This window comes from Corallococcus sp. CA054B (genome assembly GCF_003611625.1).
Classification (GTDB): domain Bacteria; phylum Myxococcota; class Myxococcia; order Myxococcales; family Myxococcaceae; genus Corallococcus; species Corallococcus coralloides.
On record NZ_RAVY01000056.1, the window covers coordinates 1 to 47,762 of the forward strand.

General features: G+C 69.0%; 38 protein-coding genes, 2 tRNA genes and 1 pseudogene. 18 read left to right on the forward strand and 23 right to left on the reverse strand.

Annotation, left to right across the window (positions count from 1 at the left end; translation table 11 throughout):
- Window positions 1-131 precede the first annotated feature (131 nt).
- From D7V80_RS16040 to D7V80_RS16060, 5 genes are all read left to right on the forward strand, one after another.
- Window positions 132-1,730, forward strand: coding sequence for an ABC-F family ATP-binding cassette domain-containing protein (locus D7V80_RS16040; RefSeq protein ID WP_014397602.1), 1,599 nt, complete (start codon window positions 132-134; stop codon window positions 1,728-1,730).
- A gap of 176 nt (window positions 1,731-1,906) precedes the next feature.
- Window positions 1,907-7,102 (forward strand): DUF4011 domain-containing protein, encoded by a 5,196-nt coding sequence (locus tag D7V80_RS16045; RefSeq protein ID WP_120588993.1) that lies wholly within the window; start codon window positions 1,907-1,909, stop codon window positions 7,100-7,102.
- Between the two features lie 13 nt (window positions 7,103-7,115).
- On the forward strand, window positions 7,116-8,681 hold the full coding sequence (locus D7V80_RS16050) for a DUF4041 domain-containing protein (RefSeq protein ID WP_120588994.1): 1,566 nt from the start codon (window positions 7,116-7,118) through the stop codon (window positions 8,679-8,681).
- A gap of 40 nt (window positions 8,682-8,721) precedes the next feature.
- Window positions 8,722-10,449, forward strand: a complete 1,728-nt coding sequence (locus D7V80_RS16055; RefSeq protein ID WP_120588995.1) for an SIR2 family protein — start codon at window positions 8,722-8,724, stop codon at window positions 10,447-10,449.
- Window positions 10,450-10,755: 306 nt separating this feature from the next.
- Window positions 10,756-11,118: a hypothetical protein gene (locus tag D7V80_RS16060; RefSeq protein ID WP_120588996.1), complete on the forward strand. Its 363-nt coding sequence runs from the start codon at window positions 10,756-10,758 to the stop codon at window positions 11,116-11,118.
- On the opposite strand, the gene D7V80_RS16065 is transcribed toward D7V80_RS16060, so the two are convergent.
- Entirely contained in the window at window positions 11,106-12,236 is a 1,131-nt protein-coding gene (locus tag D7V80_RS16065) for a pentapeptide repeat-containing protein (RefSeq protein WP_158616643.1), read from the reverse strand. The genes D7V80_RS16060 and D7V80_RS16065 overlap by 13 nt on opposite strands.
- Before the next feature lie 114 nt (window positions 12,237-12,350).
- On the opposite strand from D7V80_RS16065, the gene D7V80_RS16070 reads away from it, so the two are divergent.
- A complete protein-coding gene (locus D7V80_RS16070; protein WP_158616644.1) occupies window positions 12,351-13,799 on the forward strand; it encodes a hypothetical protein in 1,449 nt (482 codons plus the stop codon).
- A gap of 29 nt (window positions 13,800-13,828) precedes the next feature.
- Here D7V80_RS16070 and D7V80_RS16075 read toward each other — a convergent pair whose 3' ends face one another.
- Both D7V80_RS16075 and D7V80_RS16080 read right to left on the reverse strand, forming a co-directional pair.
- Complete coding sequence (locus D7V80_RS16075) at window positions 13,829-14,770, reverse strand: serine/threonine-protein kinase (RefSeq protein ID WP_120588999.1); 942 nt, start codon at window positions 14,768-14,770, stop codon at window positions 13,829-13,831.
- A 135-nt stretch (window positions 14,771-14,905) separates the two neighbouring features.
- Window positions 14,906-15,565 carry a glutathione S-transferase family protein gene (locus D7V80_RS16080; RefSeq protein ID WP_120589000.1) on the reverse strand — a complete coding sequence of 220 codons (660 nt, stop codon included), beginning with the start codon at window positions 15,563-15,565 and terminating at the stop codon, window positions 14,906-14,908.
- Between the two features lie 79 nt (window positions 15,566-15,644).
- On the opposite strand from D7V80_RS16080, the gene D7V80_RS16085 reads away from it, so the two are divergent.
- Genes D7V80_RS16085 through D7V80_RS16095 form a run of 3 tightly spaced genes read left to right on the forward strand, consistent with a single transcriptional unit; the run spans window position 15,645 to window position 17,335 of the window.
- Complete coding sequence (locus D7V80_RS16085; protein WP_120589001.1) at window positions 15,645-16,157, forward strand: helix-turn-helix domain-containing protein; 513 nt, start codon at window positions 15,645-15,647, stop codon at window positions 16,155-16,157.
- A gap of 23 nt (window positions 16,158-16,180) precedes the next feature.
- Window positions 16,181-16,801: a hypothetical protein gene (locus tag D7V80_RS16090; protein ID WP_147447117.1), complete on the forward strand. Its 621-nt coding sequence runs from the start codon at window positions 16,181-16,183 to the stop codon at window positions 16,799-16,801.
- Between the two features lie 48 nt (window positions 16,802-16,849).
- Window positions 16,850-17,335, forward strand: coding sequence for a hypothetical protein (locus D7V80_RS16095; protein WP_120589003.1), 486 nt, complete (start codon window positions 16,850-16,852; stop codon window positions 17,333-17,335).
- Between the two features lie 54 nt (window positions 17,336-17,389).
- Here D7V80_RS16095 and D7V80_RS16100 read toward each other — a convergent pair whose 3' ends face one another.
- From D7V80_RS16100 to rfbB, 5 genes are all read right to left on the reverse strand, one after another.
- Entirely contained in the window at window positions 17,390-18,451 is a 1,062-nt protein-coding gene (locus tag D7V80_RS16100) for a YihY/virulence factor BrkB family protein (RefSeq protein ID WP_120589004.1), read from the reverse strand.
- Between the two features lie 146 nt (window positions 18,452-18,597).
- On the reverse strand, window positions 18,598-19,143 hold the full coding sequence (rfbC, locus tag D7V80_RS16105) for a dTDP-4-dehydrorhamnose 3,5-epimerase (protein ID WP_120589005.1): 546 nt from the start codon (window positions 19,141-19,143) through the stop codon (window positions 18,598-18,600).
- A complete protein-coding gene (rfbA, locus tag D7V80_RS16110; RefSeq protein WP_120589006.1) occupies window positions 19,140-20,021 on the reverse strand; it encodes a glucose-1-phosphate thymidylyltransferase RfbA in 882 nt (293 codons plus the stop codon). Before rfbA ends, rfbC begins: the two co-directional genes overlap by 4 nt.
- A 71-nt stretch (window positions 20,022-20,092) precedes the next feature.
- Complete coding sequence (locus tag D7V80_RS16115; protein ID WP_014397617.1) at window positions 20,093-20,992, reverse strand: SDR family oxidoreductase; 900 nt, start codon at window positions 20,990-20,992, stop codon at window positions 20,093-20,095.
- A gap of 4 nt (window positions 20,993-20,996) precedes the next feature.
- Window positions 20,997-22,022: a dTDP-glucose 4,6-dehydratase gene (rfbB, locus tag D7V80_RS16120; RefSeq protein WP_120589007.1), complete on the reverse strand. Its 1,026-nt coding sequence runs from the start codon at window positions 22,020-22,022 to the stop codon at window positions 20,997-20,999.
- Between the two features lie 123 nt (window positions 22,023-22,145).
- Here rfbB and D7V80_RS16125 point away from each other — a divergent pair, with 123 nt between their 5' ends.
- Genes D7V80_RS16125 through D7V80_RS16150 form a run of 6 tightly spaced genes read left to right on the forward strand, consistent with a single transcriptional unit; the run spans window position 22,146 to window position 27,880 of the window.
- Window positions 22,146-23,783, forward strand: a complete 1,638-nt coding sequence (locus tag D7V80_RS16125; protein WP_233585398.1) for a glycosyltransferase — start codon at window positions 22,146-22,148, stop codon at window positions 23,781-23,783.
- The gene (locus D7V80_RS16130; RefSeq protein WP_120589009.1) at window positions 23,773-24,312 is read left to right on the forward strand and encodes a hypothetical protein; all 540 of its coding nucleotides are present in this window, start codon (window positions 23,773-23,775) and stop codon (window positions 24,310-24,312) included. Before D7V80_RS16125 ends, D7V80_RS16130 begins: the two co-directional genes overlap by 11 nt.
- 56 nt (window positions 24,313-24,368) lie before the next feature.
- Window positions 24,369-25,280 (forward strand): bifunctional 2-polyprenyl-6-hydroxyphenol methylase/3-demethylubiquinol 3-O-methyltransferase UbiG, encoded by a 912-nt coding sequence (locus D7V80_RS16135; RefSeq protein ID WP_120589010.1) that lies wholly within the window; start codon window positions 24,369-24,371, stop codon window positions 25,278-25,280.
- A 60-nt stretch (window positions 25,281-25,340) separates the two neighbouring features.
- Entirely contained in the window at window positions 25,341-26,039 is a 699-nt protein-coding gene (locus tag D7V80_RS16140) for a glycosyltransferase family 2 protein (protein WP_120589011.1), read from the forward strand.
- Between the two features lie 5 nt (window positions 26,040-26,044).
- On the forward strand, window positions 26,045-26,455 hold the full coding sequence (locus D7V80_RS16145; RefSeq protein ID WP_120589012.1) for a DUF2304 domain-containing protein: 411 nt from the start codon (window positions 26,045-26,047) through the stop codon (window positions 26,453-26,455).
- A gap of 27 nt (window positions 26,456-26,482) precedes the next feature.
- On the forward strand, window positions 26,483-27,880 hold the full coding sequence (locus D7V80_RS16150; RefSeq protein WP_120589013.1) for a DUF2142 domain-containing protein: 1,398 nt from the start codon (window positions 26,483-26,485) through the stop codon (window positions 27,878-27,880).
- Between the two features lie 45 nt (window positions 27,881-27,925).
- Here the strand turns inward: D7V80_RS16150 and D7V80_RS16155 are convergent, their stop codons facing one another.
- The 11 genes from D7V80_RS16155 to D7V80_RS16210 all read right to left on the reverse strand — a co-directional run bounded on the left by D7V80_RS16155 (window position 27,926) and on the right by D7V80_RS16210 (window position 41,885).
- Complete coding sequence (locus D7V80_RS16155; protein WP_120589014.1) at window positions 27,926-31,543, reverse strand: class I SAM-dependent methyltransferase; 3,618 nt, start codon at window positions 31,541-31,543, stop codon at window positions 27,926-27,928.
- 149 nt (window positions 31,544-31,692) lie between these two features.
- Complete coding sequence (locus D7V80_RS16160) at window positions 31,693-33,870, reverse strand: glycosyltransferase (protein ID WP_158616645.1); 2,178 nt, start codon at window positions 33,868-33,870, stop codon at window positions 31,693-31,695.
- 151 nt (window positions 33,871-34,021) lie between these two features.
- Window positions 34,022-35,443 (reverse strand): glycosyltransferase family A protein, encoded by a 1,422-nt coding sequence (locus D7V80_RS16165; RefSeq protein ID WP_147447118.1) that lies wholly within the window; start codon window positions 35,441-35,443, stop codon window positions 34,022-34,024.
- The gene (locus D7V80_RS16175; protein WP_233585396.1) at window positions 35,440-36,237 is read right to left on the reverse strand and encodes a glycosyltransferase family 2 protein; all 798 of its coding nucleotides are present in this window, start codon (window positions 36,235-36,237) and stop codon (window positions 35,440-35,442) included. Before D7V80_RS16175 ends, D7V80_RS16165 begins: the two co-directional genes overlap by 4 nt.
- Window positions 36,238-36,287: 50 nt before the next feature.
- Window positions 36,288-37,598: an ABC transporter ATP-binding protein gene (locus tag D7V80_RS16180; protein ID WP_120589019.1), complete on the reverse strand. Its 1,311-nt coding sequence runs from the start codon at window positions 37,596-37,598 to the stop codon at window positions 36,288-36,290.
- Window positions 37,595-38,374 carry an ABC transporter permease gene (locus D7V80_RS16185; RefSeq protein WP_120589020.1) on the reverse strand — a complete coding sequence of 260 codons (780 nt, stop codon included), beginning with the start codon at window positions 38,372-38,374 and terminating at the stop codon, window positions 37,595-37,597. The genes D7V80_RS16180 and D7V80_RS16185 overlap by 4 nt, the downstream gene beginning before the upstream one ends.
- 156 nt (window positions 38,375-38,530) lie before the next feature.
- A tRNA-Gly gene (locus D7V80_RS16190) sits at window positions 38,531-38,605 on the reverse strand.
- Window positions 38,606-38,635: 30 nt separating this feature from the next.
- A tRNA-Gly gene (locus D7V80_RS16195) sits at window positions 38,636-38,710 on the reverse strand.
- Between the two features lie 85 nt (window positions 38,711-38,795).
- Window positions 38,796-39,485: a CDP-diacylglycerol--glycerol-3-phosphate 3-phosphatidyltransferase gene (gene pgsA / locus D7V80_RS16200; RefSeq protein WP_014397631.1), complete on the reverse strand. Its 690-nt coding sequence runs from the start codon at window positions 39,483-39,485 to the stop codon at window positions 38,796-38,798.
- Window positions 39,486-39,496: 11 nt separating this feature from the next.
- Window positions 39,497-41,239 (reverse strand): tetratricopeptide repeat protein, encoded by a 1,743-nt coding sequence (locus tag D7V80_RS16205; protein ID WP_120589021.1) that lies wholly within the window; start codon window positions 41,237-41,239, stop codon window positions 39,497-39,499.
- On the reverse strand, window positions 41,196-41,885 hold the full coding sequence (locus D7V80_RS16210) for a transglycosylase SLT domain-containing protein (RefSeq protein ID WP_120589022.1): 690 nt from the start codon (window positions 41,883-41,885) through the stop codon (window positions 41,196-41,198). The genes D7V80_RS16205 and D7V80_RS16210 overlap by 44 nt, the downstream gene beginning before the upstream one ends.
- An 88-nt stretch (window positions 41,886-41,973) precedes the next feature.
- Between D7V80_RS16210 and nadB the strand changes: the two genes are divergently transcribed.
- Genes nadB through D7V80_RS16225 form a run of 3 tightly spaced genes read left to right on the forward strand, consistent with a single transcriptional unit; the run spans window position 41,974 to window position 44,936 of the window.
- Window positions 41,974-43,560, forward strand: coding sequence for an L-aspartate oxidase (gene nadB / locus D7V80_RS16215; RefSeq protein WP_120589023.1), 1,587 nt, complete (start codon window positions 41,974-41,976; stop codon window positions 43,558-43,560).
- 6 nt (window positions 43,561-43,566) lie between these two features.
- The gene (locus D7V80_RS16220; protein WP_199738675.1) at window positions 43,567-44,331 is read left to right on the forward strand and encodes a rhomboid family intramembrane serine protease; all 765 of its coding nucleotides are present in this window, start codon (window positions 43,567-43,569) and stop codon (window positions 44,329-44,331) included.
- Between the two features lie 2 nt (window positions 44,332-44,333).
- On the forward strand, window positions 44,334-44,936 hold the full coding sequence (locus D7V80_RS16225) for a TIGR00730 family Rossman fold protein (RefSeq protein ID WP_120589024.1): 603 nt from the start codon (window positions 44,334-44,336) through the stop codon (window positions 44,934-44,936).
- Between the two features lie 18 nt (window positions 44,937-44,954).
- Here the strand turns inward: D7V80_RS16225 and D7V80_RS16230 are convergent, their stop codons facing one another.
- The 4 genes and pseudogenes from D7V80_RS16230 to D7V80_RS16245 all read right to left on the reverse strand — a co-directional run.
- Window positions 44,955-45,584 (reverse strand): hypothetical protein, encoded by a 630-nt coding sequence (locus D7V80_RS16230; RefSeq protein ID WP_120589025.1) that lies wholly within the window; start codon window positions 45,582-45,584, stop codon window positions 44,955-44,957.
- Complete coding sequence (pyrE, locus tag D7V80_RS16235; protein ID WP_014397638.1) at window positions 45,581-46,156, reverse strand: orotate phosphoribosyltransferase; 576 nt, start codon at window positions 46,154-46,156, stop codon at window positions 45,581-45,583. Before pyrE ends, D7V80_RS16230 begins: the two co-directional genes overlap by 4 nt.
- Before the next feature lie 3 nt (window positions 46,157-46,159).
- Window positions 46,160-47,485: a ParB/RepB/Spo0J family partition protein gene (locus D7V80_RS16240; RefSeq protein ID WP_120589026.1), complete on the reverse strand. Its 1,326-nt coding sequence runs from the start codon at window positions 47,483-47,485 to the stop codon at window positions 46,160-46,162.
- A gap of 97 nt (window positions 47,486-47,582) precedes the next feature.
- Window positions 47,583-47,762: pseudogene (locus D7V80_RS16245) on the reverse strand (polymer-forming cytoskeletal protein); the annotation flags it as partial.

Genomic DNA, 47,762 nt, shown 5'->3' on the forward strand with positions numbered 1-47,762 from the left:
GGGTAAACCCGGTGGGAAGGCGGCATTTCCGGGGCGGGCGGGCGGTTACATTGGGTCCTCCGGTACGCCGCCGGGCTTCGATTTACCGCGCGTCTTGGGTCGCCGCGCCATTTCCGTTACAAGCCGCCGCCATGTTCAACGTCATCAACGTCTCCAAGGCCTATGGGCCCAAGAAGCTGTTCGAGGAGGTCAACGTCGCCTTCTCGCCGGGCCGCCGCTACGGCCTGACCGGTCCGAACGGGGCCGGCAAGTCCACGTTCATGAAGATCCTCGCGGGAGACGAGGAGCAGGACACGGGCGAGATCATCCGCCCCCGCAAGCTGGGCATCCTGCGCCAGGACCACTTCCGCTACGAGAACGACCGCGTCATCGACGTGGTGTTGATGGGCAACCGCCACCTGTGGGCGGCGATGGACGAGAAGAACAAGCTGCTCGCCAAGTCGGACATCACCGAGGAGGACGGCAACCGGCTGGGTGAGCTGGAAGGCGTCATCGCGGAAGAGGACGGCTATTCGGCGGAGAGCGACGCGGCCACGCTGCTGGCCGGCCTGGGCATCGAGGAGTCCTTCCACGAAGAGCCCATGCGCCAGCTGACGGGCGGCCTGAAGCTCCGCGTGTTGCTCGCGCAGGCGCTGTTCGGCAAGCCGGAAGGGCTGCTGCTCGACGAGCCCACGAACAACCTGGACATCGATTCCATCCGCTGGCTGGAGAACTTCCTGCATGTGTACGAGGGCGTGCTGATCACCATCAGCCACGACCGGCACTTCCTGAACTCCATCTGCACGCACATCGCGGACATCGATTACGAGACCATCATCCAGTACACGGGTGGTTACGACGACATGGTGCGGCAGAAGTCGCAGCTGCGCACCCGGGTCGAGTCCGAGACGGCGGAGAAGAAGAAGAAGATCGCCCAGCTGCAGGACTTCGTGGCGCGCTTCCACGCCGGTACGCGCGCGTCGCAGGTGCAGAGCCGCATCAAGCAGATCGACAAGCTGAAGACGGAGGACCTGAAGCGCTCGAACATCGCGCGGCCGTTCATCCGGTTCGACCAGAAGGTGGTGAGCGGCCGGCAGACGCTGATGTTCGAGGGGCTGAAGAAGTCCTTCGACGGGCAGCAAGTCATCAAGCCGTTCACGGGCCTGGTCTGCAAGGGCGAGCGCATCTGCGTGATTGGCCGCAACGCCGTGGGCAAGTCCACGCTGGTGAAGATGCTGGCCGGGCAGCTGGAGCCGGACGCGGGGACCATCACCTGGGGCCACCAGGCCACGGTGGGCTACCTGCCGCAGGACCACCACGGCGTCATCCACAAGGGGACGACGTGCTTCGGCTACCTGCGGGAGATCAGCGAGAAGCTGACGAACGAGGAGATCTCGGGCGTGTTGGGCCGGATGCTCTTCTCGGGTGAGGAGCGGATGAAGGCGACGGACACGCTCTCCGGCGGTGAGACGGTGCGTGTGCTGTTGTCCAAGCTGATGATCACGCAGGACAACGTGCTGATCCTCGACGAGCCGACGAACCACCTGGACCTGGAGTCCATCGCGGCGCTGGCGGAAGGCCTGTCGAAGTTCGAGGGCACGGTCATCTGCGTGACGCACGACCAGGAGCTCATCTCCGAGGTCGCGACTCGCATCTGGAGCCTGGAGGCGGGCAAGGACGTGCTCGACTTCAATGGGCCCTATTCGGAGTTCATGGAGAAGCACGCGGACGCTGCGCTCAAGCGCCGGTAGTCAGCACAGAAATCTGAGGCAGTGCGAACGCCGCCCGTTTCTGGTCCGTCCGGAAGCGAGGCGGCGTTTTCGTGCGTGTGTCAATCACCCTCACGGGGGATGCAACCGCGGCGAGGAGTGCGCCAGAACCTGGGGTGCTAGGTCGTCCCACCCATGACGACCCGGGGGGCACCTCCATGACTCCGCACGACTCGGTCCTGCTGAAAGAGCTTCAGCGGCAACGCACCCGGTTGCTGGATCTGAGCGCAACCAACCGACTCCTCCATTTCAAGCACACGGCCCGGACGTCGCTGCGCGTTGTGGATGAACTGCCAGGTGTCGTCTTCGAGCGCCTGAGCAACCACCGTGCGCTCACCTTCCTCCCGGTGATGCCGCCGGAGAATGCCTCCGAGGAAGAGGAGGACTTCGACCCTGCCGCCGCGACGGTGGTGTTTTCGATGACGGCGGAGGAGGCCCCCAGCAAAGACGCCCGGCAGAAGCTGGTGCTTCAACAGGCGAAGAAGTTGGGCATCGATATCCGGTATGAGCTGCCCAAGGCGGTTCCGGCAGAGAGCGGCAGCAATCCTCGCAAGCACCAGGACCGCCACCTCCAAACGCTGTACTTCCCGGAGGATCTGGAGAGCCACCTGCACCGCCTCCAGGGCCTCGCGCAAACGGCCATCCAGGAGACCGGGGCCAACCTGCTCCACTTCGTCTTCGGGTTCCTGCGCTGGTACGAGTCCGGCGACACACGGCAGGAGAAGCCTCGCAGCGCTCCGCTCGTTCTCATGCCGGTGAGCCTCAAGCGCGGCCAGGCGCACCCGGACACGCAGGTCCACGCCTACGAGGTGGACTACAACGAAGGCGAGTCCATCGAAACGAACCTCACGCTCCAGGAGAAGCTGCGGCAGGAGTTCGGCATCACGCTGCCGGCCATCTCCGTGGAGGAGGGCCTGGAGGCGTACTTCGACAAGGTGACGGCGCTGCTCAAGGGCCTGCGCCCTGGCTGGAGCCTGGAGCGACAGGTGACCCTGACGCTGCTGTCCTTCGGGCGGCTCCTGATGTGGCGGGACCTGGAGCCTACCCGCTGGCCCCAGAACAGTCCCATGCTGGCGAACCCGCTCGTCCGGACGTTGATGGGAGGACAGGCGCATGCGAACGAACCTGGCGGAGGTGGCGGGGGCAGTCGGGAACGCCGGAGCGAGGTCTACGACCTGGACTCGCCAGAGGTGAAGCCTCCGCCACTCATCACGGACGCGGACAGCAGCCAGCACAGCGTGTTGGTGGACGTGCTCCGAGGCGAAAACCTGGTGGTGCAGGGGCCGCCTGGCACCGGGAAATCACAGACCATCACCAACCTCATTGGCGCGGCGCTGGCGGCGGGCAAGACCGTGCTGTTCGTCACGCAGAAGCTGGCGGCGCTGGAGGTCGTCTCACGCCGCCTCCAGCAGGCGGGGCTCGGCGATTTCTGCCTGGAGTTGCACAGCCACAAGACCCAGAAACAGCAGTTCATGGAGGACCTGCGTCGACGACTCAACCTGGATGCGAGCGCGAGCGCCCCTCGTCCGCTCACCGAACAGGTCTCGAGCGCGGCTGGCATCCTGCGCGCGCATACCGAGCGGATGCACAAGCCATTCGGGACGCTCGGCATGTCACCACACGACGTGTTCTGGAAGGTCAGTCGTGCTGAATCAGAGCTGGGAGACGCAGTCGTGGAGCTGGAGGGCCTCCGCTTCGAGGGCGCTGAAGGCATGTCCCCCACTGCGCTGGCGGAGGTTCGCGACGCGGTTCGGAGCCTCGCGGCGCAGTTGGGGGATGTTCGCCGCGTCGCGCCCCTCTTCAGTGCCCACCCCTGGGCGGGTGTGACGAACGATGCGCTGACCGACAAGGACCGCCAGACACTCGTTCAACGGATCGCCACCTGGGAAGAGTCTGCCCTGCTCCTGGAGAAGGCGCTGGCGGCCTTCACCGTCCGAACGGGCGTCACGCCCAGGTCGAGCGTGCTCGCGGCGGATGCGCTGGTCTCCAACATCCGGATCCTGCCGCGGCTTCCGGAGGGGGCTCCCGCGACGCTGGTCCCTGCCCTGCTCGATTCCACGCAGCGCGAGGGATTACGAGCCCTGCTGGATGCCATCGAAGCGGTCCAGGCGCAGTGGGCGGGGTTGGAGGCGGGCTGGCGCGCCCGGGAGGACCTGACCGCGCCCGCGCTGCGCGACGCGGAAGCCGTCCTCGACATTGCCCTGCGCCTGCTCTCACCTGACACCACGCTCGTCACCCTGACGCGCGCGCATGAAGCGGTGGAAGCGGCGGCCCGAGCCCTAACGCAGGCTCGCCGGTTCGTGGCCGAAGTGGCCTCGCGCCTGGAGGTCGACGTCACGCTCTGGACGCCTCAACAGATCCAGATTTTCGCCCGCGTCGTCGAGGCGATGGCCGCCCTGGATGACACCACTTTGGAGTGGCGGGACCCGCGCTGGATTGAGCGCGAAGCCGATGAGGCACTTCGGAAAGCCGACGGGACCTGCACGGAATTGAAAGAGCAATCGCGGGCGCTCGCGGTGCGCTTCATGCCCGAGCTCGTTCCTCCCCTCGCGACGCTCAAGTCCCATGCCGTCGCGGTTTCGACCGCGCCATTCATCCCCTGGCTCTCGGGCGCATGGCGTGCCGCGCGGCGGGACTTCCAGGCCATGGCCCACGGCGTCCGTCCAACGAGGCCCGTACTGATCCAGGGCTACAACGACCTGCTGGCACATTACGCGGCACGGGAGCGGATCCAAGAGGACGCGACCCTGAAAGCGATCCTGGGCGCCCGCTTCCAGGGAGTCGAGACACGCTTCGACCGAATCCTTTCGTGGTTGGACGCATACCGGAACATCGACGCATTGCTCCTCCCAATGGGCGAGCGAGGTTTGGAGCTACGCCGCGCGGTGTTGGAGCGTTCTCCAAGCCATTGGCGAGAGGCCCTGGCGAGGGTCCGCGCGAAGAGTGATGAACTGCCCCAGGTCCGCGACGTGAGTACCTCCGTGCAAGAGGCCTCGACGCGCATGGGGTTGCCATACGCGCCCTGGAACACCGAGCCTTGCGGAAAGGCCCAGGACAGTCTCGACGCCCTGCTGAAGCACCTGGGCGAGGTTCTGAACTGGGCACGGAAGGGAGATGCCCCGCCGCCCCTGACCCTCTCCCAGTTCCAGGGACAGCTGCGCCGGGTGCGCGAGGCGTGCGGAGCCGCGGACCGGCTGGAAGCACACGCTCCCGCAGCGGCCCTGCCAGGGGTGGCCTACCAGGGTCGGAAAACCTCCCTCGCGGGCCCCCGAGGCGTTCTCGGCCATGTGGATGACCTCCTCTCGGCGCCGCTGCCGGAAGGCCTGGCGGAGTGGCTTCTGCGAGAAGACACGCCACGAAGGCACGCGGACCTGCTCGCCGCCGCGAACGAGCTGGAGACAGCGCTCACCGCCTACAAACAGTCCGCCACCCAAGCTTGGGAGCTGGGAAGGATGGCCCCGGGCACCTGGGAGGATCTCGCCGCTGAGAAACCGCTTCAATCGACAGTCTTGCGCCTGCGCCAGGCCCGAAGCCAGTCCGCGACGCTTCCGGCCTGGTGCGCGTATCAACGACAGCGGCGCGCCGTCGCGCGAGCGAGGAGCACCGCTGGGTTCCTGGAGCGCGTCGACACACGCCCCGGCCTGGAGCCGGAACGGCTGGTCGCGGCCTTCGACGCTGTCTTCTTCCGCTCCCTGGCGGAAGCCATCCTGCGAGACCAACCGGAGCTCGACCAATTCACGGGCGCCGTCCATGCCTCCCAGCGTGAGGAGTTCGCACGCCTGGACACGCATTGCATCGAAAAGCAGGGCCGATACCTGGCGCGTCAACTCAGCCAGCGTCCGGTTCCACCCGGCGTGTCCTCGGCGAAAGTGGCGGGTATGACGGAGACCCATCTTCTGAGACACGAACTGGGAAAGAAGCAGCGGCACCTCCCCATCCGTGAGCTGGTGGCACGCGCCGGCAGTGCGCTCCAGACACTGATGCCGTGTTTCATGATGGGTCCGCAGTCCGTCGCCCAGTACCTGCCCGCCGGACAGCTGACCTTCGACTTGGTGGTGATGGACGAGGCCAGCCAGATGCGTCCCGAGGATGCGTTGGGAGCCATTGCCCGAGGGAGGCAGTTGGTGGTGGTGGGCGACCCGGAGCAGCTCCCTCCCACTAGCTTCTTCGCCCAGATGGAGGAGGACACAGACTCCAACGACGAGACGGGAGACGAGGCCCAGGGCCCGTCCTTCCTGGAGGATTCAGAGAGCATCCTCACGGCGGCGGCGGAGCGGTTCCCCATGCGCATGCTGCGCTGGCATTACCGATCTCGCCACCCGTCGCTCATCGCCTTCAGCAATCGCGAATTCTACAACGGAGACCTCATCACCTTCCCCGCACCAGGTGAGCACCTGGAAGGGTTGGGACTGCGCTTCCACAAGGTGGACGGTGGATTGTACGAGTCCAACCGAAACGTCCCCGAAGCCCGCGAGGTGCTGGCGAAGGTGAAAGAGCACGCGCGTACTCGCCCCGAGCAGAGCCTGTTGGTCGTCACGTTGAACTCGAAGCAGCGCGACCTCATCGACGACCTGGTGACGGCCGAGGAGAAGAGCGACGCGGACCTTCGGGCCTTCTTGTCGAAGTGGGAGAAGTCCCCCATGCCCTTCGACGTGAAGAACCTGGAGAACGTCCAGGGCGACGAGCGTGACGCCATCTTCGTGTCAGTCACTTTCGGTTGGAACCAGCAGAAGAAGTTCCGGATGAACTTCGGGCCCATCAACCAGGCGGACGGGTACCGGCGATTGAACGTCCTCTTCACGCGGGCGCGGTGCGCGCTGACGGTGTTCGCGTCCTTCGAGCCTTCGGATCTCACTATCACGGAGAGCAGTCCCCGTGGGATGCGCGTCCTGCAACGGTACCTGTCCGAAGCCAAAGGAGAGAAGGTGGCGCACGGCGTGGGGAGCGGCCGTCCACCGGATTCGGACTTCGAAATCGCTGTCGCGAAGGCGCTCGCGGCGCGGGGCTTCGAAGTGGTTCCGCAGGTAGGCGTCGCGGGCTACTTCATCGACATGGCCCTCCGGCATCCCCAGCAACCGGGCAGATACATCCTCGGTGTCGAGTGTGACGGCGAGAGGTACCACTCGTCGCGCTCCGCACGGGACCGGGATCGGCTCCGCGACCAGGTGTTGAAGGGCCTGGGGTGGAACCTTCACCGCATCTGGTCCACGGACTGGTTCCGCTCGCCTTCAGAAGAGGTCGCCCGGATCGTCGCGCACGTCGAAGAACTCCTTCGGGAGGAAGCGGCTGAGTTGCCGGCCGTAGTGCGTGAAGAGTCCCCGGCGGAGCACCAGATGCGGGCCGTCAGCGCCTGAACAGGAGACATCCATGACAACGATCATCACCATTGGATTGGGCGTGTTGGGCCTGTTGCTCCTGGGCTTGTGGCTGCGGACGCGAAGCCAACTCAAGGCAGTCCAGGAGCGATTCAAGCCCATCCTGGACCTGGAGGCCGAACGACGCCGGGTCGCGGAGGAGTTGACGCAAGCCCGCACGGACGCAACCGCCGCGATGGCCGCGGAACAGAAACGGGTCCAGGACGAGTTGGCGAAGGCCCGGAGCGAAGCGGACAGTGCGCTGGCGGCGGAGCGGAAGCGGGTGGAAACCGAGCTCGCTCGCGCCAAGGCAGACGTGGAGCAGGCCATTTCCGCGGAGCAGGGCCGGGCGAAGGCGGAATTGAACCGGATCCGCGACGAGACTGGCCGGACGACGCAAAGCGCGACGCGCGCCATGGAGGATGCAGAAGCGCGTCGAAAGCAGGCGAACACCGAGCGGACCAGTCTGGAATTAGGCATTGCCCGACTGAAAGCCGAATTGAAGGCGTTGGAGGAAGAGGAGGTCCTGCTCTCATTCGGATTCTACAAGCCGGTGTATGCGTTGGCGTCGGTCAAGGAGTACGAGGACCGGCTGGAGAAGATCCGCGACTCACAGAAGCAAATGCTGAAGAACAAGGAAGCCGCAACGTGCTCCATCCAATGGGAGGTCAATGGCAGCAAAGCGGAAGGCAAGAAGCAGATTGACCGGACCTTGAAGCTGATGCTCCGGGCCTTCAACGGCGAGGCGGACGCATGTGTGGCGAAGGTGTCCTACAAGAACGTGAAGGCCATGGAGACGCGCATCGAGAAGGCCGCCGCCGCCATCAATGGTCTCGCGGAGATCCAGCAGTGCGTCATCGACAGGCGCTACGTCAAGCTCAAGGTCGAGGAGCTGATGCTCGCTTACGAGTACGAGGAGAAGGTGCAGCAGGAGCGTGACGAGCAGCGCCGGATCCGAGAGCAGATGCGTGAGGAGGAGGCCGCCCAACGCGAGTTGGAGAAGGCGAAGCTGGAGGCGGAGCGTGAAGCGAAGCGCGATGCGGAGGCCCTGGCCAAGGCGAAAGCGGACTACGAGCAGGCCAAGGGTTCAGAGCAGCAGAAGCTGATGGAGCGCATCGCGGAGCTTGAGCGCCGTGTGGCGGAAGACCTGGAGAAGCAGCGCGCCATCTCCCAGGCACAGCTCACGCGTACGGGGCACGTCTACGTCATCTCGAATATCGGTTCCTTCGGAGAGGGTGTGTTCAAGCTGGGAATGACCCGGCGGCTGGTACCCCAGGACCGGATTGACGAACTGGGAGACGCCTCGGTGCCGTTCGAATTCGACGTCCATGCCATCATCCGGACTTCCGACGCCCCGGCCCTGGAAAACGCCCTGCACAAGGCCTTCGCGAACCGGCGCGTCAACCGCATCAACGAGCGCAAGGAGTTCTTCCGCGTCGGACTGGAAGAGATCGCGGAGACGGTCCGCAAACATCACGGTGAGTTTGAACTGACCCGCGTTGCTGAAGCTGCGGAATACCGGAAGACGTTGGCACTCCAAGAGGGGGAACAAGGTCGGCCGAGTGAGCGAGCCGCGTAAATTCAGACCGGCTCGCACTTCTGGTAGCGTTCGGTTCTCAATGAGTTCCTATCCGTTCCTGCATCCTGGGGATGCACTCCCCAACGCGGTCATCGCCGCCTCTAAAACTCGGAAAATCGCGTTCCTTGTAGGCTCACCCTTGTCGATGCAGGAAAGAGCCGACGCCCCCCAGGTTCCTGGTGTGAGCGCGATGGTGACTCTGATCCGCGAGCACATTCCGGCTGAATCCCAAGCAACGTTTGATGCAGAGCGACCGCACCACAAGGCCAACGAGTACCAATGGGCCATGCACTTCCTGCAGGGCAGAGGAGAAAAGACGGCCGCCGAGAGAGTTGTCAGAGAGGCGGTCCTCCGAGCACGGCTGGATCGACAGAAGGATGGCGCCGCAACTGACGAGCAGCTTGACCAGGATTATCTTGGATGGGTGCTGCCGCCTGCGACGGAGCACCTCGGCAAACTCCTGGTGGGGCAGGCCGATAAGTTTGGGCCTGTCTTGACCACGAACTTCGACCCCCTCATCTCCGCCTCAATCAAGGCGGCCGGCGGTGATTTTCATCGCACCCTCGTGGTCAACGATAGTCCCTTCGGACATACGACTCCGTCCTCCAACTCGACCCACATCATTCATCTCCACGGCTACTGGCATAAGTCGCCCACGCTGCACACCGGCGCGCAACTCACTCGCAATCGCGACCAGGTCGCCGCGGAACTCGTTCAGATTCTTCAAAACCACACGCTCGTTGTCGTCGGATACGGCGGATGGGATGACATCTTTACCAAGACCCTCTCTGCGATTGACGGTGACCGGCACAAGGACGTCGATATCCTCTGGGCATTCTATAATGAGGAAGATGACGCCATACTTGAGGCCCGCTATCGGAATCTCTTCAACAAGGTTCCCAACCTGAGGGGCAACACGGGTCTTCGCTGTTACCGCGGAATCAACTGCCACAAGTTCTTTCCTGAACTGCGAAAACGGTTCGGCGCATCCATTGCCCCGCAGTCGCCCCCTTCCAGCACAGTCCGACAGCCGCCGCCATCCATCCCAATCGCCTCGGCTCCCGGAGCCCCTGGGGCGGCGACCTCGCACCCCTCAAGTGCGGCGAAGCTGCCCGAGCCTGTGCCCTCCGCGTCGGACCGACCCACCTCCCCTTCCGTTCCGAAGACGGACGGCACGGGCAGCACTCCGAGATCAGGTTCCAGGAGAATCCTGCCGTTTGCGGCTGCCGCACTGGTTGCTGGAGGCATCGCCGCGGTCTGGCCATCCCCGAGCAAAGGCGTCAGCAATGACGTCTTTGTCGTTCAGACTCCGCGCAACCTGCGACCTGTCCAGCCGCAGCCCCCGACGACGACTGCTCCGGTCCCGGTACCCGCGAGCACGCTCAGAAGCGTTCGCCAGCAACACCAGGTCGTGGCCGCTTCGGACGCCGAACGCGGGACTCGCGTCTCGCAGCTTCCCCGGGGTCGCTATGCGTTTGTCCCAATGAGCGCTGTTCCCACTTACAACGCGAACACTCCCATCTACGGCCCCATCCAGGAGGGAATCGAGCTTCATCGCGCCTTGTCGGATGGCTCCCTGTACTTCGTGGGCTACGCGGATGCCCCAACCATCACGGCCCTGGGCTATCCGAACCCTGCGCCCATCGTCATCACCCCCACGCCCAGTAGCAGAAGGGCGCAGGTCGCGAGCATTCCTGTGAGTCGGATGGCCACCGCTGAAGTTCGCATGGACAAAGGCACCCGCGTGTTGGTTCTCCACCTCAACTAACAATCAATGACACTCAACAATCGAATCCTCTTTCTTGGGCTGACGTCGGTTCTCCTGCTAGCGGGCTGTGGGCCCGAGGACTTCAGCCCAGGGCCCATCCCGGAAGACCCGCCACTCGAAGAAATTTGTACTTTGGCGAACTGCGCAGGCTGCTGCGATCCGACCACGAACAAGTGCGTCGAAGTTCGTACCAACGACGCATGCGGAGTCACCGGCACCAAATGCTCGAAGTGTGCGACCGGGACCATCTGCCATCCATCACAGCAGCAGTGCTACACGCCCACCATTCGCACGAAGATCCAGCCTTTGCGCGCCACGATCGCCCCGCAGGATCCTGCGGACAACAGTGACTGGGACGTTGATGGCTCGCCGCCGGATGTCGTGATCAAGCTGTCCTGCCCCAACGCGCAGCCTGCTCCCCCTTCGGAGGAAGTTGAAAGCTTCACCCCCGCTTGGACGCAGGGGGCATGCGACGTCCTGAGTACCGATTTGCTTTCGGCCCCCATCCAGTTCAGCGTCATTGACGTTGACGCCCTCTTTGATGACCCGATTGTGTCGGTGCAGTACCAGGTGACCCGAGCCGACATTGACCGTGGCGTCATGGAGTTCACGGGTTCCGGTGCGTTGCGCTCCGTGGCCTTTCAGCTCACCACCTATTACGCCGAATAGACGGACACCTCCGCCCGCCGCCAGCGTTGCTGGATGCTGGCGGCCATGTGCTTGCGGAGGTTTGCCATCCAGCGCTGACAAATCGATTCCCCGGACCGTCCCCGCACATTATTGCTTTGATCCAAGCCAAGAGCCCACATGAGGCTGGAAGCAGCCTCGTGCCGTAGCCCATCCGGGGCCTTGAGCCGGGAGCGGGCTGCTGCCTCAAAGCATGGGTCCAGAAGGAGTGCCGCGACCGTGAGTTGAGGGCACGCCCCGCTTCCCCGGTCGATCAGGCCCCACAGCGCCGCCAGCGTTTCCGGACGCGCTCCGCTAATCAGCATCGCGACGACGGCCAGCTTGTGGAAAATGGGATGTGTCTCACGGAAGAGCGCGAGGATTTCAGCATCCACGCCAGGACTCATCTCCACCGCTGCTTCCACGTGCAGCAACAGCTCCCTCCGGTCCAACCATCGGAGCGCGCGCGGACCGGGGTCGAGCAGAAGGGCATCCATGAACGAGGGGTACCCACCGTATTCCTGATAATAGCGCACGTCCGCATTGCCCAGTCCCGCACGCGCATAGGAGCGAGGCCGGTCCGAGAGAACACCCGCGACGCACGCTTCCTCCATGTCACAGCAGGACAACTCCGCGCCTCGGAGATTGGCGCAGCGCAGGTCTGCTTTCATCAACGTCGCGGCGGTCAAACGGGCGCCCTGGAGCCGGGCGCGGCGGAATGAGCCACGCACCAGGTTCGAAGCCGTGAGGACCGCCCCTTCCAAAGAGGCATCGTCCCAGCACGTGTCTATCGCGACGCAAGCCATCAGGCTGGCGCGCTCCAAGCGAGTCCACGATAGCGAGGCACCAGACAGCGTGGCGAAGTCGAGCCGCGCCTCGCCGAGCCCACTGTCGTCCAGGCGCGCACCGTCGAGCCGGACATGGACCAACTCCGCGCCCGGTAGCTCCACTTGAGCGAGGTCGATGCCCCGAAGGTCCCCCACTTGGGGCCCCAGTGAATCCGCTCCCGGAAAGCCCTTGAGGACTTCACGCCAAGCCCCCTGGAATCCCGAGGCGATCAGCCGCTCGCGCCGGTGCAGACCGTCGGGCGTGAGCCAGCGTTCTGTCAGTTCGGGCCGCATGGCCGGGCTATAACACCCGAAGCCAGCGGCATTCGATGCCCCCCAGAACGTTCGCGGTATTGACTGTTCTTGATGCCGGAGGGGCACGGGCGTCAGTGGGTATGATGCTGGGCCATGTACCCGAGACGCCGTCTTCTGGCCCGTGGACCGTGGTTGTTCGACTTCAGGCCGCATCGGCTCATCGTCTTCCACGGTGCCGAAGGCGTGCGCCGGGAGGTCAGTGGAGACGTTCCGAATCCGCCGTCCGCGCCCGTGGTGCTCGCCGCGCTCGACGAGGCAAAGGGTGTCTGGGTGGGAAGCGGGGATCGGCATGTCTTCTCCGCGGGGACCGGCGCGAGCGCTCCCGTCCAGGCTCTTCTGAGGGAGTGCTTCGATCTCATCACCGATGGGGACCGGCTCGTCGGAACGGTGGTGGACGGCGCCCTCAAGCTGACCGCACTCTTCACGACCAATGGGTCCGGGCAGCGATGGGAGCCCATGGTCTTGCCCAAACCCGTGACCGCCACGCACGGGTATGGGTATTCCGAGGGGCGCCCTCCCCGTCAGTCCCCCGATGGGGCGTTCCTCGATACGAGCCCCTTTGGCATCACCGTCGTGGAGAAGGGCCGGGGCCGCGTCTACGTGCTCCGCTCGGGGGCGGCTCAGCCGGAGGGAGCGCTCCAGATGGAACCGGGCGGAGAGCAGGACATCTGGCGGGCCCTGGCCACTCCCCACGGCGTGCTCCTCCTGCTCGTCATCAACTACCGCCAGACAGCGCTCCTCCACTTCGCGCTCGATGGCACCCTGCTCGGCTCCCTACCGGAGCAGGATGGTGATGACGATGAGGATGAGGAACTGACCTGGGGTGGTGCCGGGGTTTGCGTCCTCGACGCGGACCGGGCGCTCCTCTTCGTCCAGGACAAGGTCCTCCTGGTGTCCCTGCCCAGGCTCCAGGTGCTGGAGACGCTCGCGGGGGAATGGCCCTCCTTCGTGTCCGTGACGCCCGAGGGGGCTGACCGGTGGTGGGTGGGCGCCGAGGACAGTGACGCGCTCTTCCTGCTCACCGCCGAGCCTGGACACCCCTTGCATCTCCATGCCTCACACCGTCCGGTGAGCCCAGGCGCGCCGCTTATGCACGTGGGCTACAAGACGCCCACCATCCACTGGACCGAGCACACCTCGGCGCCGCTGACCGTGGCCGCGCCCGTGACCGAGACCTGGCGGGCGGTGGTGCGAAATGACGGGACCACGTGTGAGGCCGTGCGGATCCGCGTGTCCGGGGTGCTCGTCGGCGCTCGCGTGGTGGACGTGAGCGTGCGGTATCGCGGCCAGCCGCTCCCGATGGCGGAGGAGCACCGCGTGAACCTCGTGGGGAACACCGCCGGACTGGAGGGAGGGGCCACCGCGGAGCTGGAGGTGACCTTCAAGCCCCGGAGCGAGGGCTCGGGACCACTGACCATCACCGTCGAGCCATGCTCCTGGCAGTCGCAGGGCAAAGAGTGGCAGTGGGACAAAGAGGAGCCTCGCGCCCTCGCGGTGACGGGCCATCCGGCATCCGCCCAGTTCCTGCTCACGGTGGAGTAGCGCGAACCGCGCACCCGTCTTCGATCAGCTCATGACGGGCGAGGGCTGGAACCGTCGCTCGCGGTGACCTGCTGGACGAGCTGGGCCAACTGCCGCGAGGTCACCGGCTCCCCCTCCGAGAGGATGAAGTCTTCCAAGTCCTTCCGGAACGCGTGGCAGTCCGGGTAGCGCTGCTCCCGCTCCTTCGCGAGCGCCCGGGCGAGGATGGCTCGAAGGGCATCGGGCAGGTCTGGCCGGTGCTGCTCGGCGGGCACGATGGGCTCGAACAGGGCGGCCTGAAACAAGGCCCCGTCGGGCGTGGAATCAAAGGGCCTGCGCGTGGTGAGCAACCCGTAGAGCGCCACACCGAGCGCGTATACGTCCACTCGCCGATCCACCGGCACGCCCCTGGCCTCCTCGGTCGCCATGTACCTGTACTTGCCCAGGTTTGGGATGAGATATCGGGGGGCCCATCGATCGCGAAATGAGTCGATGCCGAAGCCCACCACCTGGGTCGTCCCCTGGCGCGACAGGAGGATGTTGTACGGCCTGATGTGTCGGTGGATGAGCCTCAACGGCTCGTGCGTCTTTGGGTCGGTGAGGTCGTGGGCATAGGCGAGCCCCTCGCAGGCTTGCGAGATGATGCGCGCGCACAGGGTCGCCGGCAGGGTCATCCGCTGGGCCGCCACGTGCTCGATCACCCTGCGCAGGCTGGGCCCGTCGATGTACTCCCTGGCGAGGAAGTACGTGCCGTCCGCCTCACCCACGTCGAAGACCTTCACGAGGTGCGGGTGCGTGAGCCGGGCGGCGTCCCTCGCCGTGTCGAGGAACATCTCCGGGAAATCCACCTGCTCGGCCATGTCCGAGCGGAGGCACTGGAGCACCAGCGTCTTCTCGATGCCCCGCGGGCCGGCGGCGCTGGCCAGATAGTCCTCGATGATGCCTTCAGCGAGCAGGCGGATGCGCTGGTATTTGCCGACGTGGGATGTCACGGGGCGTATGCATAGCAGACCATGACTCGCTACCGCTTCCTTGGGCTTGCACCGCACCGGATTGTTGAGACACCCGATGGGTCGTACTCAGGCCGCTTGCATCCGCGGCAGCTCCCGCCGGCCCTGCCCCCGCGCTCAATCGCGGTCCGGCGCTCCCAGCGGGAAGAGCGGCCGGTACGGCCTCCCTCCATCCACCGCCCGAGCAACCGACGGACGCGCGAGCAACCTCGCGCGATAGGCGCGCAGCTGAGGACACGACTCGGGAATCCGGTGCGTCCAGTCCGCGTAGAACAGCGACGGCGCCGCCGCACAGTCCGCCAACGTGAAGTCGTTGCCCGCGGCCCAGGTCCGGCCCCCCAGCTGCCCTTCAATCCAGCCGTAGGCGCGCTCCAGGTTCTCCACCGCCAGCTTCATCCCGTCCTGGCGCTTCACCGGGTCCCCCGTCAGCGCTCCGTTCACGGCGTGCTGGACCATGTTCATGACGTGCAGGTCGAAGAAGCGGTCGAGGAACCGTACGTCCAGCGCGGCCAGCGGGTCCTCGGGGAGCAGGCGCACCGGGCCGGGATGCTTCAGCTGGAGATACTCGATGATGATGCTCGTCTCGACGACCTGACGGTCACCGTCCACCAGCAGCGGGAACTTGCGCAGCGGCCAGCGGCGCAGCCATTCGGCTGAATGCTCAGGCGTCTCCGGGCTGATGCTTCGAAACTCGAAGGGCGTGCCGTTCTCATACAGCGCGATGAGCACCTTCTGCGTGTACGAGGAGAAATAGTGACCGTAGACCGCGAGCGACATCGTTGGACCCTTCCATTCACCCACTTGCGTTTCGCAATGGGTTGAACCGTATTTGGACCCCTTGCATACTGCAAGGAGCATGGCCATGCCGCTGACAGGGCGCTCCGGCTGCCCCATCAACCTGACGCTCGAACAGCTCGGCGACCGTTGGAGCCTGATCGTCATTCGCGACGTCATGTTCGGGAACCGGCGCAGCTACGGCGACCTGCTCTCGCAGAGTGAGGAAGGCATCGCCTCCAACATCCTCGCGGACCGGCTCAAGCGCCTGACCGCGTCCGGCCTGCTGTCGCGGCGCCCGGATCCGAAGCACCAGCAGAAGGGCATCTACAGCCTCACGGAGGCGTCCATCCAGCTGGTGCCCCTGCTCGCGCACATGGGGGCCTGGGGCCGCCGGCATACACAGGTGAGCGAGGAGCTGTCGGTTCGGGCGGAGCTGCTCGAAAAGGGCGGCCCGTCCCTCTGGAACGCCTTCATGGTGGAGCTGCGCCACCTGCACCTGGACGCGCCGCGTCCTTCGCGTTCGGTGTTCCGCGAGCTTCAGGCCGCCTACGAGAAGGCCGTCGAGCGCAACGCTCGGGACGGACGGACCTGAAGCGGGTAGCGTTCACCGCGCTCATGAAAGTCCTCGGCGGTTGGATGTTCATCCTGATGTGCGCGCTGTGGCTCCCCGCCTGCGGTCCCTACGACTGCACCCCGGAGAACTGCGCGGACGGCTGCTGCTCCTCGTTCAACGAGTGCATCTCGTTCCGGAGCGACTCGGAATGCGGCCCCAATGGCAGCGTCTGTGCACCCTGCGCGGAAGGCAGTGTCTGCCGGCTCGACCAGCACACCTGCTACGTGGGCGTGATGCGCACCTATATCCAGCCCCGGTACGCCACCATCGCGGACGTCGACCCGGACACGGGCGAGGACTGGGACTCCGACGGTTCTCCTCCGGACGTCGTCGTGGAGATGAACTGCCCCTCCGCACGTGAACGCACCCGCACCGAGGAAGACGAGAGCTGGGACCCCGAATGGCGCTCCGGCGGATGCCAGGTCATCACGTCCAACCTGCTGCGCTACCCGCTCGAAATCTCCATCTTCGACAACGACGCCTTCACCTTCGATGACGAGTTCGGCGGCATCTCCTACCAGGTCACCCGCGCGGACCTGAACCTGGGCCGCATCGAGATCTCCCTCCCGCCCATCGTGAAGACGCTCGTGTTCGAGCTGAGCCACAACTACGCGCCGCAGTGAGCCGGGACCGGCTGTAACCGCTCACACGCCCCCGGCGTAGTCCTGACCATGCGCGCCCACCTCCTGCCGCTCATGGTCCTGTTCGCCGCCGCCTGTGGTCCCTCCTCCTCCGTGGACGAGGGGCTCGGCGTCGTCCAGGGCATCGACACGTCCGAGAAGGGCATCACGGCCTTCGTCCGCTCGGGCCAGTACACCTCCTGGCTCGCGGAGCCCTCGGTCCACGACACGCGCGCTCCCCATGGCAGCAAGGTCCGCGTGTTCTTCAACGACGTCGTCGCGCAGTCGCTTCGCGACGGCAACGCCACGCACCCCGTGGGCAGCATCCTGGTGAAGGAGCTCTTCGAGGACGACGGGAAGACGCTCCGGGGCCACGCGCTGGACGTGAAGGTCGCGGAAGGCCCCGGCAAGGACACCTGGCTCTTCTACGAGGGCTTCGGCCCCGACTACACCCGGAACTACTACGGCCGCGCCCACTCGACCTGCCACGGCTGCCACTCGGACGGGAAGGACTACGTCACCTCTCCCCTGCCCTGAAAATGACGACGGGCGGCCCCCTTCCGAGGACCGCCCGCCGCTGAAACAGCAGGCCTACCGTGCAGCCGACTTGCGGCGCATCAGGAACACGCCCAGGCCCACGCCCGCGGCCCACTTCGCCGCGGCGGCCAGCGGCGTCTTGCTCAGCGCCACCGGGCGGCTCTCGTAACGCGGCTCGGGCGGAGCCGGGCGGAAGTCCGTGGCGCCGGGGAGGTTCGCGCCCCGCTCCTCCGCCTCCGTCTTCGTCACGTTCGGTCCCGGCGCGTTCGGATCCCGCGCGCCCGGAGCCTTCCCGTCCGGCGACTTGTGCTCGAGGATGCCGTTGATCTCCGCGCCCAGCAGCACGACCATGCAGGAGATCTGCATCCACAGCAGCATCACGATGACACCGCCGATGGCGCCGTAGTTCACGTCGTACGAGCCGAAGTTCGCCACGTACTTCGAGAACCCCCACGAGGCGAGCACCCAGATGACCACGCTCACCACCGAGCCCGGGGTGATGAACTTGAACTTCTGCTTCACGTCCGGCAGCACGTAGTAGAGCACCGCCAGCAGCAGCATCATCAGGATGCCCGCCACCGGCATGCGCAGCCACAGCACCACGCTGTTGATCGGCTCGCCCAGCTTGCCCGCGATCGCCGGCGTCACGATGGCGACGAGGGCCGCCAGCACCACCGTGACAGCCGTGCCCAGCGTCGTCAGCAGGGCGATGCCGCGCTTCTTCCAGAACGGGCGCTTCTCCGTCACGCCGTAGACCGTGTTGAGCGCGTCCATCAGCGCCACCACACCGCCGGAGGCCGCCCAGATGGCGCCCACGCCACCGATGGTCAGCAACCCCACCGGATTGCTGCTCGCCAGTGCCTCCAGCCGCTCGCCCAGGATCTTCGTCACCTCCTGGGGCGCAACCTTCGACAGTTCCTGGATGAGCTGCTGCGCCTGGTGCGGATCAATCAGCACACCGGCCAGTGACACGAGGAACAGCAGGAACGGGAACAGCGCCATGATGGCGGAGAACGTCAGCGCGCCCGCGACGTTGCCCACGTTGTCGCGCCCCCACTCATCCTTGAGGGACTTGAAGAACTCCTTCCAACTCATTCCCCTGCCGGGCAGGACCATGCGTCTCCTCCTCGGAGGAGATTGGGCATTCCATCCCCCGGCTGGCTTCCTCCCTCGGGACGAGGCCTGCCCCCCTGCCTGCTTACCGCGCAGGAGGCGGGAAATGACAAGCCCCCCGCCCCACGCCTGCCCGTCTGCCCTTCGCGTCAGAAAACAGGCAGCACGGGCGCGTCCTTCAGTCGGGGCGCGCGCTGATCCTTCGGTGAAAGCAGGGGCTCCTTCACCGGCCAGGGGATGGCCAGGTCCGGATCATTCCAGGCCACGCTGCGCTCGGACTCCGGGGAGTACAGGGCGGTGCACTTGTAGAAGAAGTCCGCCGAGTCGCTCACCACGCAGAACCCGTGCGCGAAGCCCGCCGGCACCCAGAGCTGGTGCTTGTTCTCGCCCGTCAGCTCCGCGGCCACCCAGCGGCCGAACGTGGGCGACCCCTTGCGGATGTCCACGGCCACGTCCCACACCGCGCCCGCCAGGCACTGGACCAGCTTGCCCTGCGCGTTCGGCTCCTGGAAGTGCAGCCCTCGCAGCGTGCCCTTCACCGAGCGCGACAGGTTGTCCTGCACGAACGGGCCGACCACGCCCACGTCCGCGTAGCGCTTCGCGTGGAAGGACTCGAGGAAGAAGCCCCGGTCGTCGCCGAACACCTTCGGCTCGATGAGCAGGACGTCCGGAATCGCCAGCGGGGTCACCTTCACGACACCGCCCCCCGCTTCTCCACCAGATCCAACAGGTACTGGCCGTACTCGTTCTTGCGCATGGGCTCCGCCAGCGCCGTCAGCCGCTGCTCGTCGATGTAGCCCATGCGGAAGGCGATCTCCTCCGGACAGGCCACCTTGAGGCCCTGACGGCGCTCGATGATCTCGATGTAGTTGGACGCCTGCATCAGCGACTCGTGCGTGCCGGTGTCCAGCCACGCGTAGCCGCGTCCCATCAGCTCCACGTTGAGCTGGCCGCGGCGCAGGTACTCCGCGTTGACGTCGGTGATTTCATACTCGCCGCGCTTGCCCGGCTTGAGGTTCGCCGCGATGTCGATGACCTGGTTGTCGTAGAAGTACAGGCCGGTGACGGCGTAGTGCGACTTGGGCTTGGCCGGCTTCTCCTCGATGCTGACGGCCTGGTGCTGGGCGTTGAGCTCCACCACGCCGTAGCGCTCCGGATCCTTCACGTAGTAGCCGAACACCGTGGCGCCCTGCGTCCGCTTCGACGCGCGCTGGGTGAGCTCCCCCATGCCGTGGCCGTAGAAGATGTTGTCCCCCAGGATGAGCGACACGGGGTCGTTGCCCACGAAGTCCCGGCCGATGACGAACGCCTGCGCCAGGCCCTCCGGGCGCGGCTGCTCGGCGTACTGGAGGCGGATGCCCCACTGCTCTCCGTCGCCCAGCAGCTCGCGAAAGCGCGGCAGGTCCTGCGGCGTGGAGATGACGAGGATCTCCCGGATGCCCGCCAGCATCAGCGTCGTCAGCGGGTAGTAGATCATCGGCTTGTCGTAGACGGGCAACAGCTGCTTGCTCACCACGCGCGTCAGCGGGTACAGGCGCGTGCCCGAACCCCCGGCCAGAACGATTCCCTTCATGCGTTCTCCCCTGTGTTCCACGGCGCGGCCGCGAAACGGTTGCGCGCGGCCGTGCCGCCACGCGCGGATGCTCAACCGGCGCGGTGCGCCTTCCAGGCCGCGTGGAAGCGCGCCAGGGACTCCGCCAGCTCCAGCGGTTGGGCCTTCAGCTCCGTGCGCACCTTGTCCGTCTTGAGGCCGCTGCGCAGCGGACGGGGGCTGGCCAGCTTCAGGTCCGCCATGCGCGTGGGCGTGATCAGCGACGCGTCGAAGCCGAACACCTCGCAGAGCGCCCGGCCGAAGCCCACCCGGTCGATGACCGTGCCGCCGCAGGTGTTCCACACCCCGCCGAGCCGCCGCTCGCCCAGCTCCACCAGCATGGCGGCCACGCTGTCCGCGAAGCTGGGGGACACCACCTGGTCCTCGAAGAGCTTCACCGGCTGGCCCTTCTCCAGGGCTCCCACCAGCCACGCCCCGAAGTTGGGACGTCCCGCCGCGGGCCAGCCGTAGACCACCGCGGTGCGCGCGATGGCACAGCCCGGCGCGAAGACGCGCGCGGCCTGCTCGGCCATGTGCTTGGTCAGCGCGTACACGCCGCGGGGGTTGGGCAGCGCGTCCTCGGAATACGGCCCCGCGTCCCCGTCGAAGACGTAGTCCGTGGAGACGTGCACCAGGTGCGCGCCCGCGAGCTTCGCCGCCCGGGCCACCGCCGCCGTGGCGTGGACGTTCGCCGCGTAGGCCGCGTCCGGGTCCTTCTCACACGCGTCCACCTCCGTCATGGACGCGGGGTGGATGATGGCCTCCGGACGGGCCTGGGCGATGGCCGCGGCCACGTCCTGCTCGCGCGTGAGGTCCACCTCCACGTAGCCGTGCGTGCCGCCCGTGCGCCGGGGACCGCGCCCCAGGCCCACGACTTCATGCCCGCGCTCGGTCAGCTGCGCGCAGACGCGGCTGCCCACCAGACCGTTGGCCCCCGTGACGACAAAGCGCATGACGCTAACCCCGCCCCTGCAGACGGGCCTTGTACTGGGTGTCGAAGTACTGGCGGTAGGCGCCGCTCGTGACGCGCTCCCACCAGGCGCGGTTCTCCACGTACCAGGTCACCGTCTCCGCCAGCCCCTGCTCGAAGGTGTGCTTCGGCTGATAGCCCAGCTCCGTGCGGATCTTCGTGGGGTCGATGGCGTAGCGGCGGTCATGGCCGGGCCGGTCCGCCACGTACTGGATGAGGGACTCGGGCTTCTTCAGGAGGCCGAGGATGCCCTTGACGATCTCGATGTTGCGCCGCTCGGAGCCGCCGCCGATGTTGTAGACCTCGCCCGCGCGGCCCTTCTCCAGCGCCACCAGCAGGCCCTGGCAGTGGTCCTCCACGTGGAGCCAGTCGCGCACGTTGGCGCCGTCGCCGTAGACGGGCAGCGGCTTGTCGTGCAGCGCGTTCACCACCATCAGCGGGATGAGCTTCTCCGGGAACTGGTAGCGGCCGTAGTTGTTCGAGCAGCGCGTCACCACCACGTCCATCTTGAAGGTGTGGTGGTAGGCCAGCGCGACCAGGTCCGAGGACGTCTTGGAGGCGGAGTACGGGCTGGAGGGCTGCAGCGGAGAGGTCTCCGTGAAGGCGCCCGTGGGGCCCAGCGAGCCGTAGACCTCGTCGGTGGAGACCATCAGGAAGCGCTTCACGCCCCGGGCGCGGCAGGCCTCCAGCAGCTGCTGGGTGCCCAGCACGTTGGTGTGGATGAACACCTCCGGGCCCAGGATGGAGCGGTCCACGTGGCTTTCGGCCGCCAGGTGCATCACCGCGTCGATGCCGTGCTGGACGATGAGGTGTTCCACCAGCTCCCGGTTGGCGATGTCACCGCGCACGAAGACGTGCCGCGGGTCACCTTCCAGGTCGGCGAGGGTCTCGAGGTTGCCCGCGTACGTGAGCTTGTCGAGGTTGACGATCTTCCAGTCAGGCCGTTCGCGGCGGAGGTACTTCACCAGGTTGGAGCCGATGAAGCCGCAGCCCCCTGTCACCAGGACGTTCATTGACACGCCACCACTCGTACGTCGGGAGAAAGCGCCCTCCGTAGCGGAGGGACGGATCCCCGTCAAGGCACGCGCGCGACCACTTGTGGCCGGTGCGGGCCAGGGGTAAATGCCTTGCCCAACGTGAGCCTCTGGAACAGCAAGCGAGGGACCGCGTCCTCGGGCGCCGGAGCGGTCCACCAGCTCGTACCGCGGCTGGCCTGGGGCGACGCCGTGGGCAACCAGGTGCGCTACCTGCGCGACCTCCTGCGCGGATGGGGGTACGCGTCGGAGATCTACGCGGAGCAGTGGGACGAGGCGTGCCGGGACGATGTGCGCCCCGCGCTCGAGTACGCGCGCGACGCGGGCCGGGACACGGCGCTGCTCGTCCACCACAGCTTCGAGTCGCGGCTGGTGCCGCTCGTGGCCAAGGCGAAGGGGCGCAAGGCGCTGCTGTACCACAACGTCACCCCCGCGCGGTTCTTCGAGGGGACGGACCGCCACGTCGCCCGCGGCTGCATGCTGGCGCGCGACGAGCTGCTCCAGCTGCGCGAGCACGTGACGCACGCCTGGGCGTACTCGCACTTCAGCGTGGAGGAACTGTCCGCCGCGGGGTACCCCGACGCGAGCGTCCTGCCCTTCGCGGTGGACTGGAACGCGTTCAACGTGCCGCCGGACGCGGCCCTGCGCGAACAGGTGGAGGACGGGTGCTCCAACGTGCTCTTCGTGGGCCGCACCGTGCCCAGCAAGCGGCTGGAGGACGTGCTGCGCGTCTTCACCGCCTACCAGCGCCTGTACCAGCCCAAGAGCCGGCTGCTGGTGGCCGGGACGCTCTACAGCAGCGCGCCCTATGACGCCTCCGTGCTGGCGCTGCGCGAGCAGCTGGGCCCGGACCGCGTGGTGTTCCTGGGGCGGGTGGACGCCGCCCAGCTGTCCGCGTGCTTCGCCTCCGCCACCGCGTACCTCTCCATGAGCCGCCACGAGGGCTTCGGCGTGCCGCTCCTGGAGGCCATGTACCGGGGCGTGCCGGTGGTGGCCTACGGCGCCGCGGCGGTGCCGGAGACCATGGGCGGCGCGGGCCTCACCACCCTGTCGGACGACCCCGCGCAGGTGGCGGGGCTCCTGGCGGTGCTGGAGCGCGACCCCGCCCTGCGCTCACGGGTGGTGGAGGCGCAGCGCCAGCGACTGGCGTCCCTGGACCAGCAGTCCGTGGCCCAGCGGGTGCGCGAGGCGCTCATGCCCTTCCTCCAGGGGGACGCGCCCCCTCCCCGTCCGTCCGCCGGGCCCGCCGTCACCGTCGTGTGCCCGGGCTTCGACGCCGCGCCGGATGCGCCCATGTCCCGGCTGGCGCGCGCGGTGGTGGACCGGCTGCCGGACGCGAGCCTGTGGACGGTGCGCCGGCAGGTGCTGCCCCTGCAGCTGGCCCCGGGCGATGAGCGCGAGGGTGTGACGCGGGTGCGGCGCTTCACGCCGGACGAGCCCACCTTCGGGTTGGACGGGGTCAGCCCGCCGTCGTCGTCCCTGGAGACGGGCGTGCGGTGCGCCTCCGGGCCGTTGCTGTTCGCGGGGGCCGGTGAAGAGGTGGCCCGGCGCACGGTGTCGCGGCTGCCGGCGGACACGCGCGTCGCGGGCGTCTGGGAGCCCCGCCGCGCGCCGGACGCGGGCGTCCGCCAGGTCCTGGGAAAGAGGCTGTGGGAGCTCACCCCGGGGCGCGACCTGACGTCGCTGGCGGCGGAGCTGGCAAGAGAGCTGGACGTGGGAGGACACCCGCATGCGCGCTGAGGACCTCATCACCGACGACCCCACCGTGAAGGCGGTGCTGGAGTCCCTGGAGCGGCTGCCCACGCCCGAGCCCGAGAAGGTGGAGGCGCTGCGCCGACGCCTCGCCGCCACCCAGGCCCAGCCCCCCAGCTCCGCGTGGCCCACGTTCCTGGAGGGCGCGCGGCTGAAGCGCGACGCGCGCTACGCGGATCCGCCCTCGTCCCACCGGCCCCTGGTGGGGCCCGCGCTGGTGATGGCCAAGCGCGCCTTCCGGCTGGCGTTCCAGCCCTTCATCAACGAGGCGCTCCGGCGCCAGGTGGAGTTCAACGAGGCCATCCTGGACGCGCTCGCGCTCATCCACGAGCACCAGCGCGTCCAGGCGCGCACGCAGTCCCTGTGGCGTCAGGAGGTGGAGCGCCAGCTGGAGCAGCTGACCTCGCGCCTGCCTCCGGCCCCGTCGGAGCCTTCGCCGAAGCCATCGCCGGAGCCTTCGCAGGAGCCCGCTCAGGAGCCGCCGCGCCGTGCGCCCTCGCGGCGCCGTGGCCGCTAGCCCTCCTGTCAGACACGTGACGGGGGACGCGCGGAAGCGGTAGGGTGCCGCCCCCTATGTCCGCCCCTTCCTGTCCCGCCTGTGCTTCGCCCTCGCTCCAACCGTCCTTCCAGGGGCCCCGGCTGGACGTGGAGACCTGCGAGCGCTGTGGCCACCGCGTGGCGAGCCACCGCGCGCCGCGCAACACCGCCGACTACCACGCGCAATACGACAGCGGCGGCTTCATGGACTCGCTGCGCGTCACGCGCCAGCGCCAGGCCCGGCGCATCGTCGAGCGCCTGCGCCGCCACGTCCCCCAGCCCTCGCGGCTCCTGGACTTCGGCGCGGGCCGGGCCTGGTTCCTGGAGGGCTGCCGCGAGGCGGGCGTCCAGGAGCTGTCCGGCGCGGACATCTCCGAGCTGTCCGTCAACCTGATGCGCGACGCGGGCATCCCCGCCATGCGCCTGCCCCTTCCCGAGGGCGGACAGTGGCACCTGCCCCTTCAGGACCTGCCCTTCCGTCCGCGCATCCTCACGCTGCTGGACGTGGTGGAGCACTTCCCGGGCGCGCACCTGACGGACATGGTGCGCCACCTCGTCACCCAGCTGGCGCCCGAGCTGGAGTGGGTGGTGCTGAAGGTGCCGGTGGCCAGCGGCCTGCTCTACCGCGTCTCCCGCGCCATGGCCGGTGTGGCCTCGTCGGGGCTGTTCGAGCAGCTCTACCAGGCGGGCACCTTTCCTCCGCACGAGAGCTACTTCACCCATGACTCCATGAAGGCCCTGCTCCCGCGCGTGGGGCTGGAGCTGGTGGACGCCTTCGGGGACCTGGACTTCGAGGCCGACAGCCTGGCGGACCGGGCGCACGCCCTGAAGAGGCTCCCCCGGCCGCTCGTCTCCCTGGCGGGCCAGGGGCTGGGCGCGGTGGCCCGGGGCCTGAGCCTGGAGGATGCGGGTATCTTCATCGCGCGCGTGAGCGGGAACCGGGCGTAGCGGGTTGTTCCCGCGTGCCGTGAAACGATAGAAGGCCCGGAAGACGCAGGAGGGGGCTGAATGGACACCCGACAGGGCCTCATCGTGTTGCTGGCCTTCAACGAAGAGGAGTGCATCGGCTCGACGGTGGCGGAGCTGCGCGAAGCGCTGCCGGAGTTCGACGTGCTCGTCGTGGATGACGGTTCCCGCGACGCCACGGCGCAGCGCGCGCGGGATGGCGGAGCGCGCGTGCTCAGCCATCCCTTCAACCTGGGCGTCGCCGCGGGCGAGGCCAGCGGCCTGCTGTTCGCGTCCCGCAACGGGTACGACCACGTCATCCGCATGGACGGCGACGGCCAGCATGATCCAGCGTCCGTGCCCGCGCTGCGCGAGGCGCTCCAGTCGGGCGTGGAGCTGGTCATCGGCAGCCGCTTCGCGGGCGTCACCAGCTTCCGCTCCACGTGGCTGCGCCGCTTCGGCAACCGGTTCCTGGCGGGCCTCCTGTCCTCGCTGAGCCGCCACCGCATCACCGACCCCACCTCCGGCTTCCGGGGCTTCGGTCCGCAGGCGATCCGCTTCTTCGCGCGCGTCCACCCGCATGACTACCCGGAGCCGGAGAGCGTGCTGATGGCGGCGCGGCAGGGCTTCGCCATCGCGGAGGTGCCGGTGCGCATGCGGCCGCGCCTCACCGGCACCAGCTCGCTGACGCCGTGGAAGTCGGCCTTCTACATGGCGAAGGTGTCCTTCGCCCTGCTCATGGAGCGGGTCCGTCCCGTCTGATTCCCATGTTTCGCTCCAGCCTCATTGGCGTGGCCTTCGCGGCCGCCTTCGCCTTCAGCGTCCTGTGGTCGGCCCGGGGCCGGCGCACCAGCGAGCGGCACACCTTCGCGTGGCTGCTGGTGGCGGTGGCCATCGCGGGCCTGTCGCTGTGGCGCCACGGCATCGACGCGCTGGCGACGGCGATGGGCATCTACTACGCCCCGTCCGCCCTCTTCTTCATCGCCCTGTCGTGCCTCATGTGGCTGGTGTACCGGCTGAGCCTCCAGGTGGCCGACCAGCGCCAGCAGCTCAAGCGGCTGGCCCAGGAGGTCGCCCTGCTCACCTCCGCGGAGGCCGAGCGCGCCGCGCGGGCGCAGCCCCGTCCTGAAGCCATCTCCCCCGCCGTCGCAGCCCGGCGCGACTCGCACGCCGTCTGAGGGCCCACCGGGCCCCATCCGAGCTCCATGCTTCCGTCTTCACCGTCCCCGTCCCCGCTGCGTCCGTTCTTCATCGCGCCCGTCGTGGCCTTCCTCATCGTGGCCGCCGTGCTGGGCGCGGTGCTGAGCTTCCTCACGCCCCCGTTCCAGGTGGCGGACGAGCCGGCGCACTTCTACCGCGCGTACCAGGTCTCCCAGGGGCAGCTGACGGCCACGCGGATTCCTGGAGGTGACGCGGGCGGGCAGCTCCCGCGCAGCATCGTGCGGGTGGCGCAGGACGTGTCCGCGGGCGTGGGCGGCAATCCCGGGGCGCGCCAGGACCGGCAGCGCCTGCGCGAGGCGATGCACGCGGCGCTGGCGCCCCAGGACACCCAGGAGTGGGGCTTCGCCGCGTCCTCCATCTACTTCCCGCTGGTCTACTTCCCGCAGTCGCTGGGCATGGCGCCCGCGCGGCTGTTGGAGGCTCCCCCGGTGGTGGTGCTATGGGCGGGCCGGCTGGCCAACATGCTGGTGGCGCTGGTGCTCACCGCGGTGGCGCTGCGCCTGATGCCCTTCCAGCGGTGGGCCTTCGCGCTGCTGGCGCTCACGCCCATGGTGCTCTTCCAGCGCGCGTCCGTGTCCGCGGATCCCATCACGATGTCCGCGTGCCTGCTGCTGGTGGCGCTGTCGCTGCACTTCACGTTCGCGCACGAGGGGCCCCTGGGCGCGAAGCAGCTGGGGCTGCTCCTGGCGAGCGCGGTGTTCGTGGCGCTGTGCAAGCAGGCCTACCTGCCGCTGTCGCTGGTGTTCCTGCTGCTGCCGCTCGCCCGGCTGGGGACGCGCGGCCGCTACGCCCTGGCCCTGGCCGCCATCGTCGCCGTGCCCGCGCTGCTCCAGTTCGCGTGGTCCTCCACGGTGCGGGACATCTTCCGGCCCAGCGAGGTGGTGGCGCAGGTGGCCCACGTGCGCGCGCACCCCTTCCAGGTGCTGGGCGTGCTGGTGAGTGACTTCTGGAAGAAGCTGCCGGACTTCCTGCACCAGGGCGGCGGCATTCTGGGCTGGCTGGACACGCCGGTGCCCCGCCCCGCCCTCTTCGCCCTGGCCGCGCTGCTCTTCGGGGTGATGGCGCTGGACGCGGACAAGGACGCGCCGAAGGTGGGCTGGCGCGAGCGCGCGGTGGCGCTGGGCGTGGCGGCGGCGGGCGTGCTGGCCATCCAGGCCATGCTGTACCTGGCGTGGACGGCGCCGGGCGCGAACCACGTGGACGGAGTGCAGGGCCGCTACCTGCTGCCCTACGCGCCGCTGCTGGTGGTGGCGCTGGCCCCGCCCGCCTGGGTGCCGCGCGGGCTGACGCGCTTCAAGCCGGTGCTCATCGCCGGCTTCATCGTGCTCACCGCGGCGGTGACGATCACCACGGTGTACCAGCGCTACTACGGCCCGGCGTAGGAGCCGGGCCGGGGTTTCGTCACTTCCGGCCTCCGCCCCCGCGGTTCAGCGCTGGGTGGCCGAGGCGTTGGTGGTCGCGCGGGGCGTGCTTCGCGCGGCGGGCGTGGTTACGAGGCCAGCCAGGAACCCGTGGAGCTCGCGGGCCTGGGTCACGTAGTCGCGCACGGCGGCGCGATGCGGGTTCTGGTACCGCGCCAGACGCTCCGGGTGGGCCATCAGGTCGCGCAGCACGCGGCGGTAGCCGTCGGCGTCGCCAATGGCCAGGACGTTGCCGTTGACGCCATCCACGATGTCCTCGCTGACGCCGCCCGACGCCGTGGTGACCACCCACACGTTGCGGGCCAGGGCCTCGCGCACCGCCAACCCGAAGCTCTCCTTCCACTGCGAGGGCATCAGCAGCACGTCCACGCCGTCGAAGAAGGCGTCCAGGCCGTCCTGATCATACGGAGGCACCACCTCCACCTGCCCCTTCACCTTCCATTCCTTCGCGTCGATGGCGGCGGGCCCCAGGCGCAGCTGGATGTCCGTCATCTTCAGGACCCAGTTGGAGTCCGGCACCGACTCCAGGATGTCCTTGAGCCAGAAGTACCCCTTGTGCACCGCGCGGCCGCCCAGGTAGGCGAAGCGCACCGGGGCGTTCGCGGGGCGCGCGGCGCGCTCCCGGCCGGGCATCAGCACGCCGTTCTTGTTCACGACGATGCGCTCCGGCGCGATGCCGTTGGCGATGTAGAGCTGGCGCTGGAACTCGCTGGGCGTCATCAGCAGGGCCGCGCCATCCAGCACCTTGCGCAGGGCGAACGTGCGCTTGAAGGTGTAGCGCGAGTCCGGCATGCACTTGGAGCACACGCGCAGGTCGATGGCCTTCTGGTCGCAGTACGAGTTGTCCTCGCGGACCATGAACTGCCGCTCGCACAGCCACCACGCGTCATGGAGCGTGATGGTGTACGGGATGCCCTCCGCGGCGCACGCGGTGGCGAGCGTGGAGCTCAGGAGCTGGATGGAGTGGAAGTGCACCACGTCCGGGCGCACCGACTTGAGCACCTGGGTGAAGGTCTCCCCCATGCGCGGGTTCTGGTACTCCTGGGCGCGGTCGGTGAGGGACGGCACCTTGGTGGCGATGACCGGCAGGCCCATCGCCTCGTAGCGCACCACCGAGTAGTCCGGCAGCGTCGAGCCCACGATGCCGGTGAACACGGTGACGTCGCAGCCCTCCGCCTTCAGCCGGTCCGACACCTGCTCCGCGACGATGGTGGCCCCGCCGAAGCTCAAGGGCGCGAAGAGCACGTTGACCGCCAGCACCTTGAGGCGCGGCGGCGGCGCGGGCGGCAGGTGCTGGAGGATGGGCTGGAGCCGCTCCGTGGCGACCACCGCGGGGTGGTAGCGCGCCATCACGCTGCGGTGGGCCTCCTCGCCCGTGCGCTTGCGCAGCGACGCGTCCTGAACCAGCGCGGACAGCGCGGACTCCCACTCCTCGCGGGTGGTGGCGAGGAAGCCGTTGCGGCCGTGTTCGAGGATCTCCCGGAACGGCGCGGTGCTGGAGCACACCGTGGGCACGCGGAAGACGGACGCCTCGATGAACTTGATGTTGCTCTTGGCTTCGTTGAAGACCGTCGGCTCCAGCGGCGCGATGGAGATCTGCCAGGACGCGAGCGCGCGCAGGTAGTCTTCCGCGTCCAGGAACGGGATGCGGAAGATGCGGTCGGAGAAGCGCTTGAAGCCCTCCGGCAGCTCCAGGTAGCCGTGGATGGCCAGGCGCACGTTCGGGTGGCGCTCCATCACCGCGATGATGGCGTCGGCGGCGATGGTGAAGTCGGCGTCGTGCGTGCGCGTTCCACTGCCGTAGCCGATGGTGACCCAGTCCGGATTCACCGCGGGCGGGCGCGCATCCATCTCCTTCGCCACCTCCAGGATGACGTCGTCCAGGCAGTTCTCGACGATGTAGACCTTGCCGGAGTTGGCCTTGGCCATCTCCCTCGCCAGGGTGGGCGTGCTGGCGATGGCGTTCTCACTCAGGCTGAGCGCCCTGCGGTATTGCCGCACGCCGTTGATCAGCAGCTCGCGCTCGGCGGCGGGCAGCCGCAGCACGTTGGAGTTCTTCTCGTACTGCTCCACGTCGAAGATGAGGTCGTCGACGTCGAAGAAGTGCGGGAGGCCCAGGCGCCGGGTCTCCGCCAGCAGCTCCTCCACGGCGGGATAGGCGGGCACGCGGTAGTAGATGACCAGGCCGTGGAACTGGAGCGCGGCCTTGCACTCCGCGTGGTCGTGCCAGTTCACGACGGTGACGTCGTACCCGAGCCGGTGGAACATGGCGACCTTCTGGTCCACGCGGTAGCGCTTGCACTGGGGCAGCGACAGCTCCGCGATGATCAGGATGCGCTGTCCCTTGCTGGACTGGGAGACCTGCGTCAGCGGCACGGTCCACGGAGACGGGGGCGCGGGCGGCGCGCTCGGGGCCGGGGCGATGACCGGCGCGGCGGGGGCGACGGGAGTGCTTGGCGTGAGGGCGGCCTTGGCGGCGCGCAGCGCCTGGAGCGCGCCCTGCTTCGCGGGCAGCCGGATCAGCTTCGCGCCCACCTTGTGCAGCGTGCCCTTGCTCTTCTGGTAGTAGTGGCCGCGCTTCGTGCCGGGGGGCAGCACGCGCTCGCGCATGGCCCAGTAGCGGTTGATGGCCTTCCAGGCGAGGCTGCCGTTGATGTGCGCCAGCTCCGAGCCCTGGCGCGACACGTGCGCATCCAGTTCGTGGATGCGGGCGTTCTTGCGGCCCAGCTCGTCCTGGAGCATCCGCTGGGCCAGGCCCAGCCGCGCGAGCCGGCCTTCGGTCTCGCGCAGGGTGCTCGCGGCGTCGCGTGCCGCTTCACGGGCGGCGTCCAGCTCCGCCTGGAGCTGCTGCGCCTGACGCGCGTGGTCCGCGGCCTGCTGTTCCTTCTGTCCGTAGGCGTCGCGCAGCTGCTGCTGGTGCAGCAGGAGCGTCAGGCGCCCGCCCAGCGTGGCGAAGGCCTGCCGCAGGTGTTCGCGCTCCGCGTCGCGGGTGCTCGTCAGGGCCACCATCCCTTCCGGCTGCTCCGGGCCCACGGAGAGCACGCCCAGACCGAAGCCGTGCTCGAACTCGAAGGAGGGATGCTGGCCCTGGATCTCCTCCCACAGCCGCCAGACGCCGAAGTTGCGCTCGCGCACCTGGGTGTCGTGGAAGAGGATGACGCCGCGCGCGCTCATCTTGGGGCGCCAGCGCTCGAAGTCCGCCTTCACCTGCTCGTATTCGTGGCAGCCATCGATGTGGAGCAGGTCGACGGTGCCGTCCGCGAACTGGCTCAGGGCCTCGTCGAAGGTCATCGCATGCAGCTGGGAGAACCGGCTGTAGCGCGGGTCATGGTGCGCGCGCAGGTCCGCGAGCACCTCCGGCCCGTAGAAGCCCGCCTGCGAGTCGCCCTTCCACGTGTCCACCGCGTGGCAGCGCGTCTCCAGCTTCAGCGCGTCCACCGCCTGACAGAACGCGGAGTAGGACACTCCCGTGTGCGTGCCCAGCTCCACCAGAGTCGCGGGACGCAGCAGGTCCACCAGGAACATCGCGAACGGGACGTGCTCCACCCAGGCGGAGGAGGCCAGCAGCCGCAGGGGCTGCGTGAGGCAGAGGGGGTGTTCCAGGGGATTGAGCTGTGAATGCATGTTCGTGACGTCCGGAAGGCAGACCCTCGCGACAGGCAAGGCACGCCCCCCCTCCTTGGCGGATGTCCTCCATGTCATCCCCCTCCGGGAGCGTCAAGACTGGCAGGCCGCTCGCTCCACGGGGGAGGAAGCGCGTTCGTTGTTCTTTTCTACGCTGTCTGGACGAAGTCGAGGCGCGGATGGCTGGAGGGGTCGGTCCGTCCCGCGCGCACCCACGCTTCACGCAGCCGCCCGGCGTCGTGGGTCGCCGCGAGTGCTCCCTCCCGCGAACGGGTGCGCACGAGTCGCGCGTGGGGTGCGTAGAGGACGCGCAGCCCGGCTTCGCTCGCGCGCAGGCACAGGTCCACGCCCCGTGCCTCGTCGGACGTGAAGGCCGCGTCCCAACCTCCGAGTGACTCCAGGACCTCGCGGCGGATCATCGCGCAGGCGCTGGAGACGGCGCGCACGTCGCGAGGCCAATGCGAGCCGCCGAACGCGCCGAGCGTGGGATCGAACAGCCCCGCGAAGGGGCGCAGCACCCGGCCCTCGGCGTCGAAGCGCAGCCCTGCCTCCAGCACCTGCCCCGCGGGAGAGACGATGCGCGCGCCCACCACGCCGACGCCGGTGCGCGAGGCCTGTGACGCGAGCTCCCTCAGCCACCCCGGTCCGGTCGGGAGCGTGCCTGCCTCCAGGACGAGGATGAGGTCGCCCCGGGCCTCGCGTAGCAACTGGTTCGCCACGGCGCCCGGGGTCGCGGCCGCGTCCACCTGGACGTGGATGGCGTTGCCGGTGGAGGAAGCGCCTGGAGACGAAACAGGGACGCGGACCTCCACGTCCAGGTCGTCCGTGAAGGCGAGGAGCGCCGCGAGCTCGGCCTCGGTGGGCGATTCCGAAAGCAGCACCGACACCCGCGGACGGCCCACGAGCGGGTGGCGGGTCCGGTACAGCCCTGGCGCGACGGTCTCCGCCGAGCCGCCCTCCCCCATCCGCGACAGGTGCTCCGCCACGGCCCTGCGGCCCGCTTCGGAGGCCGCGGGCTTCGCGCTGGCGTCCGTGGCCGTGGAGCCGGGCAGCGTCCGCCAGTGGTAGAGCACGCGGGGGATGTGCTCGAAGCGCCGCGTGCGCTCCATCAGGCGCAGGAGCAGGTCATGGTCCTGCGCCCCTTCGAAGCCCGGGCGGATGCCTCCCACCTCGCGCAGCAGCGATGCACGCACCACGAGGAAGTGGCACACGTAGTTCACCGCGCGGAGCAGCTCCGGGGACAGCGCGGGCTTCAGGTAGGGCGCGAAGCGCAGCCCCCGAGCGTCCACCTTGTCCTCGTCCGAGTAGACGACGTCCGCGTCCGGCGTTTCACCGAGCCGCAGCGCGACCTCGGCCAACGCGTGCGGCGCCAGCAGGTCGTCGTGGTCGAGGAAGCCCACGTACTCCCCGGTGGCCAGGGCCAGTGCGGCGTTGGTCGCGCGGGCGATGCCCTGGTTCGACTCCAGCCGCGCGAAGCGGATCCGCGCGTCGCCGGCCGCGGCCTCTCGCAGCGCGTCCGCCACCGCCGCCGAGCGCGAGCCGTCGTCCACGATGCACAGCTCCCAGTGCGGGTACACCTGTGCGCGCACGGACGCGACGCATGCGCGGAGGACGTCCACCGGTGTCTCCCAGGCGGGCGTGACCAGGCTGATCCGAGGCTGGCGCTCCAGCCGGGCAAGCGCGGCCGTCGCATCGCGGACCTCGCGGGTTTCCAGCGCCAGGGCTTCGCGCGTGTACGTCTCTGGAGCGGGAAAGAGCACTGCGGGACGGGCCGCGCCCAGCAGGTGCCGCAACAGGCGGACGGTCGCGTGATTGAAGGCGACCTGCCGCCGCCACAGCTCGCGCCACAGGGGCAGGCCCACTGCGCCGGCCTCTTGCGACAGCACGTCGCATCGGGCTTCCAGCGCGTCCAGTGCCTCGGCGGCGCCCTCGGTCCGAAGGGGCCATCCGGCGCCGGAGAGCAGGGCCACGACCGCGAGGTTCCAGGCCCGCTGCGCCTCCAGCCCAGGTACGCAGGGAAGCCACCGGCCCACCGCGCCCACAGGCCGCGGATCCGCGAGTCGTGAGAGTTCCTCGCGGGCCAACTCCGGCAGCGTCCGTTCCGGCTGCCGGATCAACGCCCGCAGCCGCAGGTCGAAGCGCAGCTGGCGGTCCAGCACCCACCGCTGCAAGGGCGAAAGCCCCCGCGTCCCCCAGCGCTTGGCGGCGGTGATGACCGGGCCCCAGCGCGCACGGTGCGACTGCGGTACGTCGAAGCCCAGCACCTCGACGAAGACATCGTGAGGCGGATGCGCCCGGCCGGTGGGAGATCCTGACGCGGTCGGCACGGCAGAGGACGGCTTCCGGTCGGCCATGTCCAACGTCGCGGCTGCGGCAACGGAGGATGGCTCCCGGTCAGCCGGGTCCAACGACACGGCCTCGACGCCTTGCGTCTCTCGCGGACCACGAGGGCCGTCACTGTCGGCGGCACTCATCGTCTCAGCGTCCGCTGCCGGATTTGATCCGGTTCGCCAGGGCCTTGAGCGTGCCGTGGACCCAGGGGATGTCGTGCACGCGGGCATTCAACGCATCCACCACCCGGTGGCGGAACTCACGGGCCTGGAGCGTCTCGTTGCGGATCCGCGCCACGGCGTCCACCCAGGACTCCAGGGGGCGCACCAGCCACGTCCCCGGAGCCACGGCGACGGCCGGCGGCTCGCGCGGCCCCCGCACCTCGCACGAGGCGATGCCTGCCACGAACACCGGCGGAAACAGCGCCCCCAGCCTCGCGGGCAGGTCCCCGAGTCCCGTTTCCATCGCCACCGGGAAGGGCCCGATGCGATGACGGTCGATGACCATCGCGTGGACGAGCTCCGGATGGACCACCAGGTGCTCCACCTCCAGCCGGTCGCCCAGTGGGAACGGCACCTTCGCGCGCACGTAGGGAGGAGCCCCCTCACCGGATGCCCACTCGGTGCGGAACGCGCGCGCCAACGCCCAGGCCTCGTGGCCCGTCTGGAGCGCGCGCACCAACTCCACGTAGTGACGCGGGTACACCACGCACCGCGCATCCACGAACGCCAGGTACTGTCCCCGGGCCTCGCGCACGGCCTCCACGTACAGGGCTCCCGCGGGCGCTCGCACGGTGCGCGCCTGGAACGACCCCAGCCTGCCGTAGCGCTCCAGCGCCGCCTCCGCACCGGACAGGTCCACGCCCTCGGGCGCCGCGAGCAGCAACTCCAGCGGCTGCTGCTCCTGACAGGCCAGCGCGAAGAGGGTCTCGTCGAGCGCCGAGTCCCGCGTCCCCGGCTCCACCGTGACGACGACGCTGAGCAACCCCGCCACTGGCGCGCGCACGGGCCCGTCCGGCACCGCGACGTAGAGCCCCTCCTCCACCTGCGTGGACGGCGACAGCTGGGCCAGCACCGCCCGCAGCGCCTGCGCGGTGTCCTCCGCCAGCGCCGTGCCTCCGGACGCGCACGGAACCACCTCACGGTGCGCCACCCGGTAGCCCGCCTCGGCCAGCCGCCGCAGCATCCGCTGCTCGGAGAGCCCCGCGCGCACCGGCGACTCCCCCGTCAGCGCGCCCATCAACGCCCGCGCCGAGCCCGCGTTGCGCAGGCCGAACACCAGCTCCGCCCCCGGCGCCTCGCGCCGCAGCGCCTCCAGCCCGTCCTCCAGCACCCGCTCGACCGCGTCGCCCTCCAGCACCACCAGCGTCGGCGCGGGTCCCTTGCCCCGCTTCCACTCCGGCCCTGGCAGCTCCCGCACGGAGCCGCCCCGCGCCCGCAGGGCCTCCGCCAGCGCTGGCGACGCGCCCACCAGACTCACCACCGCGCCCGCGCGCGCACGCGACAACACCAGCGCCATCCACCGCTCGGACGCGGCGGACGGGGGCGCCTCTTCGGATAGAGCGTTCACCAGCGCCTCCGAGCGAACTCCAGGTGGTGCCTGAAGTTCGCGATGCCCGCGAGCTTCCGCCCGGGCTTGAGGATGTCGGGCGTCTGGAATGGCTCGCCGCCCAGCTGCGCGTACTCCCGCAGGCGGGCATTCATGAAGGCCGCGTCACCGTACTTCGCCCCGAGCAGGGCCGCGCTGCGGCGGACCATCTGCTCGCGCACCGGGCTCTCCTCCCGGGTGACGGTGTAGTGGTGCACCAGCGCGGAGGGCGCCACCCGGATGGACAACCCGGACGCCCTCGCTCGCCACGACAGATCCACGTCCTCGCAGTACATGAAGAAGCGCTCGTCGAAGCCACCCACCCGCGCGTGCAGCTTCTTCGTCACCAGCAGCACGCAGCCGCTGCACCAGGGCGTCTCGCCCGTGGACGGATGGTACGGCTTGGGGTGCTCGTCCGGAAACAGCCGGGCCTCCACCAGCCCCGTGTCCGCCCGCTGATCCGCCTCACGCGCAAGCTCCCGCACGCAGTCCGGATGCAAGAGCCCATCCGGGTTCACGCAGACGTAGTACCGCGCCCCGCCTGAGCCGAAGGCCTCCGCCATCATCCGGTTGTGCGCGGCCCCGAAGCCCAGGTTCCTCCCGGCGTGCCGGTAGTCCGCGTCCGCGTCCAACCGCATCACCCGCGCGCGCAGCGAGTCGTCCGGCGAGTTGTCCAGCCACGCGACCCGGAACGCGGGCGCACCCGGAGCCTCGCGGTTCCACCGGAGCGACTCCCACAGTCGCTCCAGCTCCCGCTCCGGGTTCCGGTAAAGCACGATGCCCAGCCAGATGCCCGGCCTCCCCCCATTCGCCGAAGCAGGGCCGCTCACGAGCCGACGTCTCGCACTGGCGCCACGCGAGCCGCGGCGCCCTCCACGATCCACCGGTGCGGAGGCCGCGTCACGCCTCCGTCCTGCACGCTGGAGCGCACCTCGAAGGAGCATGCCTCCTCACGCTTCTCCCGCACCTGCCCCGCCCGGTCGCGCACCACCACCGTGAACGCGTAGCGCCCCGCGGTGAGGCCCAGCCGGTCCACCACGAAGCGCACCGTCCCGCTGCCGGCCACCGCCGCGCAGAAGGGCACCTCCTCCGCGAACGTGTCCGTGGCGTGCATCAGCACCCCGTCCGCCCGGGTGAGCTCCAGCCCCAGGCCCAGCTCCGGCGCGGGCGTGCGCGCGGTGTACGCCACGCTCAGCTCCAGGCCGTCCTCGGTGTCCACGAACTCCACCGCCCCGCCGTCCCGGCCCCTCAGCCGCACCGCATCCACGGTGAGCGGAGACGCTTCGCCCTGGGGCGACGCCAGCGACGGCAGCGCGCCGCCGTCCGACGCCAGCGCGGGCGACTCCATGGCCATGCCGCGCTCCTCCGCCAGCGCCACCGCGCGGCGGTAGCTGCGGATGACGTCCGCGGGCGGACCGAACTCACGGATGCGTCCGGCGTCGATCCACGCGCCCAGGTCGCACCAGCGCTCCAGCGTCCCCAGGTCGTGGGTGACGATGACGATGGTCTTCCCGGCCCGCTTGAACTCCGTCATCTTCGCCAGGCTCTTCTTGCCGAAGTGCTCGTCACCGACGGCGAGGATCTCATCGATGATGAGGATGTCCGGATCCACGTGCGTGGCCACGGAGAACGCCAGGCGCATGTACATGCCGCTGGAGTAGGTGCGCACCGGCTCGTCGATGAAGTCGCCCAGCTCGCTGAAGGCGATGATCTCCTCCATCCGCGCCTTCACCTCCGCGCGCGACATCCCCAGGATGATGCCGTTGATGAGGATGTTCTCCCGGCCGGAGAAGTCCGGGTGGAAGCCCGCGCCCAGGTCCAACAGCGCGCTGATGCGCCCGTTGATGTCGATGGTGCCCGTGGTGGGCGTGTAGATGCCGGTGATGAGCTTGAGCAGCGTGCTCTTGCCGGAACCGTTGCGCCCGATGATGCCCACCGTCTTGCCGCGGGGCACCACCAGGTCAATGCCCCGGAGCGCTTCGATCATGGACTTGCCGTCCGTTTCGCGCTGGCCGCGAAGGAGGCGGATGAGCTCCGACTTGATGGTGGTGTACTCGCGCCGGATGGTGCTCTTCCGGAAGCGCTTCACCACGTTGCGGAGCACGATGGCGTCCGGAGACGCGATGGCGCTGGTCATATGAACTCCGCGAAGTCCTCGCGACGGCGCTCGAAGATGCCCGCCGCGATCCACAGCAGCGCCAGGGAGATGCCCAACCACATCAGGAGCGGGCCGGGCTGCGGCAGCTGGTGTTCGTAGAAGATGGCCTGGTAGGACGTCACCATGACCCCCATGGGGTTGAGCAGCACGACCGGCGCCCGGACCGCTTCCGGCAGCGAGTCCACCCGGTAGAAGACCGGCGTGACGAAGAACCACATCGTCAGCAGGTTGGCGATGATCTGCTGCAGGTCCCGGAACGTCACGTTGAGCGCGGACACGATGTAGACCAGCGCCACCGTCATGCACAGCTGGGTGAGCAGCACCACCGGGAAGGCCACCACGTGCCAGGTGGGCACGTAGCCCAGGACCAACCCCAGCCCCACCATCAGCGGCAGGGACAGCACGTAGTTGCACAGGTTGGTCACCACCACCGTGGCCGGCAGCACCTGGGCGGGGAAGCGCACCTTGGTGAGCAGATCGCGCCGGTCACTGATGGCGCTGGCGCCAGTCCCCAGCGACGTGGCGAACCAGATCCACGGGAGCAACCCCACGAAGACGAAGAACGTGTACCCGGGGATGTTCTGCCGCATGTAGACGGTGAACAGCAGCGAGTAGACGCCCATCTGGAGCATCGGGTTGAGGAACGTCCAGAAGAAGCCGAGCACCGAGTTCCGGTACCGCGCCTTCAGCTCGCGCTGGGTCAGGCTGAGCAGGAGGCCCCGGTACTGGTAGAGCTCACGGAGGTTGCGAAGCATGCGGCGCCATCCATACCTCATGCCCCCGGAAGGTGTCAGGCATGGGACTCCTGCCATCCACGCGAAAGCCCGTCTGCTCGGCAGGCCTCGCGCCCCCTCCGCGAGGCCATTTTGGAAAAGAAAAAGGCCCCCTGGTTTCCCAGAGGGCCTTTGATTTGGAGCGGGAAAAGGGATTTGAACCCTCGACCCTCGCCTTGGCAAGGCGATGCTCTACCGCTGAGCTATTCCCGCATCAGGTACTGCGGTGCTGCGTGCTTCGTTTGGAGCGGGAAAAGGGATTTGAACCCTCGACCCTCGCCTTGGCAAGGCGATGCTCTACCGCTGAGCTATTCCCGCATCAGGTACCGCAGTATTGCTTGCCACCCGCCGGTCGGTGCCGCGCCGGAGGTGGGGTGCGATATACAGAGGCCTCCCGGACACGTCAAACACTTTTCGCATCCGGATCCGTGCTGCCCCGGCGGGCGAGCATGTTGAGGAACGCGCGGAAGTAGACGACCGCGCTCCACACGGAGAACGCACCGGACAGGTACACCAGCACCTTGCCCACCTGGTTGTAGTCCACGGTGACGACGCGGAAGCCCACGTCCAGCGGGTGCACGTAGTGGACGCACAGGGAGATGATCCCCACCAGCTGGAGGGACGTCTTCCACTTCCCCTCCTGCCCCGCGGCGATGACCATGCCTTCACTGGCGGCGATGGTGCGCAGACCGGTGACGATGAACTCGCGGGCCAGGAGCACGATGACGACCCAGGCGGCGATGCGGCCCAGGCGCACCATCATCACCAGGGCGGCCATGGCGATGAGCTTGTCCGCCAGCGGATCCATGAACTTGCCCACCACGGTGATGAGGTTCCAGCGGCGGGCCAGGTAGCCGTCAATCACGTCGGTGATGGCGGCCACGGCGAACACCAGGCCGGCCAGCAGCGAGTGCAGGGGATCCGCGTCGTAGGTGAGCCAGACGAACACGGGGATGAGGAGGATGCGCCCCAGCGTCAGCATGTTGGGCAGGTTCCAGAACTCCTGCACCAGGATGCTGGGACGGCGGGACGCGCGGCGGCGGGCCCGCTCCTCGCGCTTGCGCTGCTTCCTGAGGGCTCGCTCGGTGGCCATGGGCGCGCGTTCTACCGGACCCCGAGTGCGATGAGGGCAAATCCTTCACCGCCCAGTTCCACCGCCGCCTTCAGTGTCTCCCCGCCAGCGGATGCCACGAGCGGCACCACGCGGGGCGTGAGGTTGCCCACCCAGCCCACCAGGTGCGTGAGGGGCACCGTCACCGGCTGGTCCATGGCCACCGGCACCGAGCGCAGCGGGCCCGTCAGGCTGAGCAGCACCCGCCCCTGCCCGCGCAGGTGCACCAGGTCCAGGTCCTGCGCCAGGTCCGACGGCACGCGGCCGTTCTCGAAGACGACGGGCTCCTCGAAGGCGAAGACGCACGCGTCACGCAGGTAGACGGACTCGTCGTCCAGGGAGACAGCCACCCACTGCCGCCCGGACACGGGCTCCAGGTGCAGCGTCCCCTGCCCCCGGGCGCGCACCATGGCCTGGTCGCCCTCACCAAAGGGCTTGTCCGTGGCCCGGCCCCGGAAGCGCTTCATCTCCGGCTCGAAGGTGACCTGGCCGCGCACGGCGATCAGCCCCTCCAGGCGCGTGAGCAGCTCACCCTCCACCGCGAGCGCCAGGACGGACGCGCTCTGGGTGAAGGGCTGACCCGGCGCCACGCCCGGCAGCGCCACCGAGGGCACCCACGCGGTGAGCACGGGAGGATTCGAGCCCGTTGCAGCGTCAGGCGAGGAAGGCGGCTCGGCGGCGCGGGTCAGCGGAATCGGCGCGGCGGGCCGGGTCGCTTCCGGTGGCTCGCTCGTGGCCAGCGCGGCGAAGGTCTCCGCGAAGGCGTCACCGGGCTCCGACTCCAGCTCGGACGCGAGGACGGGCGGCTCCTCGGAGACTTCGATCTCCTCCGACACAGGCGTGGGGGGCAGCTCGTCGGCGACCTCGACATCGGCCGCGGAGGTGTCCGCGTCCGTGGTGGCGGCGAGCTCCGCGTCTTCCTCGAAGGTGCTCGCGCCAGCGGCGAGGCTGGGGTCCTCGTCCTCCTGGATCTGGGTCGCGGCGCGCGAGCTGGAGGCCTGGTCGTCCGTGGTGGCGGGCGGGCCTTCGTCCTCCGCGAAGCGCAGGTCGTCGTCCGTTGCCTTCGCGGCGGCCTGAGGCGGCGGCTCGGCGGCGGCGCGGGGACTGCGCGGCGCCTCATCCAGACCGAACTGGGCACCCCAGTCGCTCTCGCCGGAAGCAGACGACGCGGGCACGGGCAGCGCGGCGGACTCTTCCTCCTCCTCGCGCGGACGGGCCGGCGTGGGGGGCGCGGGGGGACGGCTGTAGCCCTCGCCAGCGATGGCGCGCGACATCTTCTCCGCCATGGCGTCGCTGCCGGACAGCAGGAAGTGCTCGCGCGCGCGGCCGTACTCGCCCATCTGGGCGAAGGTCAGGCCCAGGTAGTTGTGGGCCTTCTTGTGGTCCGGGGCCAGGTCGGTGGCGGTCTCGAACTCGCGCGCCGCGCGCTGGAGCGCGTTCGTCTTCAGGTAGACGAGCCCCAGGTTCACGCGCAGCGTCGGGTCCACCGGGTTGTCCCGCACGAGCATCTCGTACAGGTCGGCGGCGCGGTCGAAGAGGCCCAGCTTGAAATACGTCAGGCCCAGGAGGTTCTGGGCCTTCTCGTGGCGCGGCTGGAGCTGGTGCGCACGCTCCAGGAAGTCCTTCGCTTCGGTGACCTTGCCGGCGCCCAGCAGCTCGCTCCCGCGTTGGAGCTGCTGCAGGAACTCCTCGTCAGCGGGGCCCGGCGGCTTCGTCCCCTTCGTGCGCGTCGTCATTCTCGGATGTGGGCTCACGGCTGCTGGCCTCGGCCTGGGCGAGCCGCTCGCGCTCCTTGTAGTGTTGGTAGAGCTGGAGGACCTTGCGCACGTATTCCTGCGTCTCGGCGTACGGCGGCACCTGGCCTCCGTACTTCTTCACCGCGTCCGGTCCAGCGTTGTACGCGGCGACCATCTTCACCATGTCGCCGTCGAACATGTTGGCCAGCACGCGCAGGTAGCGCACGCCGCCCTCGATGTTGTCCTTCGAGTCGAAGATGTCCTTCACGTACATGTCCGACGCGGTGCCCGGCATGAGCTGCATCAGCCCGCTGGCGCCCTTGTGGCTGAGCGCGTTCGGGTTGAAGTTGCTCTCCGTGTGCATGATGGCGCGCACCAGCGCCGGCGGGATGCGGTAGCGCAGCGCCGCGGTGGTGATGTGCGGATCCAGCTCCGCGGGCGTCCGCGAGCGGCCCCGCACGGGCGCGGACTTGGCCGGCGCGGGCGTGAAGGTCCCGGACAGCTTGCGGGCCTTGCGCGCGCCGCCAGGCGGCACGTTCGTGTAGACGATGGTGCCGTCCTTCTCCACGTAGCTGTAGATGCCGTCCGAGGCGGCGGCCGGGAGGGCGGCGGTCAGCAGGACGACGAGGGCGGTCAGGACACGCATGGCGGCGGGCGAAACCTTAGACAACGCCCGGAAAGTCCTCAAGAAAACGCCTTGTTTCCAGCACTTACCGCCATTAAGCCTGTTGGCCATGCCCCATCGGTTTGATTTTCTGGTCATGGGCGGCGGCGTGGCCGGACTGTCGTTCGCCCTGCAGGCGGCCCGGCATGGCACGGTCGCCGTGCTCACCAAGCGCGAGCGCGGCGAAGGCAACACCGCCTACGCCCAGGGGGGCATCGCCGGGGTGTTGTCCCCCACGGACACCTTCGACGCGCACATCGACGACACGCTCGTCGCGGGTGCGGGCCTGTGCCACCGCGACGCGGTGGAGGTGACGGTGCGGGAGGGGCCCGCGCGCCTCAAGGAGCTGGTGGCGCTGGGCGCGGCGTTCGACCAGCGCGGCGGCGAGTTCGACCTCACGCGCGAGGGTGGCCACTCCGCCCGCCGGATCATCCACGCGGGCGACATCACCGGCCGCGAGGTGCAGCGCGCGCTGCTGGCCTCGTGCGACGAGCAGCCCAACATCACCTTCTTCCAGAACACGGCCGCCATCGACCTCATCCTGGACCGGCGTCCGCACACCCCGGCCGGCAGCCGGTGCCTGGGCGTGTACGCGCTGATGGAGGACGGCTCCATCGAGCGGTTCCTCTCCAAGGTGACGGTGCTGGCCACGGGCGGCGCGGGCAAGGTGTACCTCTACACCTCCAACCCGGACGTCGCGACGGGCGACGGCGTGGCCATGGCGTACCGCGCGGGCGCGCGCGTGGCGAACATGGAGTTCTACCAGTTCCACCCCACCTGCCTCTTCCACCCGGAGGCCAAGAGCTTCCTGATCAGCGAAGCGCTGCGCGGCGAGGGCGGCAAGCTGCGGCTCAAGGGCGGCCAGACGTTCATGGACCGCTACCACCCCATGAAGGACCTGGCCCCGCGCGACGTGGTGGCGCGCGCCATCGACGCGGAGCTCAAGCGCACGGGCAACGACTGCGTCTACCTGGACATGACGCACCTGGGCCGCGCGTACCTCACCGAGCGCTTCCCCAACATCTACGCCACCTGCAAGGCCTTCAACATCGACATGGCCGTGCAGCCCATCCCCGTGGTGCCCGCGGCCCACTACCAGTGCGGCGGCGTGGTGACGGACCTGCACGGGCGCACCAACATCCCGGGCCTCTACGCCATTGGAGAGGTGTCCTGCACCGGCCTGCACGGCGCGAACCGGCTCGCGTCCAACTCGCTGCTGGAGGGCCTGGTGTTCGGCCACCGCGCGGTGCAGGTGGCGTCGGAGGAGCTGGCGTCGCTGACGCTGCCGAAGGAGGACCCGCCGGCCTGGGACTCCGGCAGCGCGGTGGACTCCGACGAGAGCGTGGTCGTCACCCACAACTGGGATGAGATCCGCCGGCTGATGTGGAACTACGTGGGCATCGTCCGCACGGACAAGCGGCTGATGCGCGCGCGGCGGCGGCTGGAGCTGCTGCGCGAGGAGATCCGCGACTACTACTGGCGCTTCAAGGTCACCCGCGACGTCATCGAGCTGCGCAACATCGCGGAGGTGGCGCACCTCATCGTGGACTGTGCCAGCCGCCGCAAGGAGAGCCGGGGCCTGCACTACACCCTGGACTACCCGCACACGGACGAGCACCAGGGCACACGCGACACCATCCTCTCCCGGGAGCTGTGAGCGCCCATGTCCCGTCCGCGCCGAATGCTGGATGACCTCCCCGGCCCCTCCGGGCTGGGAGACACGCAAGACAACGCGCCACGTGGACAGGGCGGGGACGGACCGCCCCCGGGCCCGCCCCAGCCCCAGCGCGCGCTGCCCACGCCCTACGTCAGCTTCGCCATCATCGCGGGCGCGGTGGTGATGTTCTTCCTCAGCCCGTCGCTGGGCCGGCCGCTCGTCATCGACGGGAGGACGCTGGGCCTGGTGGGGCCGCTGGCGCTCTACGGGCCGTGGGTCCAGGCGGGCGAGTACTGGCGCCTGCTGGGCATGGTGTTCGAGCACGGCGGCGCGATGCACCTGCTCTTCAACATGCTCGCCGTCTATTCGCTGGGCGCGTCGCTGGAGCGCGGCATCGGGAGCCTGAGGTTCCTGGGGCTGTCGCTCGTCACCGCGCTGGGCGGCTCCGCGTTCGCGCTCTTCTTCAACTTCGACACCGTGACGGTGGGCGCGTCCGGAATGATTCTCGGCTGGGGCGGCGCGATGCTGCCCATCCTCACGCAGCAGGGCCGCCGGGAGCACATGTTCTGGCTCGTGCAGGTGGCGGTCATCAGCCTGCTGCCCGGGGTGAGCTGGGCGGGGCATTTGGGCGGCTTCGTCTTCGGCCTGCCCTGCGGCATGGCGCTGCGCATGGGCCCGAAGGTCTACGCGCGCGCCATCCCCGTCCTGCTGTTCATCGCCGCTACGCTGGCCGTGGTCGCCGCCCATCCCGGGCGCCTTGGAGGCTTTTGACGATGGCTGGAACCCCCGTGCGCAGCGTCTGCGTCTTCTGTGGCTCGCGCTCCGGCGTGCGCGCCGAGTACCGCGAGGCCGCGTCCAGGATGGGCGCCGCGCTGGCGAAGCGGGGCCTGACGCTCGTCTATGGGGGTGCCAGCGTGGGGATGATGGGCGCGGTGGCGGACGCGGTCATCGCCAACGGCGGCAAGGCCGTGGGGGTGCTCCCCCACTTCATGGACGCGAAGGAGCTGGCCCACCCGAGACTGACGGAGCTGCACCGGGTGGACTCCATGCACTCGCGCAAGGCGATGATGGCCGAGCGCGCGGACGCCTTCGTCGCCCTGCCCGGCGGCTTCGGCACGCTGGACGAGCTCTTCGAAATCGTCACCTGGGCGCAGCTGGGCCTGCACCGCAAGCCCATGGGCCTGTTGGACGTGGACGGCTTCTTCCAGCCGCTGCTCGCGATGGCGAAGCAGATGGTGGAGGCGGGCTTCGTCCCGGAGACGCAGGGCGTGCCCTTCGCGGTGAATGCCTCGCCGGACGCGCTCCTGGACCGCCTGCTCGCGGGGCCCACGATGCCGCTCACGTCGAAGTGGCTGAAGGACGGCCAGCAGACCTGAGGGCCGTCCCCGCCGCGTTCAGCGCGCGTGGACCTTCAGCTCCGCGTTCCCCAGTGACGAGGCGACGCGGAGCATCACCTGCTCGGTGCCCTCGGGGATGATGGGCTGGCCGTTGCCGAAGGTCTTGGGGAACCGCACGCGGTAGCCCACCCAGAAGAGGCTGGCGTACGGGTAGTAGGCGCGCACGTTGAGGTCCGCCCGGCCCAGGCGGCGGATCTCCGAGGGCGTGATTTCGCCCGCGGGCGTCACCAGCGCGATCCGCCAGATGCTGTTGCGGTGGGCGAAGTCGTCGTAGCGGTAGTCGTTGACGTGCACCGCCAGGTAGAACTCGTGGAACTTCGCCGCGTCCGCCAGCTCCTCCGACAGCAGCTGCTCCACCTTCGCGGCGGGCAGCGTCTGGAAGATGGCGCGGCGGTGGATGCGGGCCTCGCGGAAGGCGGGCGTCTGGAACGTGGCCCCCGCGAAGACGCGCGTGTCGAAGCCGTCGTAGATCTCCTTGCGGTCCGAGTACCGATTCAACACCGCGAGGTAGGCGGACTCCTGCTTGGGGTCATCCAGCGTGGGCGCGGGCTCCCCGACGACGGGGGGCGCGGTAGAGCAGCCGCCCAGCGCGCCCAGCAGCACCGCGGCCACCAGCAGCCTTCTCACGGGATGAAGTCCTTGCGCGTGAACAGCGTGGTGAGGCGGTGGCCGGCGGCTTCCACGGCCTCGCGTCCGCCCTCCAGCCGGTCCACCAGCGCGAAGGCGCCCAGCACCGTCAGGCCCTCCAGCTTCGCGCGTTCAATCGCCTTGAGCGTGGACGCGCCCGTCGTGACGACGTCCTCCACGATGGCCACCGGGGCGCCGGGGCCCAGCGCGGACAGGCCTTCAATCCACTGGCCGGTGCCGTGGCCCTTGGGCTCCTTGCGCACGATGAACGCGTGCAGGGACTTCTGGCCGCCGCCCTCCAGGAAGCTGGTCAGGCTCACCGCGGACGCGAGCGGATCCGCGCCCAGCGTCAGGCCGCCCGCGGCCACCGCGGACGGAGCGTCGCGCCGGATGGCCTCCAGGAGCAGCCGGCCGATGAGGTAGTGGCCCTCGGCGAGCAGCGCCGTGCGCTTGCAGTCGATGTAGAAGTCCGACTCCTTGCCGGAGGAGAGCACCACGCGCCTGCGCTCGAAGGAGCGCTGCGTGAGCACCTCCAGGAGCCGGGCGCGGTCGCGTTCGAGCGTTTCCGCCATGGCCTACAGACCCTCCAGGTACGCCACCAGCTGCGCCGAGTAGCGCAGCTGCATCAGCAGCTCCGCCTTGCGGGATTCGTCCAGCGCGGCGAACACGTCCGCGAGCAGCGAGAGGTCCTGGTTGAGGGCGCCCATGCGCTGCGCGACGTCCACCGCCAGCTCGTCCGCGTCGATCTCCTCCTCGACGCCCTCCGGAGCCAGCGTCTCCTCGGTGGCGAGCGCCTTCTCCAGCATGTCGCGCACCGGCGCCGTGAGCCGGCCTTCGGCCTCCAGCGACTCGCGCTTGGCCTGCAGCACGTCGTGCTCCACTGGCGAGGCGTGGATGGCCTCCGCCAGGGACAGCAGGAGCGCGTCCTCGTCGGACAGCTCCTCGTGCACGCGCACCTGCACCTGGTCGCGCTTGAGGAAGCGCAGCGCCGCCACGCGCCGGAAGCCGCAGATGAGCTGGTAGCGCTCTTCGCCGCGCGGGCGCACGTCCACCGGGAACAGCTGGCCCAGTCGCGCCAGGTCCGTGGCCAGCTCGGACACGTCACCCTCGTCCCGCAGGCGGAAGGTGGTGTCCTCCTCCAGTCGCTCCAGCGGCAGCACCATCGCCGTCACCTGTCCCATCACGCGCGGCTCGATGGCCTGCGCGAGGGGCTCCCCTTCCGAAGTCGCCGCGCCGTCGTTGGCGCCCTGTTCCGAACTCTCGCCGGAGCCCGCGTCCTCCTGGCTCGCACGGCTCGCCACGTCCCAGATGCCGGCGCTCAGGAGCGCGTCGTCCGCGCCCGACACCGGACCGGAGCGCGGCTCCGCCAGCACGTCCTTCGCCTCGCCGCCACCGTCGCTGCCCGTGCCGGAGGCGTCCTGGACGCTCTCGCCCGAGGACAGCTCCACGTAGCGGCCAGGGCCGGCAGAGGCCTCCGCGTCCGCCGGGGTGCGGGTGCCCTCGCCCTGCCCGGCCGCGCCCTCGCCTTCTGGGCCACCACCGCGCGTGGCTGCTTCGCCTTCACCGCGCGAGGCTGCTTCGCCTTCATCCCCGCGCGTGGCTGCTTCGCCTTCACCCCCGCGCGCGGCTGCTTCGCCCGACGTCGCGGTGTCCCCGGCGGGAGCCTCTTCTCCGGCGCGCGCCTCCGGCTCACCGGTGGCTCCGGCGGCCGTGCTGGCCTCGGTCGCGCTCGCCGGCCCGCCCTCTCCGGGCAGGTCGGTCTGGGCCCCACCCGCTTCGGCCTGGGGGGCTCCTTCCGGCGTCACGTCTCCACTCGCGCCCTCGCCATGCTTCGGCGCGGACGCGTCAGCCGCTCCCTCCTGCTGGGACGGCGTTGCGTTCTCCCCAGGTGTGCCCGGCATCCCTTCCTGTCCCTCGGCCCTGTGCTCGGCGTCCATGGTGGCACCCCCGGTTGTTCCACCCCCGCGCCGCCGGAAACGACGGCGCGGCGGGCGGGCTCTAACGGGACTTCTTCACCACGACCTTCTTCTTCGCGCCAGCACCCATCACGCGGGGAACGGGCGCGCCAGCACTGCTCGCCTGCTCAGTGGCTGCCGGACGCGGCGGCTCCGGAGCCCGGGTCGTGGTGGCGGCGGGCGGCGGAGGCGGCAGCGGCTTGGCCGACGGACGGGCCACGAC

Excerpts from the sequence above, each read along its gene's own strand:
- D7V80_RS16040 (WP_014397602.1), top strand. The coding sequence starts at position 132 with ATGTTCAACGTCATCAACGTCTCCAAGGCCTATGGGCCCAAGAAGCTG.
- D7V80_RS16045 (WP_120588993.1), top strand. The coding sequence starts at position 1,907 with ATGACTCCGCACGACTCGGTCCTGCTGAAAGAGCTTCAGCGGCAACGC.
- D7V80_RS16050 (WP_120588994.1), top strand. The coding sequence starts at position 7,116 with ATGACAACGATCATCACCATTGGATTGGGCGTGTTGGGCCTGTTGCTC.
- D7V80_RS16055 (WP_120588995.1), top strand. The coding sequence starts at position 8,722 with ATGAGTTCCTATCCGTTCCTGCATCCTGGGGATGCACTCCCCAACGCG.
- D7V80_RS16065 (WP_158616643.1), bottom strand. The coding sequence starts at position 12,236 with ATGCGGCCCGAACTGACAGAACGCTGGCTCACGCCCGACGGTCTGCAC.
- D7V80_RS16070 (WP_158616644.1), top strand. The coding sequence starts at position 12,351 with ATGTACCCGAGACGCCGTCTTCTGGCCCGTGGACCGTGGTTGTTCGAC.
- D7V80_RS16080 (WP_120589000.1), bottom strand. The coding sequence starts at position 15,565 with ATGTCGCTCGCGGTCTACGGTCACTATTTCTCCTCGTACACGCAGAAG.
- D7V80_RS16085 (WP_120589001.1), top strand. The coding sequence starts at position 15,645 with ATGGCCATGCCGCTGACAGGGCGCTCCGGCTGCCCCATCAACCTGACG.
- D7V80_RS16090 (WP_147447117.1), top strand. The coding sequence starts at position 16,181 with ATGAAAGTCCTCGGCGGTTGGATGTTCATCCTGATGTGCGCGCTGTGG.
- D7V80_RS16095 (WP_120589003.1), top strand. The coding sequence starts at position 16,850 with ATGCGCGCCCACCTCCTGCCGCTCATGGTCCTGTTCGCCGCCGCCTGT.
- D7V80_RS16100 (WP_120589004.1), bottom strand. The coding sequence starts at position 18,451 with ATGGTCCTGCCCGGCAGGGGAATGAGTTGGAAGGAGTTCTTCAAGTCC.
- rfbA (WP_120589006.1), bottom strand. The coding sequence starts at position 20,021 with ATGAAGGGAATCGTTCTGGCCGGGGGTTCGGGCACGCGCCTGTACCCG.
- D7V80_RS16115 (WP_014397617.1), bottom strand. The coding sequence starts at position 20,992 with ATGCGCTTTGTCGTCACGGGGGCCAACGGTCTGGTGGGCAGCCGCGTC.
- rfbB (WP_120589007.1), bottom strand. The coding sequence starts at position 22,022 with ATGAACGTCCTGGTGACAGGGGGCTGCGGCTTCATCGGCTCCAACCTG.
- D7V80_RS16130 (WP_120589009.1), top strand. The coding sequence starts at position 23,773 with ATGCGCGCTGAGGACCTCATCACCGACGACCCCACCGTGAAGGCGGTG.
- D7V80_RS16135 (WP_120589010.1), top strand. The coding sequence starts at position 24,369 with ATGTCCGCCCCTTCCTGTCCCGCCTGTGCTTCGCCCTCGCTCCAACCG.
- D7V80_RS16140 (WP_120589011.1), top strand. The coding sequence starts at position 25,341 with ATGGACACCCGACAGGGCCTCATCGTGTTGCTGGCCTTCAACGAAGAG.
- D7V80_RS16145 (WP_120589012.1), top strand. The coding sequence starts at position 26,045 with ATGTTTCGCTCCAGCCTCATTGGCGTGGCCTTCGCGGCCGCCTTCGCC.
- D7V80_RS16150 (WP_120589013.1), top strand. The coding sequence starts at position 26,483 with ATGCTTCCGTCTTCACCGTCCCCGTCCCCGCTGCGTCCGTTCTTCATC.
- D7V80_RS16155 (WP_120589014.1), bottom strand. The coding sequence starts at position 31,543 with ATGCATTCACAGCTCAATCCCCTGGAACACCCCCTCTGCCTCACGCAG.
- D7V80_RS16180 (WP_120589019.1), bottom strand. The coding sequence starts at position 37,598 with ATGACCAGCGCCATCGCGTCTCCGGACGCCATCGTGCTCCGCAACGTG.
- D7V80_RS16185 (WP_120589020.1), bottom strand. The coding sequence starts at position 38,374 with ATGCTTCGCAACCTCCGTGAGCTCTACCAGTACCGGGGCCTCCTGCTC.
- pgsA (WP_014397631.1), bottom strand. The coding sequence starts at position 39,485 with ATGGCCACCGAGCGAGCCCTCAGGAAGCAGCGCAAGCGCGAGGAGCGG.
- D7V80_RS16205 (WP_120589021.1), bottom strand. The coding sequence starts at position 41,239 with ATGACGACGCGCACGAAGGGGACGAAGCCGCCGGGCCCCGCTGACGAG.
- D7V80_RS16210 (WP_120589022.1), bottom strand. The coding sequence starts at position 41,885 with ATGCGTGTCCTGACCGCCCTCGTCGTCCTGCTGACCGCCGCCCTCCCG.
- nadB (WP_120589023.1), top strand. The coding sequence starts at position 41,974 with ATGCCCCATCGGTTTGATTTTCTGGTCATGGGCGGCGGCGTGGCCGGA.
- D7V80_RS16220 (WP_199738675.1), top strand. The coding sequence starts at position 43,567 with ATGTCCCGTCCGCGCCGAATGCTGGATGACCTCCCCGGCCCCTCCGGG.
- D7V80_RS16225 (WP_120589024.1), top strand. The coding sequence starts at position 44,334 with ATGGCTGGAACCCCCGTGCGCAGCGTCTGCGTCTTCTGTGGCTCGCGC.
- pyrE (WP_014397638.1), bottom strand. The coding sequence starts at position 46,156 with ATGGCGGAAACGCTCGAACGCGACCGCGCCCGGCTCCTGGAGGTGCTC.
- D7V80_RS16240 (WP_120589026.1), bottom strand. The coding sequence starts at position 47,485 with ATGCCGGGCACACCTGGGGAGAACGCAACGCCGTCCCAGCAGGAGGGA.